The organism is Thalassoglobus sp., from assembly GCF_048270125.1.
Classification (GTDB): domain Bacteria; phylum Planctomycetota; class Planctomycetia; order Planctomycetales; family Planctomycetaceae; genus Thalassoglobus.
The window spans coordinates 1-57,671 of the sequence record NZ_JBLWTN010000029.1; the positions used below are offsets into that span (position 1 = coordinate 1).

The 57,671-nt window shown below is 51.1% G+C and carries 41 protein-coding genes and 1 tRNA gene (1 of these 42 running past the window's edge); 20 read left to right on the forward strand and 22 right to left on the reverse strand.

The window, feature by feature from the left end; translation table 11 throughout:
• The first annotated feature begins 453 nt into the window (after window positions 1–453).
• Both ACN0YR_RS21350 and ACN0YR_RS21355 read left to right on the forward strand, forming a co-directional pair.
• Window positions 454–2,019, forward strand: a complete 1,566-nt coding sequence (locus ACN0YR_RS21350; RefSeq protein ID WP_417851242.1) for an acyl CoA:acetate/3-ketoacid CoA transferase — start codon at window positions 454–456, stop codon at window positions 2,017–2,019.
• Window positions 2,012–3,223 (forward strand): thiolase family protein, encoded by a 1,212-nt coding sequence (locus tag ACN0YR_RS21355; protein WP_417851243.1) that lies wholly within the window; start codon window positions 2,012–2,014, stop codon window positions 3,221–3,223. Before ACN0YR_RS21350 ends, ACN0YR_RS21355 begins: the two co-directional genes overlap by 8 nt.
• An 83-nt stretch (window positions 3,224–3,306) precedes the next feature.
• Here the strand turns inward: ACN0YR_RS21355 and ACN0YR_RS21360 are convergent, their stop codons facing one another.
• The 5 genes from ACN0YR_RS21360 to ACN0YR_RS21380 all read right to left on the reverse strand — a co-directional run bounded on the left by ACN0YR_RS21360 (window position 3,307) and on the right by ACN0YR_RS21380 (window position 10,254).
• Window positions 3,307–4,179 carry an amidohydrolase family protein gene (locus tag ACN0YR_RS21360; protein WP_417851244.1) on the reverse strand — a complete coding sequence of 291 codons (873 nt, stop codon included), beginning with the start codon at window positions 4,177–4,179 and terminating at the stop codon, window positions 3,307–3,309.
• 34 nt (window positions 4,180–4,213) lie between these two features.
• A complete protein-coding gene (locus ACN0YR_RS21365; RefSeq protein WP_417851245.1) occupies window positions 4,214–5,092 on the reverse strand; it encodes an amidohydrolase family protein in 879 nt (292 codons plus the stop codon).
• Window positions 5,089–6,546: a DUF1501 domain-containing protein gene (locus ACN0YR_RS21370; protein WP_417851246.1), complete on the reverse strand. Its 1,458-nt coding sequence runs from the start codon at window positions 6,544–6,546 to the stop codon at window positions 5,089–5,091. The genes ACN0YR_RS21365 and ACN0YR_RS21370 overlap by 4 nt, the downstream gene beginning before the upstream one ends.
• 141 nt (window positions 6,547–6,687) lie before the next feature.
• Window positions 6,688–9,564 carry a PSD1 and planctomycete cytochrome C domain-containing protein gene (locus ACN0YR_RS21375; protein ID WP_417851247.1) on the reverse strand — a complete coding sequence of 959 codons (2,877 nt, stop codon included), beginning with the start codon at window positions 9,562–9,564 and terminating at the stop codon, window positions 6,688–6,690.
• Between the two features lie 309 nt (window positions 9,565–9,873).
• A complete protein-coding gene (locus ACN0YR_RS21380) occupies window positions 9,874–10,254 on the reverse strand; it encodes a hypothetical protein (protein ID WP_417851248.1) in 381 nt (126 codons plus the stop codon).
• Between the two features lie 527 nt (window positions 10,255–10,781).
• Here ACN0YR_RS21380 and ACN0YR_RS21385 point away from each other — a divergent pair.
• Window positions 10,782–11,753 carry a hypothetical protein gene (locus ACN0YR_RS21385; RefSeq protein ID WP_417851292.1) on the forward strand — a complete coding sequence of 324 codons (972 nt, stop codon included), beginning with the start codon at window positions 10,782–10,784 and terminating at the stop codon, window positions 11,751–11,753.
• A 116-nt stretch (window positions 11,754–11,869) separates the two neighbouring features.
• Here the strand turns inward: ACN0YR_RS21385 and ACN0YR_RS21390 are convergent, their stop codons facing one another.
• Window positions 11,870–12,346, reverse strand: coding sequence for a YbaN family protein (locus tag ACN0YR_RS21390; RefSeq protein WP_417851249.1), 477 nt, complete (start codon window positions 12,344–12,346; stop codon window positions 11,870–11,872).
• A gap of 340 nt (window positions 12,347–12,686) precedes the next feature.
• On the opposite strand from ACN0YR_RS21390, the gene ACN0YR_RS21395 reads away from it, so the two are divergent.
• Window positions 12,687–14,141 carry a catalase gene (locus tag ACN0YR_RS21395; RefSeq protein ID WP_417851250.1) on the forward strand — a complete coding sequence of 485 codons (1,455 nt, stop codon included), beginning with the start codon at window positions 12,687–12,689 and terminating at the stop codon, window positions 14,139–14,141.
• Between the two features lie 355 nt (window positions 14,142–14,496).
• Here the strand turns inward: ACN0YR_RS21395 and ACN0YR_RS21400 are convergent, their stop codons facing one another.
• Together ACN0YR_RS21400 and ACN0YR_RS21405 are read right to left on the reverse strand one after the other, a co-directional pair.
• Window positions 14,497–14,694: a cold-shock protein gene (locus ACN0YR_RS21400; RefSeq protein ID WP_145204965.1), complete on the reverse strand. Its 198-nt coding sequence runs from the start codon at window positions 14,692–14,694 to the stop codon at window positions 14,497–14,499.
• 73 nt (window positions 14,695–14,767) lie between these two features.
• Window positions 14,768–15,058, reverse strand: coding sequence for a hypothetical protein (locus ACN0YR_RS21405; RefSeq protein WP_417851251.1), 291 nt, complete (start codon window positions 15,056–15,058; stop codon window positions 14,768–14,770).
• 977 nt (window positions 15,059–16,035) lie between these two features.
• Here ACN0YR_RS21405 and ACN0YR_RS21410 point away from each other — a divergent pair.
• Entirely contained in the window at window positions 16,036–16,986 is a 951-nt protein-coding gene (locus ACN0YR_RS21410; RefSeq protein ID WP_417851252.1) for a hypothetical protein, read from the forward strand.
• Window positions 16,987–17,430: 444 nt separating this feature from the next.
• A complete protein-coding gene (locus ACN0YR_RS21415) occupies window positions 17,431–19,281 on the forward strand; it encodes a multiheme c-type cytochrome (protein ID WP_417851253.1) in 1,851 nt (616 codons plus the stop codon).
• Window positions 19,282–19,380: 99 nt separating this feature from the next.
• Here the strand turns inward: ACN0YR_RS21415 and serA are convergent, their stop codons facing one another.
• Window positions 19,381–21,021, reverse strand: a complete 1,641-nt coding sequence (serA, locus tag ACN0YR_RS21420; RefSeq protein ID WP_417851254.1) for a phosphoglycerate dehydrogenase — start codon at window positions 21,019–21,021, stop codon at window positions 19,381–19,383.
• A gap of 497 nt (window positions 21,022–21,518) precedes the next feature.
• On the opposite strand from serA, the gene ACN0YR_RS21425 reads away from it, so the two are divergent.
• Window positions 21,519–22,022 carry an OsmC family protein gene (locus ACN0YR_RS21425; RefSeq protein ID WP_417851255.1) on the forward strand — a complete coding sequence of 168 codons (504 nt, stop codon included), beginning with the start codon at window positions 21,519–21,521 and terminating at the stop codon, window positions 22,020–22,022.
• 156 nt (window positions 22,023–22,178) lie between these two features.
• Window positions 22,179–23,519, forward strand: coding sequence for a serine/threonine protein kinase (locus tag ACN0YR_RS21430; protein ID WP_417851256.1), 1,341 nt, complete (start codon window positions 22,179–22,181; stop codon window positions 23,517–23,519).
• 62 nt (window positions 23,520–23,581) lie between these two features.
• On the opposite strand, the gene ACN0YR_RS21435 is transcribed toward ACN0YR_RS21430, so the two are convergent.
• From ACN0YR_RS21435 to ACN0YR_RS21445, 3 genes are all read right to left on the reverse strand, one after another.
• Window positions 23,582–27,994: a LamG-like jellyroll fold domain-containing protein gene (locus ACN0YR_RS21435; RefSeq protein WP_417851257.1), complete on the reverse strand. Its 4,413-nt coding sequence runs from the start codon at window positions 27,992–27,994 to the stop codon at window positions 23,582–23,584.
• 345 nt (window positions 27,995–28,339) lie between these two features.
• Window positions 28,340–29,941 (reverse strand): arylsulfatase, encoded by a 1,602-nt coding sequence (locus ACN0YR_RS21440; RefSeq protein WP_417851258.1) that lies wholly within the window; start codon window positions 29,939–29,941, stop codon window positions 28,340–28,342.
• A 158-nt stretch (window positions 29,942–30,099) separates the two neighbouring features.
• Window positions 30,100–31,977: a pyrroloquinoline quinone-dependent dehydrogenase gene (locus ACN0YR_RS21445; RefSeq protein ID WP_417851259.1), complete on the reverse strand. Its 1,878-nt coding sequence runs from the start codon at window positions 31,975–31,977 to the stop codon at window positions 30,100–30,102.
• Between the two features lie 372 nt (window positions 31,978–32,349).
• On the opposite strand from ACN0YR_RS21445, the gene ACN0YR_RS21450 reads away from it, so the two are divergent.
• The 4 genes from ACN0YR_RS21450 to ACN0YR_RS21465 all read left to right on the forward strand — a co-directional run bounded on the left by ACN0YR_RS21450 (window position 32,350) and on the right by ACN0YR_RS21465 (window position 36,455).
• On the forward strand, window positions 32,350–33,822 hold the full coding sequence (locus ACN0YR_RS21450) for a Re/Si-specific NAD(P)(+) transhydrogenase subunit alpha (RefSeq protein WP_417851260.1): 1,473 nt from the start codon (window positions 32,350–32,352) through the stop codon (window positions 33,820–33,822).
• A 184-nt stretch (window positions 33,823–34,006) separates the two neighbouring features.
• Window positions 34,007–34,249 carry an NAD(P) transhydrogenase subunit alpha gene (locus ACN0YR_RS21455; RefSeq protein WP_417851293.1) on the forward strand — a complete coding sequence of 81 codons (243 nt, stop codon included), beginning with the start codon at window positions 34,007–34,009 and terminating at the stop codon, window positions 34,247–34,249.
• Between the two features lie 72 nt (window positions 34,250–34,321).
• Window positions 34,322–35,719, forward strand: a complete 1,398-nt coding sequence (locus tag ACN0YR_RS21460) for an NAD(P)(+) transhydrogenase (Re/Si-specific) subunit beta (protein ID WP_417851261.1) — start codon at window positions 34,322–34,324, stop codon at window positions 35,717–35,719.
• Between the two features lie 175 nt (window positions 35,720–35,894).
• Window positions 35,895–36,455: a hypothetical protein gene (locus ACN0YR_RS21465; protein ID WP_417851262.1), complete on the forward strand. Its 561-nt coding sequence runs from the start codon at window positions 35,895–35,897 to the stop codon at window positions 36,453–36,455.
• A 313-nt stretch (window positions 36,456–36,768) separates the two neighbouring features.
• Here the strand turns inward: ACN0YR_RS21465 and ACN0YR_RS21470 are convergent, their stop codons facing one another.
• From ACN0YR_RS21470 to ACN0YR_RS21485, 4 genes are all read right to left on the reverse strand, one after another.
• Entirely contained in the window at window positions 36,769–37,005 is a 237-nt protein-coding gene (locus ACN0YR_RS21470; RefSeq protein ID WP_417851263.1) for a hypothetical protein, read from the reverse strand.
• Between the two features lie 544 nt (window positions 37,006–37,549).
• Window positions 37,550–38,374 carry a restriction endonuclease gene (locus ACN0YR_RS21475; protein WP_417851264.1) on the reverse strand — a complete coding sequence of 275 codons (825 nt, stop codon included), beginning with the start codon at window positions 38,372–38,374 and terminating at the stop codon, window positions 37,550–37,552.
• Window positions 38,374–39,219 carry a class I SAM-dependent methyltransferase gene (locus ACN0YR_RS21480; protein WP_417851265.1) on the reverse strand — a complete coding sequence of 282 codons (846 nt, stop codon included), beginning with the start codon at window positions 39,217–39,219 and terminating at the stop codon, window positions 38,374–38,376. The genes ACN0YR_RS21475 and ACN0YR_RS21480 overlap by 1 nt, the downstream gene beginning before the upstream one ends.
• Before the next feature lie 190 nt (window positions 39,220–39,409).
• On the reverse strand, window positions 39,410–39,598 hold the full coding sequence (locus ACN0YR_RS21485; protein ID WP_417851266.1) for a hypothetical protein: 189 nt from the start codon (window positions 39,596–39,598) through the stop codon (window positions 39,410–39,412).
• A gap of 428 nt (window positions 39,599–40,026) precedes the next feature.
• On the opposite strand from ACN0YR_RS21485, the gene ACN0YR_RS21490 reads away from it, so the two are divergent.
• Complete coding sequence (locus ACN0YR_RS21490; RefSeq protein ID WP_417851294.1) at window positions 40,027–40,209, forward strand: phage integrase N-terminal SAM-like domain-containing protein; 183 nt, start codon at window positions 40,027–40,029, stop codon at window positions 40,207–40,209.
• A 193-nt stretch (window positions 40,210–40,402) separates the two neighbouring features.
• On the opposite strand, the gene ACN0YR_RS21495 is transcribed toward ACN0YR_RS21490, so the two are convergent.
• The 3 genes from ACN0YR_RS21495 to bioD all read right to left on the reverse strand — a co-directional run bounded on the left by ACN0YR_RS21495 (window position 40,403) and on the right by bioD (window position 43,173).
• A tRNA-Leu gene (locus ACN0YR_RS21495) sits at window positions 40,403–40,488 on the reverse strand.
• Between the two features lie 213 nt (window positions 40,489–40,701).
• A complete protein-coding gene (locus ACN0YR_RS21500) occupies window positions 40,702–42,213 on the reverse strand; it encodes a hypothetical protein (RefSeq protein WP_417851267.1) in 1,512 nt (503 codons plus the stop codon).
• 204 nt (window positions 42,214–42,417) lie between these two features.
• Complete coding sequence (bioD, locus tag ACN0YR_RS21505; protein ID WP_417851268.1) at window positions 42,418–43,173, reverse strand: dethiobiotin synthase; 756 nt, start codon at window positions 43,171–43,173, stop codon at window positions 42,418–42,420.
• A gap of 1,147 nt (window positions 43,174–44,320) precedes the next feature.
• Here bioD and ACN0YR_RS21510 point away from each other — a divergent pair.
• From ACN0YR_RS21510 to ACN0YR_RS21520, 3 genes are all read left to right on the forward strand, one after another.
• Window positions 44,321–45,250: an alpha/beta hydrolase family protein gene (locus ACN0YR_RS21510; protein WP_417851269.1), complete on the forward strand. Its 930-nt coding sequence runs from the start codon at window positions 44,321–44,323 to the stop codon at window positions 45,248–45,250.
• Window positions 45,251–45,445: 195 nt separating this feature from the next.
• Window positions 45,446–46,093, forward strand: a complete 648-nt coding sequence (locus ACN0YR_RS21515; protein ID WP_417851270.1) for an adenylate kinase family protein — start codon at window positions 45,446–45,448, stop codon at window positions 46,091–46,093.
• 427 nt (window positions 46,094–46,520) lie between these two features.
• On the forward strand, window positions 46,521–47,717 hold the full coding sequence (locus ACN0YR_RS21520) for a rhomboid family intramembrane serine protease (protein ID WP_417851271.1): 1,197 nt from the start codon (window positions 46,521–46,523) through the stop codon (window positions 47,715–47,717).
• A 169-nt stretch (window positions 47,718–47,886) separates the two neighbouring features.
• Here ACN0YR_RS21520 and glyA read toward each other — a convergent pair whose 3' ends face one another.
• Window positions 47,887–49,128, reverse strand: a complete 1,242-nt coding sequence (gene glyA / locus ACN0YR_RS21525; RefSeq protein WP_417851272.1) for a serine hydroxymethyltransferase — start codon at window positions 49,126–49,128, stop codon at window positions 47,887–47,889.
• 698 nt (window positions 49,129–49,826) lie between these two features.
• Between glyA and ACN0YR_RS21530 the strand changes: the two genes are divergently transcribed.
• The 3 genes from ACN0YR_RS21530 (at window position 49,827) to ACN0YR_RS21540 (ending at window position 53,732) form a co-directional block, all read left to right on the forward strand.
• Complete coding sequence (locus ACN0YR_RS21530; RefSeq protein ID WP_417851273.1) at window positions 49,827–51,149, forward strand: pectate lyase; 1,323 nt, start codon at window positions 49,827–49,829, stop codon at window positions 51,147–51,149.
• A gap of 89 nt (window positions 51,150–51,238) precedes the next feature.
• Window positions 51,239–52,948 carry a sodium:solute symporter family transporter gene (locus ACN0YR_RS21535; protein ID WP_417851274.1) on the forward strand — a complete coding sequence of 570 codons (1,710 nt, stop codon included), beginning with the start codon at window positions 51,239–51,241 and terminating at the stop codon, window positions 52,946–52,948.
• 28 nt (window positions 52,949–52,976) lie between these two features.
• A complete protein-coding gene (locus ACN0YR_RS21540; protein WP_417851275.1) occupies window positions 52,977–53,732 on the forward strand; it encodes an HpcH/HpaI aldolase family protein in 756 nt (251 codons plus the stop codon).
• A 353-nt stretch (window positions 53,733–54,085) separates the two neighbouring features.
• On the opposite strand, the gene ACN0YR_RS21545 is transcribed toward ACN0YR_RS21540, so the two are convergent.
• A complete protein-coding gene (locus tag ACN0YR_RS21545) occupies window positions 54,086–55,684 on the reverse strand; it encodes a calcineurin-like phosphoesterase C-terminal domain-containing protein (RefSeq protein ID WP_417851276.1) in 1,599 nt (532 codons plus the stop codon).
• Window positions 55,685–55,901: 217 nt separating this feature from the next.
• On the reverse strand, window positions 55,902–56,288 hold the full coding sequence (locus ACN0YR_RS21550; RefSeq protein WP_417851277.1) for a hypothetical protein: 387 nt from the start codon (window positions 56,286–56,288) through the stop codon (window positions 55,902–55,904).
• A 743-nt stretch (window positions 56,289–57,031) separates the two neighbouring features.
• On the opposite strand from ACN0YR_RS21550, the gene aroF reads away from it, so the two are divergent.
• On the forward strand, window positions 57,032–57,671 hold the 5' portion of the coding sequence (gene aroF / locus ACN0YR_RS21555) for a 3-deoxy-7-phosphoheptulonate synthase (protein ID WP_417851278.1). The gene runs 389 nt beyond the window's last position; the window shows 640 of its 1,029 coding nt (coding positions 1–640); its start codon is at window positions 57,032–57,034; its stop codon lies off the right edge, out of view.

A 57,671-nucleotide genomic window follows, 5' to 3' on the forward strand; every position in this document is an offset into this window, starting at 1 on the left:
AGAGGCTTTCTGTCTTGGTTCCACTGTCAACTGGTCGCTGCAAATTATTACGATTCTTTGATGTCCAATTATCGTCTTGGCAGAGTGGCCCTGATCATGATGAATCTTTCGTGCCACGGTTGTGCCAACCGTGCGGTGCGGAGTGATCGCTTTTACTGTTGATGTACGTCTCGATATCGTAGAGTGTTGCATCTGCACTCGCACGGCTCGCAGAGACCGTGGCACGCAATCCGTTCTAGACAAGTCCACCCCGCCATTTTCCGAACTGATGTTCGCGCTCTACATTGTAGGGAGCAGCAATTTTGCTGGTGAATCGCGTTCTGCACAGGGGCTGGGTAGAGCAAGCTGCTCTGGAATCTTTCTCGACTCCCCTCTTCGGTCGGATGACTCTATGATAATGTTCCGTTTCCTCCCGGAACGTTCCGGAACATGACCGATGAGCAGAGTTGTTGAATGACTTCTTCCAAAACCGAATTGACTTCGCTGAACGCCAAGCTCTGTTCAGCTCAAGAGGCTGTGGATCAAATTCAGGATGGGACAACAATAGCCTGCGGTGGTTTTGTCGGAGCAGGGCATCCAGAGTCATTAACTGTCGCTCTTGAACAGAAGTTCCTCAAGCATCGCAAACCGCTCGGGCTGACGCTGGTATATGCCGCCGGGCAGGGTGATGGAAAAACTCGCGGACTGAATCATCTTGCTCATCCCGGACTTTTAAAACGAGTGATCGGTGGACATTGGGGGCTTTGCCCGCGACTGGGCGAGATGGCACTGGCTGGCGAGATTGAAGCCTATAACTTTCCACAGGGGGTGATTTGCCATCTTTATCGGGACATCGCTGCCGGACGACCTGGATCGATTTCACGTGTCGGGCTGGGGACGTTTATTGATCCGCAGAACTGCGGTGGAAAACTGAATGACCGAACGACCGAGGATCTGGTTGAACGCGTCACGCTGCGAGGTCAGGAGTGGATGTTTTATCACAGCTTCCCGATACATGTGGGGATGATTCGTGCGACGGCTGCCGATCCTTATGGAAACTTGGTCATGGATGACGAAGCTGTGATCGGTGATGTGCTTCCCATCGCTCAAGCTGCCCACAACCATGGAGGGATCGTCATCGCTCAAGTGAAAAAATTATTAGAAAAGCCAGCAGCTCCTCAGCGAGTTGCAGTCCCCGGGCGACTTGTCACATCGATCGTCCTGGCTGAGGAAGATGAACATTGGCAAACCTTCGCAGAACCATTCAATGCCGATTTTTGTAACCCCTTCCATACTCGCGCTCAGACCAGCGATCAATCCTTGGAAAAGGACTCTTTTGCGGTGGATGCCCGCAGGGTCATCGCGATGCGTGCTTGCGATGAGCTTCAACCGGGGGCGATTGCGAACCTTGGGATCGGTTTACCCGAAGGAATTGCTGAGGTGGCAAGTCAGCGAGGAATTCTTTCTTCCGTGACTTTAACTGTCGAGAGTGGTCCCTTCGGAGGTGCTCCCGCTGGCGGTCTCAGTTTCGGAGCTTCACGGCACCCGGAAGCGATCATCGATCAACCCGCACAGTTTGACTTCTACGATGGAGGCGGTCTCGATTTCGCAGCCCTGGGGGCAGCTCAGGTGGATCAAAACGGAAACGTGAACGTCTCCCGATTTGGTTCTCGATTCGCTGGCGTCGGAGGATTTGTCAACATCTCGCAAAATGCACGACGACTCGTCTTTTGCGGAACATTGACAACAGGTGGGCTGGAAGTGGAATTCGAAGATTCTCAACTTCGAATCCTCAGCGAAGGCCGCATCGCCAAATTCGTCCAGCAAGTCCAGCAAGTCTCCTTCAGCGGTCCTGTAGCACGAGAGGCCAAACGCGATATCCTTTTCGTGACCGAACGAGCCGTCTTCCGAATGCGACCCGAAGGGATTGAGCTCATCGAAGTCGCTCCAGGAATTGATATCCAAAAAGATGTTGTCGATCAAATGGAATTTGAACCAATTATCCGATCTGTCGGCGTCATGAAAATCAGCAATGAGTAACACTATGAAGCGAGTCGTGATTGTCAGTGCCAAGCGAACACCATTTGGGAGATTACTCGGTGCACTTGCGGACCAATCGCCGGTTGATCTGGCCGTCGCAGCGGGGCAGGCAGCCTTGAATGGCATCGACCGCCAACTGGTCGACCAGGTTATTCTGGGGAATGTGCTCTCTGCCGGACATGGGATGAACATCGCACGTCAGGTCGGAGTTCAGCTTGGCTTACCGATCAGCACTCCCGCGCAGACTGTCAACATGATGTGCGGATCGGGAATGCAAACTGCTTTGCAGGCAGTGCAAACAATCCGAGCTGGTGACGCAAACGTGGTTCTTGCGGGGGGGGCGGAGTCGATGTCTCAATCGCCGTTGATCGTCAAAAGACCGGGGAAGAAGCAGGAGCCTGATTTCGAGAAAATCATCGATTCCATGCAGAGGGATGGGCTCGTCGATAGTTTTTCCGATCATCACATGGGAATGCAGGCAGAAGAATTGGCGACGGAGTTTTATCTCTCTCGTGAGCAGCAAGATGCGTTCGCACAGCGAAGCCAACATCTGTTTGGAGTTGCAGCGAACGAAGCGAAGTACTCAGACGAAGTGGTCCCGATGGATTCCCTCATTGCCGATCAGCATCCGCGTCCGGAGGTTACGAGGGAACAGTTAAGCGAGTTGAGAACCGTCTTCAGAAAAGATGGAACAATCACAGCGGGCAATGCATCCGGCATTAATGACGGAGCTGCGATGTTGCTTCTCGCTGAACGTGAATTTGCTATGGAGCAGAACTGGCCAATCCTCGCCGAATGGGTCGACGGCGTCGTTGTTGGCTGTGAACCAGAGCGCATGGGACTCGGCCCGGTCCATGCCATTTCCAAGTTGCAACAACGCACCAACAGCAACTGGAATGAAATCGACACTCTCGAAATCAACGAAGCGTTCGCAGCTCAGACTTTGGCCTGTCTGCATCAACTTGAGTTGAATATCGATCTGGATGCAATCGACCGAAAGGTTTCCACCTCGTCCGGACACCTGATCGACTTCAACAGCGAAGGAGGAGCCATCGCCATTGGTCACCCGTTAGCTGTCAGTGGAGCACGACTGCTGTCTCATCTGGCCTGGAAGATTTCCAACGGAAACTCGACCTGTGCAATTGGTTCGCTTTGCATCGGAGGTGGAATGGGAATCGCCGCGATGCTGAAAAGTCATCAGTAAGTAGCCCGGGACCATTGTCCCGGGCGAAACAGACGGGACAATGGTCCCGTACTACTTCGCCAGAGTCATGAGTGCCCACGTGGTTAATGTGTTGTTCGAGAAACCAGTTGGCGATAATTTTCTCCGAGCATCAATCGTTTGCTTCGCTCTGGAATCTTGGCAGCGATGACTTTACTAAGTTCCGTGCCGAGTGACCGTGAGGGGAGATGGCTGCCAAAGATGACTCGCTTGGGGCCCAAGTCTCGCTCTGCCATTTCGATAAAACCGGCTGTCGCATCGAATCCGGATGTTTCGATGAGTACGTTCGGTGAAGCCTGTATCGCTCGAATTCCTTTCTCCCATTCCCCACCAGCGTGGGCGCAAAGAAATTTCTGCTCTGGGTATCTCGCCGCGAGCGTTGCGAGTTCAGCAGGTGTCGAAATTCCCGGCCCCGGCTTTCCACCGGTGACATACCAGGTGTGCTGCATGATCACACCATTCAATTCGTGAATTCGCGGAATCAGCTTATCGAAATTGGGATGTGAACAAGCCAGCGATCCCGGACCACCTCCGGGGAAGTAAACACCCAGCATGGGGCCATCGGCCAGCCAGCGGTTGATGGCATCGAGTGAAGCCGGGACATCATTCGGGTTGAGTTGAATCATTCCGAGGAGCAAGTCCGGCCATTTTTGAAGCGGTCCAAGAACGACGCCGGGATTCGAACGAAGTAATACTTCCAGATCTTTGTCAGCCGTTGTTCCAACCCCAACATGCGCGAAGTAGCAAAGTTTTTCGATGTGCGCGAGCTCAATAGTTGGCAGTGTTCGCTCGATCTCTGCGATCAATCGGCTGCGCCCATCTGCTCCGGGATGCGAATGAGACGGGGTGAAATACGAATCCCAGATGCGGTATTTCTTCAGCTGCTCCGGATCAAGAAGGTTTGTGTGCCTGAGGAGCGAATTCGTGACGTCGGTCATGATTGTGTTTCAGAGTTGAATATCTTGCGAAGTTTCAGAGCACTTTTCGGTTCAAACTTTGTGCGGCTCCCGAAAGCAGCGAACGAAGTTCTTTCTCATTCAATTTTGATTCTGCAACACGGATCATGGCTGCTTCGGGGATTAGAAACGGAGCATGCGTTCCGAAGAGAATGCGGTTTTCAGGAGCTTCGCGGATCAGCTTGGCGATGCCATCGGTAGAATCAACGCGCGCGACGTCAAGAAAAATTCCCCGATGCTGAAGAAGTTGCGAAGTGATCGCTCCGCGAGGTTTCCAGTTGAGAATCTGAATTTTGGCATCGGGAAAACCTAGTAAGACTCCCGGCAGCGGAGCGAGATCGACATCGGGGACTGCAACCAGCGGATGCTGAGTTCTTGCATCTTCCATCGCCACTGCGATTTGAACGAACCTTTCAGCTTCGGTTGCCAGCTTCAGCAGTTTGAGAAAGTTCGGGTCATCAAGTTTGTATCCATGGTAGTTTGGATGAACACGCACTCCCGGCATGTTGTGCTTCTGGACACACAGTTCGAAATCACGTTCCCAACCGGGAAGGGCGGGATTAATTTCGCCGATGGCTATCAACTCGGGAGTTTGTCGACATTCCTCAGCGAGCCGCTCGTTGACTCCGACAAGGTCGCGATGCAGCAAAGCTTCATAGCTTCCGGCCCAAATTTCTGTGAGACCCAATTCGCGATATTTGTTGACGAGAGTCTCTGTCCTGTCGAGCGGCAATCTACGAAACGGCCATTGGAAAAGACTGGCATTGGTGTCAACAATTTTCAATTCTTTTGTGTCCTCGGCAGAGAGATTCAGCGTTGGGAAAAATATCGAAGCTGCTCCAATTGTCGCGGTGCTGGAGATGAGTTCTCGTCGACTGATTTCGTATTTGTTCACGCAATGATCTCCTCGACGACACGTGGTGGCTCGAACCCTGTGAGGCGTTCTTCCAAACCACTACGCATGTAGAAGAGTTCCTGATGGTGCAGGCCGAGCAGGTGCAGGATCGTTGCGTGAAAATCGTGAACACTGACTGGACCTTCGACAACACTATGCCCGAATTCATCGGTGGTTCCGTAACGCATTCCCGGCTTCACCCCTCCACCTGCCATCCATGAAGTAAAGGCCTGCATGTTGTGATCCCGGCCAGTAAAGACATCTCCTGCTTTCTGTGAAGTCGGGGTTCGTCCAAATTCTCCTCCCCAGATCACAAGAGTTGAATCAAGCAGCCCTCGCTGCTTCAGATCGCGAAGCAACGCTGCCACCGGTTTGTCGGTCCGTTCGCAAGCTCCCCTATGGTTTGAAGCGAGGTCGACGTGGCTGTCCCAAGGTTGTTCTTCAAGGAAAATCTGCACGAAGCGGACCCCCCGTTCGACCAATCTTCTCGCGAGTAAGCAACGCCGCGCGTAGGAATCAGTTGTTTTCTCTCCGACTCCGTACATCGACAATGTTTGTGCGGTTTCACGATTCAAATCGAGTGCTTCACTGGCAGACATTTGCATCCTGGCTGCCAGTCCGTAGGAAGCAATGCGTGCATCAAGTTCAGGAGTATGAGGCCGCTGAGTCCGGTGAATTTCATCAAGCCGGTTCAGCAATCTGGTCGCTGATTCAGTCACTGCAGTCGATTGATCGTATTGTTGTTTCAAGTTGAGAATCGGAGATCCGGTCGGTCGTAGCCGTGTTCCCTGATATAAGGGTGGTAAAAAGCCTGCTGTCCAGTTTCGAGTCCCGTTCTTCGGCATCCCGAGTGGATCGTTCAAGACAACGTACGCTGGCAAGTTTTGATTTTCGGTTCCGAGTCCGTAAGTGGTCCAGGCTCCGAGAGTTGGATAGCCCATGAAGAGTCGGCCACTATGAATTTTGTACAAGGCGTTGTCATGATTCGGGTGGTCGGTCCACATCGAGTGGATCATGCAGAGATCGTCGGCCATCTTCGCTGTGTGCGGTAAGATGTCCGCAAACCAGTGCCCGGATTCTCCATGCTGAGCCATCTTGTACTGGCCCCCCATGACCACGCCGACTTCGGCTGTGCTGGTGTTGCCAAGCTCTTCGACGCTTCCCGGGAACGGTTTGCCGTCATACTTGTTCAGGACCGGTTTCGGATCAAACAGGTCCATCTGGCTGGGTCCGCCATTCATAAAGAGTTGAATAACAGACGTTGCACTCGCAGGGTGATGCGTTGGCTTCGGGCCCAGGGTGTGAACCGTATTCGCTGGGGGATGCTCTTTCTCTTTGGCGAGTGCGGACTGCCCTCCAAAGAAATCCTGACAAAAGAGATGCGTTAACGCTGCGCCAAGGAGCCCATCGCTCGTGCGGGAAAAGAAATCTCGTCGTGTATGCTGAGTCGTCATCCGAAATCCTATCGCGACCTCTGTTGCCGCAGGCAAAAAGAAGAAGTTCGATCAAGCCACTCATTCAGGGTAACAGCGTCTGAAAATAAATGGGGTTTTACCCTTGCTAGCGCCTGACGAATCACTCCTGGTCACAAATCACTAATCGATGTACAAAAAGGCTGCGGAATTTAAAATCGTGTGGCAGTATGTTTCTAACGGCTGCGGAGCTTCTCCGTCCGATTCTGATAGCATTTGTAACTCTTTGATTGCCTCGATTCCGACCTGTTTTTCCTGATCCGTTGGGCGGCGAGACAACATTAACTCGTAAACATGCTCAATCTGTTTTTCGAGATTATCTTTATCCGAGCCTGGCAGTTCATCGCGGACTCGTTTTGCGAGGATTTGTGAAAGTTCATAAACTCGGCTGTTGTTCATCAGCATCAGGGATTGTGGCGAGACAATCGAAACTGTCCGGGAGACGCAATTCGGGCCCATCTCCGGGTAGTCGAACGTTTCCATCATGGTCGGAATTTCGGTGCGGCGGTATTGGACATACAAGCTTCGTCGCCAGCCGCCCGTTGAGGTTGGATTCGCACTGACTAAACCATCGCGATCGATCGATACGGAATCAGGGGGGCCGCCGGGTGAGAAGTCGAGTTTCCCCGAAATAAACAGAGTGGAATCTCGTAGTGCTTCAGCGTTCATTCTTCGCATAGGCATTCGGGAAAGCAGGATATTTGACGGGTCGCGCTCCAGGTGTTGCTCAGTCACACGGCTTGCTTGGCGATACGTTTGAGAATTCATAATTAAACGGTGCATCTCCTTGATGCTCCAGCCACGTTGCATGAACTCAACAGCCAACCAGTCGAGCAGTTCCGGGTGCGAAGGCCGCTCTCCTTTCTTACCAAAGTTATCCAGTGACGCGACGATTCCTGTTCCGAAATGGTGATACCAAATCCGGTTGACCATCACCCTTGCTGTTAACGGATGATCTGGTTGAGTGAGCCAGCGTGCAAAGGCAAGTCGCTGACCAGTTTTCGGAGTTCCGTCCGGAAATGGAGGTGCGTATTCAAACGGTGTTTGACCGTCCGTCAATACCGACGGAACCCCCGGTCCCACGAATGTTCCGGGATTGTTGTGTTCACCTCGTAACAGAACGTAAGTCGGCGTCGGTTGACCTCGATCCCAGAGCGCACGAATCGTTGCTGGGGGCACCAACTTTGACTGCACTAACTGAATCTCTTTTTCAAGCTGTTGGGTTTTCAAGCGGGCAGCTAAGACCGCTTCTGGTTGTTCCTCATCCGGAAGTAAATCGGCACGAATCAGTTTCTCGACGAGAATTCGCTGGGGGAGCGTGCGGTTATTGTCAGCGATCTTTAAAGCTGCCAGCGTCGCTGTGCGATCAGCTTCAGACTGTTCGGGATGATGGGACTTTAGCACCGCGATTTGTGCGGCAGCTGTCGCTTTCTTCAGTTCATTTTGAAGTGATTTCAGTTCCTTCAAAACTTGAGGGTTGACGGCCTGAATCCGCTCAAGGTGTTCCTGCGTTGCAATATCGAGTTTGCGATTCTTGAAGCTGAGCCAGTCATGTTCATCAAAGGCTCCCTTGAAGATTGCTTTGAAGCGATAGTAATCCCGATGCGGAATAGGGTCGTATTTATGTGAGTGACAACGCGCGCAGCCCATTGTCAGGCCCATGACTCCCGATCCCAGAACTTGAATGGCGTCACTAATCACACCAATACGTTCGGGAACATAATTCATCGTCCGGGAACCTGTCTGGTCGATTCCCATGCGAAGAAATCCGGTGGCGATTAAGTTGTTCACCATCTCTTCAGTCACAACTGAAGCCCGCTCGGCGTCGAGCAATTCATCACCCGCGATTTGCTCAAGCAAAAAGCGATCATACGGCTTGTCTTCATTGAACGAACGGACAACATAATCCCGGTACTTCCAGGCCACCGGGCGAATCGGATCAGCGGAAACGCCTCCTTCAGAATCAGCGTAGCCCGCGACATCCAGCCAGTAACGCCCCCAGCGTTCTCCATAATGCGGAGATGCCAGTAGTTCCTCAATCATTTGCTGATACCAGTCGACCGCTGACGATGTTCGCCATTTCTCCCACTCTGCAACACTCGGTGGGATTCCAATTAAATCGATGTACGCACGTCGAATGAGTGTTGACCGGTCTGCTTCAGGTGAGAACGTGAGCTGATTCTCTTTCAGCTTCGACAAGATGAAATCGTCGACTGAATTTTTATCCGAATTGACCTCTGGTGTTTGAAACGCCCAGTGCTGTCGGTCCTCATCCGTCACCAGAAGATCAGGTTCTCGAGTGGCGATGTCCGGTTTGATATCGAGGACTGGCGCGCCTGCCGAGATCCATTCTTTCAGTTTTTCAAGCTCAGAATTTGGCGGACGTCTAACAAAAAACTTGAGCAACAGTCGATGTGGTGGGCAAGCTTCGCTTTCGACCCGCTGAATCATCAAGCTTTCATCCGGCTTGCCGGCAATCAGTGCGGGGCCACTCTCGCCCCCCTTGAGGATCGATTCGGGGCTTCGCAGATCGAGCTTGCCATCTTGTCGCTGTGCACCATGGCACGAGACACATCGAAGATGAAGAATCGGCAGCACATCATGCTGCGAAAGTTTTTCTTCTTCAATAGAAACAGGACGTTCGGACTTTGCTCCCTGCGAAAGCCAGAGCCGAATTTTTTCGAGCTCTTGCTGAGTCAGTTGCGGTTGATCCTCTGGCGGCATCCCACCACCATCGAGCATGATCCACAACATGCTTTCGTCGACTGAATCTGCAATGGCAGATTCTCCCGATTCTCCTCCTTTGACCAAACCCGCCATCGACGAGGCGTTCAGCCCACCCTTACGAACTTTTTCTGAATGACACTTCCCGCAGCTTTTAGTGAAGATCGGTTGAATGTCTCGTTCAAAAAGAACCTCAGACTCATCAGCCAGGGAGACCGATCCAATCAGGCTCCCTAACAGACAGCAGGCGGCAACGGCAAAGTGGTTTGTGGGCATGACAGAATGTTTCAGGCTGCGCGATGAGGAACTCGACGTGAATCGAATCGACCTCGCACATCCTCAGGAACTGGGGAGTGAATGAAAGTGAAACGTCAACAACATTTCGGTAGGACAAATACACAATGAGTTTCATTGCGATATCAATGGTCGATTATACGACGACCGGTGTGATCCCACAACCTGCGTTTGCTTAACGAATGACTTGCGATTCAAGGATTTGTTGGGAGAGTCGGGCTCACGATCATGCCGAGAATCGTACGCTCTTTCTCCCAAATCATCGCTGACACTGACTCCGTCTTCGAATACCTATTCTTCTTTCGCCTCTTCCTTGGGGGCTGGCTGTTGTCCTTTTTTGGCATCCTTCACGGTTTGTGTTTTTAATTCCTGAAGGCGTAATTTCTGCCCGGGGGTGAGTAACTGCTCCATTTCAGCGTCCCGTTTTTTCAGAAGAGCTTTCATCTCATTTCGAAGTGCTTCGAGCTTGCTCTCATAGGCTCCCTGAACAGAGTACAGCTGCTGCCGTTGAGAATTGGTGACACCAAGTTTCCCGAAATAAAACGGGAGCCGATTTTGGGTATTTGACTTTGCAGCTGGGGCACTCTCTTGTGCCGAAACACTCGCAACGAACGTTGTAGAAACAATCAAGGCTGTCAGAAAAACGAGTGCATTAGAATTGAAACGAAGCATTGAATATCCCTTCAGGAGTAACGAAGATGAAAGACAGAGGCTGAACGCACGGTCTAAAACAACCGATCTCAGGTGTTTTTGATCACCCTGAGAAATGAGTCTTCCATGCAGCGGTAAGCCAGTTTTAACAATTAACAATACATGCTATCGCCGTCCGGGTGATACTGAATGACCACGCTAATCATTTGTTGTAAGTCATAGCAATAAAATATGGCCGTTCAAGTCAATAAAATACTTTTTTGAAGTATTATTTCCATGAGGTAATGCATTCGTGGAATTTACGATGCAAGTGATCAGGTATCAATAATAATTCATTAGGATCAGCTCATTGAAGTGTAAACACTCACGGCAGAAGTCGCTTTGTGATCGCGATGAGTTCCCTTACGGCAAAGTCGTTTTCATTGAGTTTGAGTGTTATGCTGCCGGTCATGTTCTGATTGACAGAGCATTATCCCTGTCGAAAGGGTGGGCAGAATATCCCGGTCGTTGTCGGGAATTGTTGAGCATTTCAGGAAGGGCGTAAAGTGATGCTGTTTCATCGGTTGCTTATTCTGATTCTCTCTATTGGAGCCTTCGGGCAAATCGCCCTGTGTCATGCCGGTGAGGTTGTCGTTGAGGAATATGCTCCGCAAGCCATCTCATTTCCGGCCTGCACACACCTGCTGGTGAGCGGTAAAACCGAAATCGTGACATCCGGAACCCGGTTGTTCTATCGCAAAGATCCCGGGATGCCATTTCAAGAGTCTCCCCTGAAAGGTTTGCGGGATGCTCATTCTGTCGCCTTCAACAGAGCGGACCAATTGTTCTATGTGACGGATACCGGTAATCATCAATTGCGGACGTTTCGTGATCCAGCTGGAAAGGAGTGGGGGAGCGGCGTTCACTCACTAGCGGGAACTCAGTTGGATCGACCTCATGACATTGTTGTAGACCCGAAGACTGGATGGCTCTTCGCTCTCAATCCGAATAACGGTCGCCTGTTTCGATTCAAATCACTGGACGAAAAGGCGACGGAGCTGGACCTTTCGGAACATCTTGGTTACTCGCGCGCATTGACGATTGCAAAAGAGAAACTCTACGTCATTGGTTCGAGTCGAGGGGTTGTGATCGAAATCGACGATTTCAACAAACAGGAATACACAATCCACAAGAGTTTCGGAAAGAAAAAAGATGCCCCGGCAGGCAGTTGGAAAACAACTGGCCTGGTTCTCAATGATGTCGACTACTTCGGAGGTTACTGGTATGCCACTTCATATTTCTGTCCCACATATGCTGGAGGCCAGGACTGCAACGAACACAAATTGATTCGTTATAAAACGTGGCGAGATTTCGAGACCGGGAACTGGGAGGATCTCAGCTCGCATTTACCGGAGGACGTTGTCCCTTATTACCTGACTCCGACAGACCACGCACTTTACATCGCAGTTTTCCGGCATGAAAAGACAAAACCTTTCAATAAGGTTTTCCAGCTCCGTTCATTATCGACAATAAATGATTGAATGAATTTCGCGTGGTTGTTTAAGGTGATCAGGCATATTGACATGCCTCTCGCCGGAATGCTCATGTCGATTAAACTGAAGGCCGTCTGTATGTTGGGTCAGGGAGGCTCTCATGATCAAGAATTTGGTTCAGGGAGTCTCAATACGACCGTGATGCCCAGTGCTGCAATGGCGAGGATTGAGAGCGAGGGGATCAGCGAGAGGTTCCCGAAGTACAGCGACAGGCTGACTGCAATGACGACGGCAGCGATTGCTTGAACCTTCACGTCTCGGCGCACGACTCCGCGAGTCTGCCAGTCATCCAGAATTGGCCCGAAGTATTTTGAGTTCAGCAACTTCTCGTTCAATTTCGGAGAGCAACGGACGAGAAAGTAACTGGTCACCAGAAGAAAAGGGGTTGTTGGAATCCCGGGCAACAATATTCCGATCACCGCAAAAAGAAAGAAGATTCCGCTCACTGCAAGGTAAGCCAGCCGTCTCCAGCCTGATACGACTTTCTGTTGCAAAGAGCCAGCCAGATTCCTGATCGGCGCAGGGCTTTCAGTTTTTTGTTGCGAGCTATGACGCTCTTCCGATTCACGACTCTGAGGCATTTCCGACTCATTAAATTAATAGACGCCTCACATCTTCGTTGATCCAGACCAGTCTGTAAACGATATACGTGCAGCCGCTGTCGGCGAGTTCTCAATCCAGTCAGGTCGTTCGTGCAGGAGTAAGTGCCCCGGGTGAGAGTGCCTGAAAGTGTGAACGCACATTGCTCTGTATTTATGCATTCTGCATTGGCATGAACACATTTCGCATCACACCCACGTCAATCTCCCTCTCATGCTTTCCATGCGAAGACGTGTTCGTTCCTTGCATCTGTGCGCGGATTGATGTTCAATAATGTGAGCCGGACTCTACAGTTTTCTGCACATAAACAGGAGCGTCTTCATGAACGAACACGATTCGAAGCCGACAACGACTGACGCAGGGGGCCCTGTTTCCAGCGACGAGCACTCGCTGACTGTTGGTCCCGATGGTCCGATCTTACTGCACGATCATTACCTGATTGAACAGATGGCCAACTTCAATCGGGAGCGGATTCCAGAACGGCAACCTCATGCGAAGGGCTCCGGCGCGTTTGGGCACTTCGAGGTGACCAATGATGTGAGCGCCTATACCAAGGCGGCTCTGTTTCAGCCGGGGACGAAGACCGACACGCTGATTCGCTTTTCCACAGTTGCTGGCGAGCGAGGAAGCCCCGATACATGGCGTGATCCGCGGGGCTTCGCGTTGAAGTTCTATACCAGCGAGGGCAACTATGACATGGTTGGGAATAACACGCCTGTGTTTTTCCTTCGCGATCCTTTGAAGTTTCAGCACTTTATTCGATCTCAAAAACGACGTGCCGATAGTGGTCTCCGCGACCACGATATGCAATGGGATTTCTGGACGTTGTCACCCGAGTCGGCACATCAGGTCACCTGGCTGATGGGGGACCGTGGGATTCCGAAGAATTGGCGGCAGATGAACGGCTATTCGAGCCACACCTACATGTGGGTGAACGCCAGTGGTGAGCGGTTCTGGGTGAAGTACCACTTCAAAACCGATCAAGGGGTCGACTATCTGACACAGGATGAGGCGGACCGGCTTGCCGGTACAGACGGCGATTATCACCGGCGAGATCTCTTCGATGCCATCAAACGGGGTGAGTATCCCACCTGGTCGCTCAAAGTTCAAATCATGCCGTTCGAGGAAGCCAAGACATACCGCCTGAATCCATTTGATCTGACCAAGGTCTGGCCGCACGGCGACTATCCACTCCATGATGTCGGGCGATTAACCCTCAACAGAAATCCGACTGACTTCCATACGGAGATCGAGCAGGCTGCATTTGAACCGAACAATCTGGTGCCGGGGATCGGCATTAGTCCTGACAAAATGCTGCTTGGTCGCATGTTTGCCTATGCCGACTCACACCGGCATCGTCTCGGGGTGAATTACAAGCAAATCCCCGTCAATCGACCACAGAGTCCCGTCCACAGTTACAGTAAAGATGGACAGATGCGGATTGATAACGTCAGCGACCCGGTTTACGCTCCAAACTCGAAGGGTGGTCCAAAGGCGGATGGCGAACGCTATCCCGAGTCCGCAACCTGGTCGGCCGATGGTGAGTTCACGCGGGCTGCCTATACGCTTCGCAAGGACGATGACGACTTTGGTCAGGCCGGCATTCTGGTGCGTGAGGTCATGGACGATGAGCAGCGCGAGCGACTGGTCTCCAACGTCGTCGGTCATCTTAAGGCAGGCGTCTCTGAGCCAGTTCTAGAGCGCGCGTTCGAATACTGGTGCAACGTCGACAAGGAAATCGGGGATCGCATTCGCAAGGGAGTGACTGGCAGCTAGGGCATTTTTAATGCTTGTTGTGCGGAAGCAAAATAAAAGGAGGCCGGTCAAGTTGACCGGCCTCCTGATTTCGCAATCTGATATGAATTCGCTCTAGCAATATCTAAACAAATGGCCGTGCATCCAGTGTGGAGACGATTTTCGCTGTTTTGCTAGTGGTTCTAAAAACTGACTGCATGAGCCGTGAGGCTCAACTTTTACTGAATGTTTTGAGCGAGTCTGGGACCGAGTGCAGGGCTCTCAGGTCGTGAGAGTGGCCTTGTTGCACGGGTTCCAGAGAAGTCTATTGGAGAGGTTCCTCTCGCATCAGAGGGCTCGCAAAACTGTTCAGAAACTGACTGGAAATGTCGAAACATTAGCCAGCGACGTTGACGTTCTCAGCGCGTGGCCCTTTAGGACCTTGCCCACGCTCGAATTCAACTTCTTGTCCTTCGGACAGGTCTTCAAAGCGAACACCTTCTAGTGCAGACATGTGAAAGAAAAGATCTCCCTTGTCTGTTTCGATAAATCCAAAACCTTTGTCAGTTAGTTTACGGATGCGACCAGTGGCCATTTCAGTACTCTCCAAAAATAAAAAGTCGTGGCTCCACGTCGTTGAGCCGGAAGTTACACAAACGGGGCTGAGACTATTCAGCGCCTTCATTTGTATTCAGTGATTCTCTTTCAAGTTCCCGTTGATGATTCTCGGCACAGGCTGGGCAAACGGTTGCTTCCCGAACAATTTCCTGACCTGAACCACCCTTGTCGAAGTCTTTTTTGGGGCTACTTCGTCGTGCGCCGCGTCCTCGAAATCCGCCGCGTGCGGCTTGGCTGCTGCCCCCTCGCTCATTGTAAGTTTTATCCCGAGTTACCAGAATAATTTTTGAAGATCGAGTCCCCGCTGGGACCACCGTCTCACACAATTGGCATCGAAACATTATTTCTCCAGGGTATAATTGATGTTCATTCTCGGTGAGCAATCGACGGTTTCCGAGACAATCAGAAATGAGGCCTCATCATTCAATTGAGGCAAGACTTCATAAAGCAAAATCGCAGCCATCACCAACCCAGTACAGAAAATAAGGGTTGGGACTTCTCTGCGCGATTCGAATTCGATTGCTGCCACCTTGTCCGAGCGGAAAGGCACATTGAAGAGGTTTCATCCGAAGCGAAGCCCGCAATCAAAGTTGAGGAGAGACGCCGAGATGACAACGCAAGTAATGGTAACTGTAGCAATGGTAACAGTATCAGCGAAAACAGTAGCCAGTATGGCTGAAAGCCTAACAATGACGCAAAAAGCAAAGTAACGATCCCAATCACGAACTCGGGCGATGTATCGTAGAAGAGCCGTAACCGTATTCTTCAAGAAGGTAGAGACCGACTTCGAATGGTTGGAATCATCACAAACTCACGACCGAAAATATATTTCCTAGAATTAGAACAAAAAACAGGCTCTAAAGCAAATCCTCTTTTGAAAATCGCAGGGTCGTCGCGTTTTTGAATTAATGGCGGAGAACTTCAGTCTTTTCTGGTCGCGCGGTGTCGCAGAGTTCGCCAGTGGGGCAATCTTCGCCGTCTGCGCAAGGTCCCGAAGTTCTACTAGAGCAGTTTGCTCTCCCATGTGCCCGTGAAGAACGCATTTCTCTAGTAAAATTGCTGTTCGCCACGAGGCAGAACCTGTGCACCAATTCGAAAGGTGCTCTAAGTTTGCATCTTCATATCACTGAAGTCCGTTCTGAGCAACAAGCCGGGGAGGGGATCCATCAATGCGAGATCAGGTCGATCTCTGATGCGAAGTCGGATGAGTTCGCTCAGCTTCCCGGGATTGCACTTCGAGAGCCTGTTCTTCAGAATCGTGGCATCGATAATGCGTCATATCAGACAGACTCCACCACGGACACGATAGACCTATTGCATGCCTGTACAGACTGTTCGTATTCAAACCGGCTGCCGACTTCATTTCGGCCCACTTTCTCATCGCCCCGAACGCGGAAGACATTTCGGAGGGATCGGGATGATGGTCAAAAATCCCGGTTTTTTACTCGTTGCAAAGCTGAGTGACAGCGATGGAGAGCCATCTCAGGAGCAAGCAGCAGGCCTTCTCGCCAGAATCCAAGCTAACTGTCCGGAGTGGAAGCCGATTGCTTTCGAGCTTGTTGAATCAATTCCGGGTCATGTCGGGCTTGGATCGGGGACTCAACTTGGAATGGCACTCTCCGAGGCAATGGGGATTCTCCACGGGGAGACGGAGCTCACCGCCCAGCGGCTGGCAAGTTACTCTCGGCGTGGTCAGCGGTCCTCGATTGGATTGCATGGGTATATGGAAGGCGGATTTCTGGTCGATGCAGGTCACCGGCAGGAAGAAGTAATCGGGCAAATTGCCTGCCGCTATGATTTCCCGGAGGACTGGAGAATTCTGCTGGTGACTCCGGAAGAAACCACGGGCATGCATGGTGATGATGAAACCTTGACGTTCGCAAAACTCTCACCGATGAGCCAGGCGAGAACCGGGGAGTTGTCGCGGTTGACGCTGACTGAAATCCTGCCATCGCTCAAACATTCCGACTTCGAGTCATTCTCTAAAGCGATTCGTGCTTATGGGGAACTGGTCGGAGAATTTTTCTCGTCGACACAAGGGGGAGACTACTCGCACCCGGAGATGGAGCCTTTCGTCAATCGGCTTTCAGAGCAGGGGGTACGAGCTATTGCTCAATCTTCCTGGGGGCCGACAGTCAGCATTTTTGCAAAAGACGAGTCAGAAGCTGAACGCATCTTTTCGCTGATCAAATCGGACGAGAGTGGTCAGCGCTGGACTGTTCGTATCACGTCCCCGATGAATCATGGCCGAGTTGTTTCGGTGGATTGATGGGGGCAAAAAACAAGTGTCAAAATTGAATCCAAAGTGAGGTGAATGGCATATGCCGACTCATGTGTTGATATGATAACAGCGACCTGACCTGCTTAGAGTATCTTTCGAATTGGTTTGCAGGTTCTGCCTCGTGGCGAACAGCGATTTTATTGATGAAGCGCATTCTTCACGGGTGCAAGAAGCACGAACATCTCTCACGCACACCACAGCTGGACTACTTTAATCGTTACTGTATTACTCGGATTTTGATCCCATGGTCATGTCTTGTTAGAGCGAAGGAATTCAAACGGTGCAATCATGACTATTGAGCCTGCCCTCCCGTCAGACCGAGAAACCGAGCCCTCGCTGCACCGTTCTATGCTGAGGCAAAACTCTATCCTGAGGCAAAACGCACGAGAGTCCTCTCGAAGCTGGCGGACTCTTCTTGCCATTGTTACGACAATGGCACTGAGCGGGTGTGTCCAACAACCTCCTCCGGAAAAGGACTCTTCTTCAAAAAATGAGTCGCATACGGAATCGCCTGTTGAGACGAAAGCTGTTGCTCCAGCTCCGATTCCGCAGGAAAAGTTTGTCGGGAGTCAGGTTTGTGCAACCTGTCATCAGGAGCAATTCGACACGTACTCGCTCAGCGCTCACAGCCAGTCGCTCTCGATTGTCGATCCAGATGCTGAACCCGCAGATGGAGAATTTGTGCATGATAAATCGCAGCACACATTTTCAATCTTTCGTAAGGATGGAAAACTTTATCACCGGGACGAATTGATTGCCGATGGCGAAGTCATTGCTCAGGCAGAGCATCCGTTGAAGTATCTGATCGGTTCGGGGAAACACTCCAGATCGTATCTGGTCGAGGCTGACGGGTTTCTGATGGAATCTCCTGTCACCTGGTATGAGTCGAAAAAACGCTGGAGCGTTTCGCCCGGTTATGATGTCGAGTCTCCAGTCAGTTTTGAACGGGCTGCTGATGTCGGTTGCGTTGTGTGTCATGCCGGGAATGTAGAGCGAGTTGCCGGGAGCTTGCATCGGCTGAAGTTTCACGAACTTTCCATCGGGTGTGAAAGGTGCCACGGTGCCGGCGGAGACCATGTTGACCTTGCACAGGCTCAAGGCGATCAACTTCTTGAAGCGAAACCACTTGAAGCGACCCACAGTGATCATCCAGATAATCACATTGTTCACCCCGGTAAGCTGTCTCGAAAACTCTCAGAAGACATTTGTGCTCAGTGTCACCTCAGAGGACAGGCGACAACTTTTCTCCCGGGACAAAGTCCGGAACGATTTCGTCCGGGGCAAGACCTTGCGTCGAATCGGATCGACTATTTCTTTGATTCGAAGAACGCCCAGATGTCGGTAGTGGGACATGTCGAACAGATGAGGCTCAGCCGTTGCTACACGCAAGCGGAAACCTTCACTTGCACGACCTGCCATGATATGCACGCTCCGCCTCCTGTTGAGAAGGCGAGTTTCTTTCGAAACAAATGTCTGACATGCCATCAAGTCGATTCTTGTGGTCTCGCAGAGGATCACGAACAGCGAGTGCTCAAGTCAGACAATTGTACAACCTGTCACATGCCGCAAAGCGAAACCGATATCCCTCACATCGCCTTCACGCACCATCGCGTTGGAATTCACGACGATTCCGATGTGAACGTGGCAGCAGTTGAGCAGCCCCAGGTCTCCCGATTAAAACCACATCAAGCACCTGCGACTTCCAGTCAAGCACTTGAAGATCGAAATCTTGGTCTGGCTTACCTGGAAGTTGCACCGGCACAGCCATCTGAAGCTGCGTTTCGTCAATACTTTTCTTCTGCGGTGCAGCGGCTCAACAAATACAATCGAGCCCATCCTGGAGATGGGGATGTTCAGGCGGCTCTCGCTCAGGTTCTTATGGATCAAGACCCGCGAGTCAGTTTGAGGTACGCTCTAAGCAGTGACAGCCTGCCGTCGAGCTCGCCGAAGTCGAAGGTCAATGCACTTCTCGTGCAGGCTCTGCTTGCGTATCGAGAACAGAGACCGACTCTGGCGATTGAGCCCTTACTGGAACTTCAAAAGCTGAGACGATCGTCAGACGATACCTATTTGCTCGGGCTGTGCATGCAGGGGATCAACAAGGAAGAGGCGATTCAGCACTTCAGAAAAGCCTCTGAAATTCAGCCTTTCCGCCCGGACATACTCAATTCGCTGGCGAATCTTCTCCGAGAAACTGGAAAGACCGAAGAAGCTGATGAAGTTGAGAAACGCTCGCTTCTGCTCATGAAAGTTTTGGACAGAAGCGAGCCTGAACCTTTGTAAGATTTTTCGAATTGCTATTCGCCCTCTGCCTCGTGGCGAACAGCAATTTCACTGGTAAAACGCGTTCTTCACGGGCACATGATAGAGCAAACTGCTCTATTACAGCCCCAGCCAAGGAAGTGACGCCTTCGCAGGCGGAAGCTTGACGAGTTCGACGCCATGGACGTCGGGGTGATCAAGCACTTCTTTGATCGCAGCTTCGGACGGTTCGTTGTCGAGGTTGAGAACGGCGATGGCATCTCCACCCGGTTCGTTCTTCTCGCGCCCTAAAGCCATGTGAGAAATGTTCACTTTGTGCTTCCCGAATGTTGTTCCGATTGCACCAATGAGTCCCGGAACATCTCTGTGTCGATAGATCAACAGAAGTCCATCAAGGTACGCGTCAAGTTGATACTCATTCAACTTTACGAGTCGCAGGAAGTCATTTCCGAATGTCGTTCCGGCAGCTGTGATTTCACGTTTGTCGGTGATGAGTGTGGCGGAAATCATTGTCGCAAATGCACCTGTTTCCGTCGTTGACGTTTGGGTGATTTCGATGCCACGGTCTCTGGCAGTCATGTCAGAATTGACGATGCTGACGCTGTCATTCAAGGCAGCTGAGAGAAGTCCGGAGGTGAAGGCACTGGTGATCAGATTCATCGGCTTCGAACAGACATCCCCACGATACTGGAGCCGCGCCCCTTGAATCCCTTCCCCATGTGAGGTTTGAGCCAACAGTAAACCGAGTCGGTAAGCGAGGTCGAGATAGGCCCGTGATCCTTCGAGTTCCTTGCCTGAGATCGGAACCATATTCACAGCTGAGCGGACTTCGTTTTTCGTCAGGAAATTACAAACGATGTCAGCAGCTTCGACGGCAACCTGTTCTTGAGCTTCATCGGTCGATGCCCCCAAGTGCGGAGTGCAAAGGACGTTGGGGAAGCTGGCGAGTTTGTCGTTGGCACCCGGCTTTTCAGTGACGTAAACATCGAGTGCCGCTCCACCGACGTGTCCCGATTCGAGACCCTCAATGAGAGCTTGCTCATCAATGATTCCGCCCCGGGCACAGTTGATCAGGCGGACACCTTTCTTCATCTTCGCCAAACGCTCAGCGTTGATAATGCCACGTGTTTCATCGGTCAGCGGGGTATGGACAGTGACCAGATCGCACTTCACCAACAGTTCGTCAATATCGCGATACAGTTCGATATTCTGCTGGTCGGCTCGTTCTTCGCTGAGGAATGGATCGTATCCCAGAACGTTCATTTCAAGGCCATTGCAGCGTTTGGCAACTGCGAGACCAATTCGACCCAAGCCGACAACGCCGATCGTCTTGCCCGCGAGTTGGGTTCCCGTGTACAGCTTGCGATCCCAGCGACCTTCTCTCATCGACTGAGACGCCGGACCGGTGTTTCGGCACAGACCCATCATCATGGCAATGGTCTGCTCCGCAGTGCTGAGAGTATTTCCATCAGGTGTGTTGGAAACAATGATTCCCTGCCGAGTCGCAGCTTGGAGGTCAATGTTATCGACTCCCACGCCCGCCCGGGCAATCACCTTAAGGCGTTTCTGGCCGGTCAGGACATCTTCCGTCAGCTTTGTTCCACTGCGAATGACAACCCCGTCAGCATTCTGCAAAGCTGCTTTGAGCGCCTCGACGTCCTGGTGAATGTCTGGTTGGTAGTCCAGCTCAATCTCCGGGTGTTCCTCGAGGAGTTTCAAGCCGATAGGGGACAAATTATCACTGACGAGCACGCGAAACATGGGTGATCTTTCTGAGGGCAAAGATTCGACATCTTTATTCTACTGTTCACTTGAACAGTTTTTGGATTATGCTTGGGACGATGATCCAGACCGTGTAGCATAGAGGACAGCTAGAACGCGCCAAGCGTTCGGGTTCGGGATATAGAGAATGAGAATTTCACGGGGCATTTTCGGCGCTTCTCGTGCACCTGAAACTCACTTTGATGATTTTCATAGCCGGCTCGCCGCAAGATAATACGTAATAACCAATATTGGATTTGCTCTAGAGCATCTTTCGAATTGGTTTGCAGGTTCTGCCTCGTGGCGAACAGCATTTTTCCTAGAACCAGTCCGAAAACCTCTGAAATAGGTGCTTTCCTCAACGTTTGAGAGAGCAACTTCACGTTTCAGGACCAGTTCTAGAAAAATGCGTTCTTCACGGGCACACGGTAGAGCAAATTGCTCTAGCGAAGCTCTGTTCTTGAGAAAACTGACACACAACTTTGAGACAATATCTTATGAATGCTGAAGAACTGCGGAGTATCCAAACGCCGCTCAAAGAAAAATATCGCTCTGAGCCGGACTCTGCCCAGTCGACGCTGATGGCACGAGGCAAAGTCAATTTCGAAACCATTTCCTGTCAGATTGAACATGAGTCTGAAGCCCCCCGGGTTCCCGGCTTACATCCCATGGCAGGAGGCGATGGCAATTTTTCCTGCCCAGCCGAGATGCTGCTCGAAGCCTTGATTGGCTGTGCAGGAGTGACACTGGGTGCGGTTTGCACAGCGATGGAAATTCCGGTCGACTCCGCAATTCTTGTGGCAGAAGGAGACATGGACTTTCGTGGCACGCTGGGAGTGAATCGAGAGATTCCGGTGGGATTCACTGCGATCCGTTTGCGATTTGAAATCGCTTCCTCAGCTTCTGACGAAAAACTTGCCAAAGCAGTTCAACTTGCCGAACGGTACTGCGTCGTGGCACAATCTGTGAAGAATGTCTCTGCGAACTGGATTCGTCAGTAAGATTTTCTCAGGCAGAGCGAATAGAAGAGGTCGAGATCCCTTAACTGGAGCGGGCTGCTGTCAAATTCAACAGATGATCCACTGACAATCTATTGCCCAGCGTGCAATGAAGCATTTCTGGGGATGACGCACGACATGAACTGTCCGCAATGTTCGATGCCGGTTCCATCCGCGGATATTTCGCTGTTGCAAACAATGCTCTGGAAATCCTCCCCGGACTGGGCACACGCGACCCCGACAGATGGAGGGCCTAAGAAAGATCGGCTGGATGAACTGGTCGGAAAAACGCTGGATAAATATCGGGTTGAATCTCTGCTGGGTCGCGGAGGAATGGGATGGGTCTTTCTGAGTCGGCACTTGCAGCTGAATCGCTCGTGTGCCATCAAAGTTCTTTCCCCGTCGCTACTCGATACCGATCCCGACTATCTCGATCGATTTTGCACAGAAGGTCAAGCTGCCGCGTCGATGGTGCATCCAAACATCGTCACCGTCCATGCCATTGGTCAACATGGTGGATTGAACTTTCTGGAGATGGAATTCGTTCCGGGTCGATCGCTGCAAAACATGCTGCGAACCGGTCGCCTGATGGTCTGGCGGGCCACGACGCTGGCTCTCGGGATTGCCAACGGTCTGGGAGCCGCTCATCGTCTTGGAATCATTCATCGAGATTTGAAGCCGGACAACGTTCTTTTAACACATCATGGAATCCCGAAGATAAGTGATTTCGGTTTAGCGAAACGGGTCCATGGAAACGTCGTTCATGAAATGCCCGGAGTCCTCGCCGGAACACCGCATTTTATGGCTCCTGAAATTTTCGGTGGAGAATCTGCCAGCCCCGCCAGCGATGTCTACGCACTGGGAGTCTGCTTTTACTACATGCTCACCGGCCGACTTCCTTTCCCTCGCCGGAAAATGTCCGATTTAATATCGGCAGTGACGACCGAACAGGCCCCCAGCCTTCGTGAGTTGAGACCGGAGGTTCCTCTGGAGGTGTGTGAGTGTTTGGGGCTGATGATGGAGAAAAGTCCTCGAAATCGACCACGTGACGGGATTGAGGCGGCACAACTCCTGCAAGCAGTGCTCGGACAAGTCAGAGACCTCGATACTCTATTGCATGAAGCCTTCGATCACGAACGGGATGTTCGCTGGAAAAAAGCGGAGGAGAATTATCGCATCGATGTTTCACTTGCTGACGGTCGCAAGCAGGTTGTCTTTCTCTCCCATAGCGAGCATCGGTTTCACGAACGTCTGCTTCAAATTTATAGCGTCTGTTGTCCTGCTGAGACCCATTACTTCTCAGCGGCACTCCGTTTGAATTCTGTGATTTCACACGGTGCTCTGGCAATCCGTGAGATCAATGGAGAGGAGTTCTTTGTCATCTCAAACGCCTACCCCCGATCGACAGTTGATGGTGAAGAAATTCGCAAAAGCGTTCTCGAAATCGCAACTCACGCCGACGCAGTGGAGTCTCTCCTGACCGGCCAGGACGTCAATTAGAGCAGTTTGCGATACCGTGAGCCCGTGAAGAGGCAATTGCTGGACCATCAATTGTCTTACCATTACTCTTCAAGTGTGCCCCACTTCGCGTTGAGAATTGTCGCATGATGGCCGTTGTCGGAGGAGTCTTTGAGGACGTCGCCGGTCCCTTCGTCGCAGTGATACAAAGCGACCGTCTGTTTGTCGGCGGTCAACCGTTCTGTTGGGATGTAGTCTGAATCGTATCGGGCGAAATTTGAGAAGCGAATCTCATCGATCGTGCCATCAAACGGGAGGTGATTGCTCCCCTTGGTTGACCATGGATTCAGGTCGATTCGACTCGACAGACTCGATGGCAAAATCTTTAAATCTTGCACGCCAAGCAGTTTCCCGTCAACGAATAATCGCAACTGCTTGCCCGTGGAGACGACAGCAATTTGAAGGGGCTTGTGCAACGGAAGCTTCTGCAATCGCACTTCTTCCCATGCGGGCTCAACATCTTGGTTAGAGCGCATCCACGTCAAGGATTCATGGTGCTGTTTAAGTACAAGCGCCCCTGCGAATGAAACGAGCGTGCGATGTTCTTTTTCCGCGACATGAGAGAACGGTGTGATGGTCAGTTCGATCGTCATTGGAGCATCGAGTTTGATGAATCGCGGAAACTCCGCAATTCTGCCTACTTTGTCCAGATCACCTGCAGGGGATATCGCGTAGTTAATCGTCGCTGGAGCAGGGGCCAAGTGGGCAGAATTGGCTTCCACATTCACCCATTTCGCTCCATTGATCTCGCCATGGTGGCCGTTGCCAGAGGAGTCTTCGAGTGTGTTACCGATCCCTTCGTCGAAGTGGTAAAGTGCGAGAGTCTGATCCTCTTTGGTAAGTCGATCTGCAGGCGTGAAGTCCTCTGTATAACGGACATCGCCTGAAATACGGACTTCATCAATGATCCCGTCCAGGAAACCATCAACTCCTGCCGGGTAGGCACCAAGTGCAAAATGCGGGGCGCCATTCGAGAATCGACCTTGGGGAGCATCTGCAGTCGAGACCAATTTGCCATCCACGAAAAATTTCAACTGCTTTTGGTCCCAGGTCCCTGCCACGTGCAGACGTTGACCAATGGGAATGGGTTGCTCGTAAAGGGCTCGCGACTTACCTGCAGCTTGTGCAAGGACAATCCCGGCGGAATCCCCTCCCATCGTAGTGATGCCGATCCCTCCTCCGTTCTGGTTGGAAACGATACCAGTTGTACCGTCAGTGCGACGCAGCCTCACATAGGCTTCCAGAGTGATTGGATGTGAACCATCAAACTCTAACGTCGGAATCGTCACCCAATCATCTTTACCGTCGAAGTCGAGGCCCGTTTGGGAGACTGGTCGGTGCTCAGTGACCTCGGCCCACTTCGCTCCGACGATTTTTCCATTGTGTCCGTTGCCGGAGGAGTCTTTGAGAGTGTTTCCGGTCCCTTCGTTGAAGTGGTACAGAGCGAGGGTCTCTTCGTCGCTGGTCAATTCATTTTGGGGAATAAAGTCAGTTTGATAACGGAGCGTTTTCGAGATGCGAATTTCATCGATGCTCCCTTTGAAACGAGATCCATCATGACCACCGATTTCGAGGCTCCCTTGGGGATTGAAACTCCCGCTGTAGTCACGCTCTTGAACGAGTTTTCCGTCGATAAACAGCTGCAACGATTGACCATTCCATTGACCTGCAATATGCGTGCGCCGTTCCCAGTCCTCAATTTTCGGACCGAAGACTTCGAGGCGTTTGTTGGATTCAGACCACCAGCCACCGAATTCCCAGCGACGAATGCCACCGACTTGAAGTGTCAACGGGTCAGAGACGCCATCATGGAAGATAATTACGTTGGAAGTTCCTTTTTCAGATGGCGTCACCCAGCCTTCAATGGTTAATGGAGGAGAGCCGGAAAGTTTTAATCCAGGAACTTCAACTCGGCTCGTCGTGCCATCAAAAACAAGTGCAGTCAACGGTTTGGAAGACTGTTTCGCTTCGGTTTCGTCATTACGTACCCACTTCGCTCCGACGATTTTGCCGTGGTGCCCGTTGTCGGAAGAATCTTCGAGAATATCGCCGAAACCTTCATTCATTTTGAATAGAAGCGCAGTCTGTTCGTCTGCGACAAGGTTTTGCTCTGGTTTAAAATCTTCCTGATAGCGTGCCGCGTCAGAAATTCGGAAATCGCGAATTTTCCCTTTAAAGTGAGTATGGATACTGTGCCCATCACTTCCGGGAGCAGCTCCCAATATTGCCCGTAATTCCGTCGGAGTTTGAGTGCGGCCCGCCTTGTGACTACGTTCAAGTTGAGAACTATTTCCGTTGATGTAAAACGTTGACTTGTACCCGTGGAGATCTGTTTGCCAAACGACCGCCACGTGAGTCCACTGTCCAGAAGGAGTGATTCTTGAAGAAACAACCCTGTCCCAGTTGCCCTTATGGTCAGTGCGATAGGCTGTCCAGGTATTTGCAAGGTGTTCTCCAAAACTTTCTCCCTCTCGGAGAATTTCCAAACGTGTTGAGACCCCGCTATTGAAAATAAACTGACGCTTCCCGGAATTATTGGCGGACCAAATCCAAGCTTCAACTGTGACAGGTTTTTCGGTAGAGAGTCGATCCTTGAGGGAATCGCTTAAGTGCAATTCGACGTAATCATTCTGCCCGTCAAATACCAGCGAGTTAGTATCTTCTTCTTGCGTTAGTTTGCTGGAAGAACTTCCATCGGGGGTTATTGACTCGGGCTCCGAGTTCTCAACCGGGCCTCCCGTCAGCCGCTCTTCAATCGCTGCCGGCTGTTCTCCGTTCAGCAATCCATCGAGTTGGTTATTATGGAGCACAACCGCTCGCAAAGACGTTTTACCATTTTTAGTGACGGTGAATTCTTCGACGTGCGTCGTCAGCCCGGCTTTCTTCAGCTGAAGTTGATGTTTGCCGGCAGAGAGTTTGATGATGTCTTGACCGTTTTTGATGACAACTTCTTCACCATCGACACTCAGCTGAATACCTGGATCGTCGAGCGTGATTTGCACATCGTATTTGCCGATGCGGACGATGAAGACAATCCCCAGCAGTAAGATCAATCCGCCCAGACCACCTGCGATCAGTAGATTCTTGTTGGGGGTCGAGGGTGTCTCTTTGCCAGCAGGCTTTGGTGTTGTTTTGCTGGTCGTTGCGATTTTCTTTTTACGGAGTTGTTCCGCGTAAGGTTTGGGCTGTTCGATTGAAATTAACGCTGGGTTCGATTCTTCATGAGCTGACGAAATTGCAGCGGGTTTAGGACCGTTCTTCCTCCCTTGAGCCTTCTTCTGCTTCTTATTCGGATTCCTTAAAACGTCCTGGAGGTCGGCTGCAACTTCGTTCATCGAGCTGTAGCGTTTCTTTAAATCACCCGCCATCATTTTCAGGCAAATGTTTTCCAGTCGAGGATCGATATTCGCGCGAAGCTCCGAAGGCTTCGCCGGGTTGTTGTTGCCAATCTGTTGCAGGATCGACATCAGGCTCCCTTTGTAGGGCATCTCACCGGTGATCAGCTCGTACATGATGATGCCGAGTGCGTAGATGTCTGCCTGTGGTCCGATGGCAGCTTGGTTTCCTTCAACCTGCTCGGGTGACATATACGCAGGCGTTCCGAGGATGGCTCCACTTTGTGTGACTTGCACATCGTCGCTGCTGCTACGTCGAGCGAGACCAAAATCCATCACCACCGGCTCACCATGCTGGTCGACCATGATGTTGGCCGGCTTGAGGTCTCGGTGAACGACGCCGATCTTGTGAGCTTGTGCCAGTCCGACCGCAAGTTTGCGAATGGTCGTCGCGATCTGCTTTTCAGAGTGAGATTTCTTCGACTTCGTAAAGTCTTTCAGCGGTCGGCCAGCGATATAGGCCATTGTGATGTAATGCTGCCCATCAATTTCGCCGACGTCGTACACTGGGCAAATATTGGGGCTGCGAAGGGTCGCAGCGGCGCGGGCTTCGCGATAGAAGCGCGCGAGCATCTCTTCTTCATCGACTTGGTTGAGGTCACCAAATTTCGGGATCTTCAGGGCGACATCACGGTCCAGCTGAGTATCCTTCGCCAGATAGACAGCTCCCATAGCTCCCTGACCGAGAACTTTTTGAATGGAGTAACGACCGAATTTCTCGGGGATGGAGATGTTCGTAGCGGCTGCTTCTCCCGCAGAGTGTCGCCTCGTCACAGACGTTTCGGAATCAGCTGTTCCGCGCAGGACAGTTTGTGCAGCGGTTTCGTCCGGCTTGGATGTTGGCTTGGCGACAGTTCTTTCCGTTCCTGAACGATCTTGAAGATCCTTTAAGATGTTGACGTTATCGAAGTGTCGTTTGAGTTCCTCAGTGTACTCGGCATGCTCAGCGATGAACTCCTCAGGCGTGATGTTCTCGCCTGAGTCCGTACGTTTCATGTATTCAACGATTAAATTGTTGACGACGACGCTCTGCTCGTCAGCCCCCGGGAGCTTCTCACTCATGACATTGGCCTGGTCACATTGATTTTGTCGACAGCTTCCCGGCAATGCAGATGCCGCAAACTGATTGACCTCAGTACTTAAGTTTTACAGCACCTCTTCCTGAAGAACTGACGATGTAACATGTTTCGTAGAATGTGAGTTACGTCAAATTCCATCTTGCCTCAATAACAGAGTTGAATTTTTACAAGAAATTCTATCTCCATTCCAAGTCTGCAACATTGCTTATAGGGAAAAAGACAGTCGTGGAGATTATTCTGCAAGATCAACAATTCCGCTCTCTTCTCAGGGCCCCATCTTCTAAGGCGAAATACCTGACGGGGGTGGGCGGTGAAATCTCAAAAAATATCATTTGATGTGCTGTTTTCCAGTTGCGTCGCGATAGAATTTGTCCCGCATACTGGTCCATTCCCGCTTCAGTTCTGCCAGTTTGTCAGGATTCGCTGAGGCAATGTTCGACGTTTCCGTTCGGTCTGTTTCGAGGTTGTAGAGTTCCCATTCGGCATCATCTCCAGAGATCACAGCTTTCCAGTCGCCTTTGCGGATAGCGTGGTTTGCTTCGTGCGACCACCATAACGTCCGGTCGTGGACTGCAGCGTCTTGCTGGAACAGGCTCGTCAGGCTTTTTCCCGGTGGTGCTGGAACCGGTTTTCCATTCCAATCTTTGAATCGCTCGGTCTTTGCCAGTTCAATCAATGTGGGGGCGATATCAATAACGTGTGCTGGAGTTTTGCGAAGTGAGCCTTTTTCCTTGATAACGTTGGGCCAGTGCGCGATGAATGGGGTGGCGCATCCCCCTTCGTGTGTCCACGTTTTATGGCGTCGGAACGGCGTGTTGCAGGCGGTCGACCAACCTGGCCCCAAACACAAATACGATTCTGCCGACCCCGGCGTTGCGGCGGGGTCGTGACCATCCGAACGGACCATGATTTCGGCGCTGGCTCCATTGTCGGAAAGAAACAGGATCAGCGTCTCCTCAAATGCTTTCATCTTTTTCAGCTGCTTGAGGACGCGACCGATTTCTTGGTCGACACGGTCAATCATGGCTGCGTGAAGCGCCATTTTATCTGCTTGGAATTTTTTCTGTTCAGGCGTGAGAGAGTTCCAGGGCACAGGTCGGTTCACTTCGCCATCACCCAGGATTTTCAGGTGATCCGGAAAGTGGTAGGGCGGGCCGATCTCTTCTTCGACTTCGGAGAGGTCTGCCGAGACAAGTCCCATCTCCTTGATCCGTTGCCAGCGTTCTTCTCTGATTTTGTCCCAGCCCTGGTGGTACCGATCTTTGTACTTGGCGATGTCCTTCGGCAGGGCATGTAATGGGAAGTGCGGAGCAGTGAAGGCGAGGTAATGAAAGAACGGTTTCTCTGACTGACTTCCTGCATGTTCCTGCAAACAGCGGACTGCGTGATCCGCAATGACTGTAGTCCCGTAGTAGCTGGTTCCTTTTTTTATTGCGGGGAGTCGTTCATCGTCGAGCCAATGAACGTGCGGGTTGAAAAATCGCCCCTGATCACGCAGGAGATACGAACGGTGGAAACCGGTTTCGATGGGCATGCCGTCGAGGTGCCACTTCCCAGAATGGTACGATCGATATCCTGCCTGACTGAGAACCTCTGGAAGCAACCGTGCCCATTCGGGGCGATCTCCACGCTTGCCGTCGGGCAATCCAGGAAAGGCGTCTCGTCGGACCTGCTGTGCATAGTATCCGGTTAGAAGAGCTGCGCGCGATGGCCAACATCGTGCGGTGTTGTAGAACTGGGTGAACCGAAGTCCGTTCATCGCCAGCGAGTCCAGATTCGGAGTATCGATCTCACTGCCGTAACAACCGAGATCGGAATACCCGAGGTCATCGACCATGATCACCAGGAAATTCGGTGGCTTGGCGAAAGCTGAAGGGGACACAAAGGTCAGTACAACACAAGTACAAAGAGCAGCGAAACGATGAATCATTTGTTGTCCGATATGTCATGTTTCTTTGAAGGGCCTCATGGGTAGGCACCATTACATTGACAAGACCCTTGTTCACGGGCAAACCGTAAAGCAGTTTGCTGTCGTCAATTTCTTTCTCCGTATCTCAGTCCCTCCGTGGTGGTTCCCCTCAACGATAACTACTTGGGCAATGCGAACACAACGAATGCATCGCCTGCTCTGGTCCGCAACTTTCCTGCACCTCCTGCAGCAATCACGACATACTGCTGGCCGTCAACTTCGTAAGTGGATGGCGTTGCATATCCACCCGCAGCGAGTTGATGTTCCCACAGGACTTTTCCGGTCGTTTTGTCGAAAGCTCGAAACTTCTCATCCTTCGTCCCGGCAATGAAGACCAGCCCGCCAGCGGTCACGATAGTTCCCCCGAAAGTTTCTGTTCCGGTTTGAGGAATTCCTCGCTCTGTCAATTCTTTGTGCTCTCCCAACGGGACTTGCCAGATGAACGATCCGGTATTCAGGTTGATCGCTGTCAACACTCCCCAAGGTGGCTTGATTGCCGGATAACCTTCCTGGTCTCGAAGCTGAATGTATCCTTGATGCTGATAGCGATGTTTGGCATCTGCCCCCGCTTCGACCAAAGTGATGACATTCGGAACGTTGTTCGAGTTGACATACAGAGTCGCTGTGGTTGGATCAAAAGAGGCTCCAGACCAGTTCGCTCCACCATGGTAGCCCGGGATGACAACCGTTCCCTGCAAGCTTGGTGGGTTGAAGGCCGATCCGCTGCGAATTTTCTTCAGTTCGTTCAAGACGTATTCCTGATTCGCTGGAGCGATATCCGTTACGTTCGATTCATCGAAATGTTGAACCGAGAATGGCGGCGGTTTGGTTGGGATCGGTTGAGTGACTGCAGCCAGCTCCCCCGGAACATCCGATGCAGGAAACGATTTCTCTTCGATTTCAAAGAGCGGTTCACCCGTTTCACGATCGAACAGATAGACGAATCCTGTTTTTGTCACCTGAGCGACAGCAGCAATGTCTTTGCCATCGCGTTGCACGGTGACAAGATTCGGATAGACCGGTAAATCGTGGTCCCACAGGTCGTGCCGGAGCGTCTGGAAATGCCAGCGACGCTCGCCCGTTGTTGCATCCAATGCAATCGTACAGTTTGCGAATAAGTTATTGCCGTGACGGTCTCCGCCGTAGAAATCAAAAGCAGCTGAGCCGAGTCCGGCGAAAACGAGATTCCTGTCGACGTCCACGCTGACACCGCCCCAGGCATTTGCACCACCACGATTTTTCCAGGAATCTGGAGCCCAGGTATCGTTGCCGAACTCACCCGGTCGAGGAACTGTGTGAAACCGCCAGACCTGTTTCCCTGTCTGGACATCGAAGGCCCGAATGTCCCCAGGTGCAGCATCGCCCGGCCCCTCGCCGTTTGAGACTCCGATGATAATGTTGTTTCCGCAGATCGCTGGAGCCGATGTCGGGCCGTACCCGAGGTTGGCGATGTCTCGCTGCAAGTCTTCTCTTAAGTCCTTCACACCTTCTTTGCCGAAGCTCACATCCAGTTGACCCGTTTTCGCATCGAGTGAAAACAGGCGACCATCAGACGTTCCATGGATGATTCGGCGTTTGCCGTCTGGCTTTTCGTCACTCCAATAGGCGAGGCCTCGATTGACACCACCCGATGCCAGGGGGCCGGCAGCTTTGTGCTTCTCAAACGGATCGAAACTCCACAACACGTCACCGGTCGCAGCATTGAGTGCCACGACGCGAAGATATCCCGTTGTGATATACATCGTCCCATCGATCACAATGGGAGTACATTCAATCGTCTTTTGCGGTTTGCGATCAAGCTCGCCCGTATGAAATGTCCAGGCGACTTTGAGCTTGGAGACATTCGTCCGGTTGATTTGAGTCAACTCGGAATATCGCTGACCTCCCCGGTCTCCGCCGACACCGATCCAGTTTTTCCCGGCAGGTTGATCGGCGAACGATGTTCCTAAAAAGAACAACGGAATGATCAATCGAATTGATCTGAATCGACTTCTCATCAGAGCTCACTCCAAGGTGCAGGGACAGAGGTTCTGGCTCAATCGTAAATCACCACGACCACAAACGCGAACGTCGGCCGACTGGTCAACTACGGTGTTGCCACCATTTTCAGGATACCGATCAGTTCGTCCACGATTCGTCCACAATGAACCCTCGAAGGAAACAGGTCTCAATGATGTGTGGCCTGCTCTTATAACATTTTTCCCGTAACTGTTCGCGTTCTGACTCATGGCGAAAAGCAATTTTCGCTGGCAAATCCCGTTCCACACAGGCACGCGGGATCGCAAACTGCTCTCGGCAAATGTTTGCGATCAGGTTTGTGATCAAAATTCTCTGGTCCGTGCAGGATTAAGATAGAGGGGCGACGCAAGTTGGGAACGACATGGATCACAGTTTGTGGATGCGTGCAATTCAACGGGGCGTATTCACTACCTGTTCGGGAATCGCATCGTTACCATGCGATTTTGATTGTTGCTCGTCTCGCATATTGGCTACAGGATGTCTGCATCGTGATTATTGGCGTGACTAAGGAAAATTTTGAGGGCGAACGTCGTGTTGCTCTTGTCCCTGCATCTGTTTCGGCACTGAAGAAGTTAGGTGCTGAAGTTCGTGTGGAAGCTCGTGCTGGCGAAGCTTCCGGGTTTCTGGATCAATCCTACATTGACGCCGGAGCGACCATTGTCACGGATCGCACAGATTTAATTCAAAGTTCGGACATTCTCCTTCAGGTCCGCGCTGCAGTCGCCAATCCCGATGCGGGAAAGAGCGACTTGGCTCTGCTTAAAGAGAATCAAATCCTGATTGCCCAATGTGATCCACTTTCTGATCCACAAAAGATGCTCGAACTTGCAGCGAAGAAAGCTGACATCTTTTCGCTGGAACTGGTCCCGCGCATCACACGTGCTCAAAGCATGGATGTCCTTTCGTCGATGGCAACCATTGCGGGTTATAAAGCTGTCCTCCTCGCAGCGAGTCATTCACCGCAAATGTTCCCGATGATGATGACCGCAGCTGGAACTCTGACTCCCGCACGGGTTTTCATTCTGGGTGCTGGCGTCGCAGGTTTGCAGGCGATCGCCACAGCGAAGCGGCTGGGCGCGGTCGTGATGGCCTACGATGTGCGACCTGCTGTGAAAGAACAGGTTGAAAGCCTCGGCGCGAAGTTTGTCGAAATGGACCTTGGCACCGCAGAGGGGCAAGGTGGCTATGCTCGCGAGATGGATGAGGAATTCTATCGCAAGCAGCGAGAACTGATGCTGGAAGTGATCGCTGAAAGTGATGTTGTGATCACCACGGCAGCCATCCCCGGCAAGAAAGCACCAATTCTGGTGACTGAAGAAATGGTCCGGGCGATGCCGGCTGGCGGCGTAATTGTCGATCTGGCAGCTGAGCGGGGAGGAAACTGCGAGCTGACCAAAGCGGGTGAAGTGACCGAGGTTCATGATGTCGTGATCCTGGGACCACTCAATATCTCGTCAGAGATTCCTCGGCACGCGAGCCAGATGTATTCGAATAACGTAACGACGTTTTTGAAGTCGTTGATCAAAGATGGTCAGGTGAATCTCGATCTCACTGATGAGGTTCTGGCGGGAACACTGGTCACACATCAAGGTGAGCTCCGACACCCCTTGTGCCGTCAGCTTGCCAACCTGCCGGAACTGGTGGAATCAACTGCAAACGCAGAGACACCTGCTATTACGGAACCGGTTCCTGCACCGACTCCCGCACCTGCTGCAGAAGCTTCGGCAGAGAACCAAGTCACCCAAGAAACACCGCCGGAAAGTTCAAACGATACTCCTGAAGATTCTTCTTCAGATGACGGTGACACATACAAACTTCAGTAATTCATCACGTCGTTTTTAGTTTTTACAAAGCAATTTTCGTTCGAAACAATTCAGGAAAATGGATCGTTCCATGATGACCCTGCTTGCCCTAGAAGAAACGACCATCGAACAAACCACAGAGAAGGTTGTCGATGCGATCATTCAGGCTCAATCACTTCCTTTGGTGATTGGCCTCACAATTTTCATGCTTGCGGTCTTTCTTGGCATCGAGTTGATCGCCAAGATTCCGCCGACTTTGCACACCCCGTTGATGTCCGGATCAAACGCGATCTCCGGGATTACACTCGTGGGAGCCATTCTTGTCGCAGGAAACGGAGCTGGCGGATTCGCTGCCTTTCTCGGGTTTCTCGCGGTGGTCATGGCAACAGTGAATGTCGTTGGCGGATTCCTGGTCACGCATCGAATGCTGCAAAAATTCAAACGCTAAGACCGTTCCAAAAACGCTAGCGTCTCGATCAGAATAATGATTTTTGAAGTCTACTCGCTAAGGAGTTGAGTTTTGTCTCCTGTCTGGATCAACTTAAGCTATCTCGTTTCGGCCATCTTTTTCATCCTCGGGTTGAAAGGGATGACGCGTCCGAAAACAGCTGTTCGCGGCAACCTGTATGGCTCATTGGGGATGCTCATTGCCGTCGTCACCACATTGCTGGCTGCTGAGGTTGTCAGCTTTGTCTGGATCATCGTCGGCGTTCTCATCGGAAGCGGAATCGGCGCCTACTTTGCCATCACGATCAAGATGGAAAAGATGCCGGAGATGGTGGCGCTGTTCAACGGTTTCGGTGGTGCGGCCTCGATGTTTGTCGCGGGTGGCGACTTCTGGTTAAAACTCAGGGATTCGACAAGCGGGTCTAGTGGTCTGACAAACGATATCATTATCTCGGCAGCGCTGGCGGGAATTATTGGTGCCGTCACGCTCACCGGGTCACTGGTCGCATTTGGAAAACTCGCGGAGCTGAATTTCGTCAAGAAGCTGAAAGCTCTTCCGGGACAGCAAATCATCAACGCGGTCCTGGCGGTGTTGCTACTGGTCTTGATTATCGTGATTGTCAACAATCCCGCATCCGGTTGGTACTGGACCATTGTGGTGGTCTCGCTGATCCTCGGTTACATGCTGACGATCTCCATCGGCGGGGCCGACATGCCGGTTGTCATCGCCTTGCTCAACTCCTACTCCGGTTTGGCCGCAGCCGCGACAGGGTTCGTGATTGGGAACACGATTCTCATCATCGCTGGTTCACTCGTTGGTGCATCAGGTTTGATTCTCACCAAGGTGATGTGCGATGCCATGAACCGGTCCTTGCCAGCTGTACTCTTCGGTTCACTTGGCCCGGCAGCGGATGGACCTTCTGCAGATGAAGTTTACACCAATGTCAAATCGACATCCGCAGATGAAGTTGCCATGTTGCTGGAAGTCGCCCGCAAAGTAGTGATCGTTCCCGGATATGGAATGGCTGTCGCTCAGGCTCAGCACGCGGTCCGCGATTTGACCAATCTGCTTCGCGAAAAGGGGATGGAAGTCACCTTCGGAATTCATCCGGTTGCAGGACGAATGCCCGGACACATGAACGTCCTGCTTGCCGAAGCGGACATTCCTTACGACCTGCTCAAAGAGATGGACGAAACCAACTCCGAGATCGAACAAACCGATATCTGTCTGGTGATTGGCGCCAACGATACCGTCAATCCCGATGCCCGTACGAACCCGAAAAGCCCCATCGCCGGCATGCCGATCATCAACGCCGACAAGGCTCGGACTTGTATCATCATCAAGCGAAGCCTCAGTCCCGGATTCGCCGGGATTCCCAACCCGCTCTTCTCGGCTGATAACGCCCTCATGCTCTTCGCAGATGGCAAGCAAGCGATCAATGATATCATCGCTGCAGTCAAAGAAGGGTAGGCGATTCGAGTTTTGGGTCTGTTGTTGATCACTCATTGGGCCTCCGCTGGAGGCTCAATTCAGGGAACGATTGGATTGTCCACTTTCAGTCAACGGTGAAACTGCTAGCATACAATCCTGTGTCCCCTCGACTTTCCCGCCTTCTCACCTTGTATTACGACTCTGCGAGTATTCCATGTCTCCAAAAGCATTAGGCTTACTGTTTGCAGTTGCAACTGCAGTTTTCTGGGGCCTGTATGGTCCAGCTCTGGGGAAATCACGCATCCCGGGGCAAACTCCTTTTAAGCCGTACGTGTTCATCGGAATCGCGTACTTGGTTTGGGGATGCCTCGGAGGAGCAATTGCTGTTCAGCTCTCTGGAGACGGCTTCAGCTTCCCGGCCAAGGCTGGCTGGTGGGGCTTCATTGCAGGTTCCCTGGGAGCCTTCGGTGCTCTGACTCTTACTTATGCAATGTACCAGGCCAAAGATGCTTCTTTGGTGATGCCTGTCGTCTTCGGCGGTGCCACATCGGTCGCAGCTATCACGGGATTGGTGATTCAGGCTCAGCATGGGAAAATGCACATCGATCCCAGACAGCTCATCGGCTTCCTACTTGTGGTTGTCGGAGTTGTGCTGATTCAAAAGTATTCCGCTCACGGACCCGCTCCGGCTCCCGCAAAACCAGCCGCAGCTACCCACGCCACAGAATCTGGTGGACCCGAAGGGAAAGCTGAAGTTGCAACCGAGAATTCTTAAGGCATTCTCAGAGTTTGTCGCGCCCTTAAAATCACAATGACAATTTTGTGAGCTGAACTCTCCAAGACAGATCGCGAATCGCAGTCGGAAATCGAATCCGGAATGACCCATAAAGAAAGGACTCAGAGAAAATTTCTCTGAGTCCTTTCTTCGAATGTGCCCAAAAAATACAAATGCCCAAGCAAGGAGTCGAACCTGCACAGGGTATTCACCCCACAAGGCCCATAATCTCTATTTCGTTATTGGAACCGTGTTGAGCAAATACTAGCTCTGCTTTGCAACCTGTTTCACTACAAGCGACGGGCAGTTTTTCCTAACGCGCATCATCTTCAAGAGCGACCGGCATCGACATCAGTCCGATGTTTCTCAGCGGATTCAGGGTGAACCAAGCATTCATGTAAATCGTCTGACCGTCGCTGATATTGCAAACCGGGTACGGTTGCGATCGCCCCCAGTCCATTTTTACGTAGAGGTTGGATGAATCGTCAGGCACATGTACGTCCACAGCCTCACCACTCTTGACTCGTCCGATTTCAATATCGTCTGCCATGATTATCGCTGTCCTAATTCTCCCAAACCAGCCTTTGTTGCGAATTACGGTGATCGACGCCATGTTTTCTCGCCCCTTACTTCGCCGACAGAGTGAACTGTTTTTCTAGTCCCAGGTGATCCCATCGCACTATCGCATGCAGTTGGAAAGCTATTAATAGACAGACTATAATTCGGTCTAAAGCTAAATGATATCCTGTCCTTAATCAATTGACAGGATATGTACTCGAACGCACGTATCGCCATTCGTCACGGAAGACCGCCATGACAGCAGATGTTGATCCTCTCACCGAATTGGGATCACTCACGATGACGACTCAAACTCTGCGACGGGTGGCTGGGGACAACCTGCGATCTTTGATTTTCGAATTCTGGAAGGGGCGCAAGCAAGTTGCCCCCAGAGAGTTGGGATTTCGTTTTTTCTGGGGGCAGATTGCTGAAAACGCACAAGCCAGAGATGAACATCCAAGCCAGCAGTCTATCCCCAGCCACCCGTCGGACGGCGGCGAACGATTTGGAATTCAAAAGCTGGTGAGGTCCGCCGCTCAGGTGCAACGTTTTGTTATGCTGTCACGTGTTTCACTCAAAAACTCATCAAGGGTGATTAAGTGCAAGGACATCGGTGCGTTTTCCGCGAATTCAAAAGCGGAGCGAGTAAATCCACCTGTAGTTAGAAGGATCGCGCACCGCGCGCCGGCCACAAAGCATGCACCAACCAAGCGTTGTACTTCACCGATGCCCAGCCGCCCTTGAGACGTGAATTTTTTTACCTCGACGGCAACCGCGTCGGCGCCGGGTATTTTCAATCGTATGTCTATTCCTGCATCGTTGATGCCTGTCAACAATTCAGCATCAAATCCCATCTCAACAAAACTCTGCGCCACGAGCTCTTCAAATTGCTGTGGCGAGATTTGTTCAAGCAAAGCGGTGTCTTCCGCAGCCGCGGCTAGGTGTTCTCGTGCGTTATCAAAGGTAGCTTCACCGCGAGGCTTACGCGGAGAAAGGCGTTTGACGTATTCGACAATCTCGTCGTATACGTGCGACCCAAGCTTGCGAGAAAAGAATACTGGGAGTGATGCAATCTCGGACGGAATCTCGGAAGGACCATCGGAAACAAGGATTACCGGTGTGCCAGCACCAACGGCGTACCCGATTTCAAGAAGGACGTTTGCGTTTGAGTCACGAAATCCAGCGTGTGCAATTACGGCATCCGAACGCTTAATTGCGGAAAGGATACTTGCTTGAAGGTCCGAACCAAATTTGACATCCTCTATTCGCAATACGTGAATTCCACGAACAGTCAATTCCATAGCGAGTTCTTCACTGACGAATGACTCCGATCTCGGATTTGACAAAAATACTGTTGTCATCACTTAGCCTCCTGCGCACGAGTAAGAGCCCAATACGAATAAAGATACGACTCTTTGTCACTGGCCTCGTTACCGGTTCCGGCGCCAAATTTTGTGAGGCTTTCAAGCGCGCCTCGCGTTTGCTGGAGTTTGCTTGTGAGAAGTGCTTGAATTCGTTCGGCCGTTGCCATCACCGCAGCTTCCCGCTTGTCGGCGATTTCTTCCGGAATTGAGAGGTGAGACCGCTTAATTTGAACGTTCCAGCCATTGCAGGAAGAATGCTGCCATTGGCCTATTGCAGGTTCGTACTCGCTTGCACCAAGTTGGGCACACAACGTTGCTATTACCGACTTGATTTCAACTGTGGACCAGAGGACAGCCCCCAGTTCCGGAGAGGGCAACTTGTCCATGTCATAAATGAATAAGCTTCCGTTTGGTGACAGCCGATTAATGCAATCGAAAAGAATTCCGGACAACCGTACCGGGATGATTTCATGCACCGTGTTGGTGAGCGTGATGAAATCGAATGATAACTCATTAGGAAGGACGTCCGAGAAACGTGAGATTTCACCGATGTCAAATCGGGCGTCACCCAACTCGAGTGACTCGGCGACCTGCGCGGCATTGCGTGAGTGATTGTTGTCGATGTCGTACCCGCAATATCGAATCTTCTTGCGGTGATTGTCGGAGATGTTGTCTTTCAGATGAGAGATGACTTGTCCGCGGCCGCATGCAAGGTCCAGCCAATCAAGAGTCGAAGAATTGGGGTCCGCGAGCATACCTTGAAGAAGCGTTAATGCAGCCTGATGTTGCACCAGCATTCGCTCAGGATTGAAGTAGGCATCGGAATCAGCGATGGAATTCATCGAGGCCTTTCCTTAGGTGTTCTCTTACAGTATAGCTATTGATCGACAGAATGTAATTCTACCTAAAGTTAAATGATATTCTGCCTGTAATCAATTGACGGGATACGAACGCGTGTTCACAGAATGTCACCCCTCAGGGAAGACCGCCATGACAGCGACGGGTGGCTGAGAGGAGTCCCAGCCTTGCACCTTACGAGTGCAGATCCGTTCCATTCACCCGGTGCTTTGCGATCAGCGCTTTGACCTCGTCCAGCAACTCGACCGGTACGGCGACCACCTCTACTTCCGGTTCGGTCTTCTTTGCCGACCTTGGAGAGTTCGCTGTTTTGAGCATTTCCGGGCTGAGATCCTCAGCGTTCGGAGTGGGTTCCACAGACACACTCGGTATAATCTGTGTGGCTTTGCTCTGCATGTTGCTGATTGGCAAGTTGTCGTAGTTCTGGCATTTCGAACAGCCACATGATTGATTGTGGATAGCCTTCGGGTTGTATCTTTGTCCGTAGTTGCCGCAATCCGCGCAACCGCAAGTGTCGTTGTGCCAAGTCATACAATGGGTTCCTCACGCTCTATGGATGAGATGAGCCCCATCCGTTTTATCACAGGGATAACTATTGATAGACAGAATTTAATTCTGCCTAAAGTTAAATGGTATTCTGCCTATCGTCAATTAACAGGGAGGGGACATGCGTTTATGAAGGTCGTCTTTCAGGGAAGACTGCCATGACAGCGGATGTTGATCCTCTCACCGAATTGGGATCACTCACGGTGACGACACAAACTCTTCGGTCACCAAAATTGTTGGACCGCATGCGAAATGAGTTGCGAGTGTTGCACTCTGCCTGGAAAACTGAGCAGTCCTGCGTGAGGTGGATTGAACGGTTTCTGCGTTTCCATCGCAAACGGAATCATGGTCATTGGAAGTCCTCGCAACAGATGGGAAAGGCAGAAGCTGAGCAATATCTGACCCACTTAGCGCATCATTCGAATTGACGTTCAGATTCTGTCTCGTGGTGAACACCAATTTCATTAGAGAAACTCGCTCTTCACGGGCGAACGATTGAGCAAAGGGTAAAGCAAACGCCTCCAGATGCCGACCCAATCGCTGCCCCCAAATTGCCCCCAATAGCGTTGGGTGCATAAAAAAAGGACTCACGGCGATTGCCATAAGTCCTTTCGTGAAAAGTGCCCAAGACAGGAGTCGAACCTGCACGGGGTATTAACCCCACTAGGCCCTCAACCTAGCGCGTCTGCCAATTCCGCCACTTGGGCGCGGATGGGTACTCTAATTTCAGATTGCTTTTTCGGCAAGCCAATTGCGATGACAAATCCTGTTCAAGGGCGGTTCGCAGACAAAAACCCGAGATTCGCTGGAGAATTCGTAATGTTTGGCGCAACTGACCGCTGTTTATCTGGTTCAGACGGCCTCGCTGATCCGTGGATCGGCAGGGACTGATGGGATGTTCCGCAATTGTAGAATCGATGTCAGCTGGGTTTTGTGCTCTCCTGCACTTTCAGGACATGGCGAGCTTCTTCCTTTTTTGTCTGTTTCGCCACGGCAGCTTTCTGTGACTTGATGTCAGACTGATCGAAAGAGACATCGAAAATGGTTGTGACGCCATTACCGTTAGGGGAGAAGCCTTTGCGGAACTGGACGCGCCAGGTGATTGATTCTGCAGAGCCCAAGTCCGTGTTTTCGGAACTGGCGATGTATGTTTCCACCGACTCCCCGGGAGCGAGGACAGTTCCAAGCTTTTGGTCTTTCATGTCCCAGTCGCTGGTTTTGGAATGACGGTAAGTCGCGATCGCTTCAGAATTCTCTTTGGCATCTTTGGGGAACAAGTATTGATTTGAATATTCTTGTTGCTGTTCAGCTTTCACGACCCAGCGGAGTAGTAAATCTCCATCGAGAGGAGCAATCTCCTGATCTTTGGAGACGTTCGTGAAGCGAACCCAGAGTTTGTACACCGGTCCTGTTGGGAGTCGTGTCAACTTTGAAGTGCTGTCGTAGTGTGTAAATTCGAGCGGTTCATTCACGACTCGCAAAGGCTCGACTTCGATGTTGCCAAATCTTTGTTTCTCGCCGAGTCGAAGGGTGTGCCCTGGTGGAAGTCTTGCCTCAACCGGGACAAAGGTGATGCTGTCGACCGGTTCGGGGGAGACGTCTGGCAAGCTCTCCAGTTGTTCGGCGTCTGGAGCCTTTTCTCCGTTGCTCATAAGTAATGCCAGGGCAATTAACGTGATTGCGCTGGCGTAACTTGCGAGAAGGATGAATTTTAAGTTGGACTTTTCAGCTGCCTTCTCCTCCGTAGCAGTGGAGACAGAACCTGAAGCCGGACTGGAAGCAGTTGCTGCCTCTTCGGTTTCAGAAGTTTCAGGGACTGACTGGTTCTCCTCAGCGACTGTTTCTTCCGGTTCCTTTTCGTCTGCCGAGGCTGACCCGACGGGCTGTTCGTCGTTGTCGCTTTCCTCTGTCGAAAAATCTTCTACTTCCTGGTCGGTTGTCTGGTTGATTGTCTCCGATGGAAGGACGACTGTTTCATCGTCAGGGGATTCCGAGTTGGTCGTATCATGTGAGGAAGTTTCCAACTGACGTCCCGGCATCAGAACGGTTGGGCCTTCTCTTTCGTCTGTCGGTTCCTGTTCTCTTTCGTCGCTCTCATCATTAAAGACAGACTGCTTCTCTTCGGAGTCGTCAGCAGAGTCGTCGCTGACAGTCTTTGACTCCTCTTTTTCAGCTACTTCTTCCTTCGAGGCGTCATTTATTTCTGTATTTGTCTCTGAGCTGGAAGCTTCCTCTGACTCAGTGGCATGTTCGGACGAAACTTCTTCCGTAGCTGCCTCTGTAGCTTGTGGGTCTTCGTTTGCTTCTTCTTCTTTTTTGTTCAGCCAGGAAAAATCTGGTGTTGAGTCCGATCCCGTCATCGTAATGATCCGTAGTTCCAAAAATGAATTGTCTCGGTGAGTGACATCAATGTTCGCAATCGTTGAGAGCATCTTCAATGCTTCTTGCGTCCATGAAGAATGTCTAGGGCAGTTTGCTCTACTGTGTGTCCGTGAAGAACGCATTTCTCTAGTAAAATGCTGTTCGCCACGAGGCAGAACCTGCAAACCAGTTCGAAAGATGCTCTATCGTCAGGAAAAATACTGTACACCCCGAGACAGGACGCGTACATCATTTTCGAAATGCTTAATTGTTTTTTAGTGGCAGGTTTCTCTTTTCCCTGTGGGAAAGAGATCTGTGGTGGAGGGTGACATCGTCTCCCACCAGTCTATGCTTGCCAATGTTTGATCACATCGCAACTCTGCCTCGTGATTGAATTCGGCGAGAGCTAAAAATGGAATCTCGGCGAACTTTTGAATTTCTTCTGCATTTGAAATCAATTGGTTCCTGGTCTCGCTGTTGTTTTCAGGCTGCGAGGCCTCATTGAGAATGACGCCCGCAACTTTCAATCCGCTCCGTTGGATTGCTTCCACAGTGAGCAGCGTTTGATTGATCGCTCCCAGTCTCTGAGCTGCAATCACCAGAACCGGAAAGCCGGCCCATTTCGCAAAATGCTCAACTGTCAGCGAGTCCGAAATCGGGCTTTTCCAGCCACCGATCCCTTCGATGACGATTCCATCGACGCGGCTGTTCCAGTTCAGCAGACCTGTCTGTAAGAGGTCTTCGTCAACGGAGCGATTTTCGAGTCTGGCAGCGACGGGTGGGGCCAACGGGGCTAGAAATTGTTGTGGGCAGATCAAATCTCCAGGAAATTTTCCTGTACACGCGTTGTGTAGCGTCTCGATGTCGCTCCAACTGGGAGGCTCGGCTGGGGAGGATTCGACGGCTCCGGAGCAAACGGGCTTGTAGGCCCCGACAGAGTGGCCCTGCTGACACAACGTTCTAAGAATGGCAGCCGCCCAAAACGTCTTTCCGACGTCTGTGTCGGTCCCTGTGATGAACAGTCCTCGCATTTGATGTTCCTGAAATGACACGTGTTTCAAAGTCTCCCGCAGGCTGGACGACCTGCTCATCGAAAGTCGCTGAAGATGGGTTGAGTTAATTCGAACCGCTCGGAAGTCATAACAATACAATGATATTCGTTGTGATTCACTCGGTTTTGGTTCCTTGTTCAGGTTTTGTGAGAACTCATCAATGGCGCGCCGGCGAGTTGCAGGCAGGCTTTTTGATCGCCGCTGCGAGAGCGACTCGAGCCGTTCTTCTCGCTGATACGAATCCATCTTCTTGATTCTCTGGTGACTATTGATGAAATCGACCTCAAAGGTGAGGTCAGGAAGGAACTTCCGTTCGTATGAAATGTTCGGTCAGACTTTTCGTATGGAACCCATTGTCCTGAGGTGGCCAATTGACCGAACACCGGTTCACTTATAGACTTGAAAAGAGTGATATGTACGACAGAAATCAGCTTCGCAGCCCGATTTGCAGAGTTGATCGAGTCGAAAAGTGGCACCTGCGATGACACTTTTCGGTCTGGTTCAGTTAAAAACTTTTGATGGACATGATGCGCGACGAACGTAGCAGCCACTTGTTTGTTTTTGCGGTAAGCCTTTCCATTTGAGGGACTTACGATAATTCTGTGGCTTGAAGTGTTGCTGTCCAGTTCAGGCAGATGCGTGAATTGGAATTTGATTATTCGGGCACAGAGTTGTTTGCAAATGATATCGGAGGTCGGATCAGCGATTGTTGTTGCAAAATACCCTGTCGCGCGGCAGAATCGGACAACCTCGCCCGCAAGTCGGAGAGTGTGGTGAGGTCGAACGGTTTGCTGGGGCTTTCGAAAGTCGTTTTTCGGGAAGTGAAAGGCCTCAGTCCAAGTCGAAGAGTGTTTTCTCCGAAGCGATCCGGAATTTGGTCTTATTTGACAGAGATGGAGTCCCTTTCGACCTTCACAGACGTTCGTCCCCCGCGAGCTTTGAGAATAGATCCGAAAACCTGACTTTGGTTTTTTAAGCGGTGAGAAAATCCTTCACCGCAAAGGTTTCCGGGTAGGTACAAAGAACCACTAACAAAACTCCTGAAATCGTTTTGGTTCACTGAGTTTCGAGATATTGTTCAGGTTTTGTTAGAGCTAATAAATACCAGCAAGCAGGAGATTCGCCCATGCATCGTTTCGTCGTTCAATATGCCGTGCTCGCTACGGTTTTCATTCTTCCCTGTTCAGCGATTGCTCAAGAAGATTTCCAGGACCTGGTCGTTCAGGCAGCTGGAGATCGTTTTCCCATTCACATTACCTATTTTCCTGCACTTGAAAGTGCTGTAAGTGGGGGACTGTCAAACGCGCCTGTTGTCGTTCTGTTGCATGGCGAAAAGGAAAGTCGACTGATTTGGAACAAAGGTTCTTCCCCGCGTGGAGTGAACCCGTTTCCTGTGGAACTGCAAAAACGAGGTTATGCAGTCATCACCGTGGACTTAAGAAAGCATGGAGAGAGCTTAGTTGAAGGGCAGAAGGACGATGTTCGGCCTGACGATTATGGAAAGATGATCCTGGGCGACATGAAAGGCGTGAAGGATTTTATTCAGGAGGAGCATCAGAAACGAAATCTCAACATGCGAAAGATGGGAATTGTCGCGAGTGGTTTCAGTGCACCAATTGCCGCAGCGTTCGCAGAGTTTGATTGGCGGCAGGTACCTTATGATGATGCCCCGATCCCAGCCCAGCGGACACCCCGCGGACAGGATGTGAAAGTGCTGATTCTGGTCTCTCCTGATGCCGGAGCAGGACGAGCTCGAACTTCGAAGTCCGTCGGGTTTTTGAAGTCGCCGAGCATGGGAGTTTCGCTTCAGGTTGTTGTTGGGGAAGAGGACACGACGAGCTTCCGAGCTGCACGTTCGATTTACCAGAACTTCACAACGATTAAAGACAATGATCAACGTGCAGAGTTCGTGACCCCCAAAGTGAAGGATGCCGGAATCGCATTGCTTCGACTTCCTGTTGGGGCTGCATATCTTCCGATGCTGAAGTTTCTTGACGAACAGCTCAAGAAGCGCGATGATCCTTGGGCTGATCGCCGTAGCCGCCTAGAACGCTAATTGAGTTTGAACGTTTTCAAAGTCCAAGATACTGCTTCCAGGTTCGCTTCAGCAAATTTCCAATCGACTGTGGAAATCCCCTTTGTGAATTGCATATTCGTCCCACGAAAATCGGCTGTTGTGAAGACTCGGTAGAGCAAAAAAGTCAAAGGTCGCCTGTTGGCGACCTTCTTTATTTCCAGAAGGTTTTCTTTCATGACTAATTCGGCCAAACCCGCTTCCTCCGGGAAACCAGCCTACCCATATCCCTGTGCCCTGGTGTTCGGAGTTCCAGGTGCGGGAAAAGGGACTCAAGGGGAAATTCTAACGAAGGTCCCTGGGTTCTTTCACCTTTCTAGTGGAGTCATCTTTCGAAAGCTCGATGCACAAAGCGAAGAAGGGAAAATCGTTCGGGAATACAGCGCGCGAGGTGATCTTGCTCCTGACGATGTGACAATTAAGATCTTTTTGAACTGGCTTGAGTCACAACGTGCGGCAGATCGTTTTCGCCCACGAGAACAACTGCTTCTTCTGGATGGTATTCCCCGGAATATCCACCAGTGCGAGATCCTGGAAAAATACATTGATGTGAAACTGCTGCTGCATTTTGTCTGCTATGACGAAGAGGCGATGATCGCCCGGATTCGCAGACGTGCAGTTCTTGAAAACCGGACAGATGACGCTAACGAATCTGTCACACGGAAGCGTTTCGAAGTGTACCACAAGGCGACCGCCCCGGTTCTTGATTACTACAAAGATGTCGTTCAGGAGGTCGATTGTGCAAAAATTCAGGCAGATGTTTTGAGCCAGTCTCTCGACTATCTCGTTCCCATCTTGAAAGAGAATTTTCCGCGGGATTGCTAAGCATGGCTCAGAAGGCCTCGGGAATCGTTCGGAGCCACTCTGATTTCGAAGTCTCGTTCAGGTTTTGTTAGAGCGATAGAGCAGTTTGCTCTACCGTTTGCCCGTGAAGAACGCGTTTGATCAATAAAAATGCTGTCCGCCACGAGGCAGAGCCTGCACACCAATTCGAAAGATGCTCTAGAACTCCTGATTTGAACCAGTGGTCACACAGTTCAAGCACTGTTCATATCGTTTTCGCACTGTTCGTTCGTGGTACTGAATTGGTAAAGTCTATTTGTAGATGCAGAAGGACTCCCGTTTATTCCCTTGATCCCTCGACTCACGAAGCGGTCTGATCGGTCGCCCACTTTGGTATCGGCTCTGATGAGTTAAGCCTGGGTTTCACGCAGACCGTTCAACGCAGTCTCGTTCAGCATTGTAGCCCGTCGTGATTCTGTTTCCGATATCCACTGATGCTCCGATTTATCATCGTCCGATCGGGACGATTGCTTTGATCGTGGCGAACGTGGCTGTCTTTGCTCTGACAGTTTCCGATCTACACGAAGCAGTTGATCAGTATGGGCTGCATCATGGAGCGGGGTTCACGCCAGTGGAGTGGGTGACCTCCAACTTCATTCATGGCGGCTTCATTCATCTGCTAGGTAATATGGTCTTCCTGTGGGGGTTCGGCCTGATCGTTGAGGGGAAGATCGGCACGCTGAATTTCCTGGGGATCTATCTGGGAATCGGGGTGGCGGAATGTCTCCTTGAGCAAGCCATTTTCACTCATTCGCCAGGGATTTCATTCGGGGCCAGTGCGATTATTTTCGGGCTTATGTCGATCTCCTTGATCTGGGCTCCTCAGAATGAACTCTCTGTCTTCTACTGGTTATTCTTTCGATTTGTGGGTGTTTTCGATCTGTCGGTCGTTGCCTTCGCGGCTCTCAAGATGCTGATGTCGGGGTTGATTATCATCATCTTTTTGATGATCGGGTTCCCTCCAGGAGGAGAGTTGCTGCACTTGATGGGCGCTGGCATTGGGGCGGTTGTCGGATTTGTTTACCTGAAAGCCAAACTCGTCGACTGCGAAGGTTGGGACATCCTGACGGTGATCTCTGGGAAAACACCGACGAGCGAAAAGTATCTTTCTCAGTCTTATCAGGAAGCGATGAGAAGACGGGCGAATGCTTCCAAAGCAAAAAGAAAACGCTCGGTGGATTTGAATAAAAAGCTGGATCGCAGTAAGCCATCACCAGCGAGGTTCGCTCAACTTCTTGATGAAAATAAATCGAACGCCGCCTACGCAGAGTTGGAGCGAATTCGGCATCATAAGCCTGAATGGACACCGACTCAGGAGCAGTTGATTTCTCTGGCTCGTGGATTGCGAACCGCCAGTAACATGCGGGACGCTGTAAAAGCCTATCTTGATTTCATCGAGCTCAACTCAGAATTCACGCTCGCAAAGTTGGAACTTGCAGAGATCTTTGTGTTTGTGCAGGAACGTCCCAGCGCTGCTTTGAGGCTTCTGGAGCAGTGTGACGTTGGCAGCTTCTCTGACAAGCAAAAGAAGCGTCACCAACAGGCGACGCTTCATGCTCAATCGATGATTAGCGATGGCATCATCGAAATCGATTTTCAATCTTAACGCAGAGTCGATGGTTGGTTGAGGATTGAGAAAGTCTTGCGATTGGCTGTTTCCCAGTGATTGTTCCCCGGTTGTTGAGCACGGGGCAATGGTCCCGTGCTACGAGTTCTTGAATGTGCCTGAGTACCAGGTCATGCTGACGCATATGGCGATCAGGTTCCGGTGGACCTTATTCGATTCCCGGGACGGGATAGGCTTTTGCGAACTCTGCAATTTCTTTGCGAACAGCATCGATTGCAGCTTCGTCTTCAGCAGATTTCAAGACTTGAAGAATCCACGCTCCGACCTTTTTCATCTCGTCTTCTTTCATTCCACGAGTTGTCAGAGCAGCTGTTCCGATGCGGACTCCGCTGGGGTCGAGCGGCTTGCGTTGATCGAATGGGATCATGTTTTTGTTGACGGTGATTCCAGCTCGGTCGAGTGACTCCTCTCCAATCTTTCCGGTGAGGCCAATCGCTGTCATGTCGCAGAGCATCAGGTGGTTGTCGGTCCCGCCACTGGCGAGGCGAATTCCACCACCCATCAAGACCTCAGCGAGCGTTTTAGCATTCGCAACGGTTTGCTTGGCGTACTCTTTGAATGACGGCTGAAGAGCTTCTTTGAAGCAGACCGCTTTCGCTGCGACAATGTGCATCAACGGACCTCCTTGAAGACCGGGGAACACTGTTTTGTCGAGGTCTTTTTGGTGTTCTTTTTTGCACAGAACAAACCCGGACCGTGGTCCGCGAAGCGTCTTGTGCGATGTTGATGAAACAAAGTCAGCGACTTCAACCGGGTTGTTGTGGATGCCTCCAGCGACGAGCCCGGCGTAGTGTGCCATGTCAACAAAGAGAAGTGCATTGTTCTCTTTGGCAATCTGAGCGAATTTCGGGTGGTCGATTTCACGCGGGTAAGCGCTGGCTCCAGCTACGATCATTTTCGGCTTGTGTTCTTTTGCAAGAGCTGCCACTTGATCGAAATCGATGAGGTTATTGTCTTCACGAACTCCGTAAGGGACGATGTTGTACAGTTGCCCCGAGAAATTCAGATGCATTCCATGTGTCAGGTGTCCACCATGAGCGAGGTTCATCGCGAGGATCGTGTCCCCCGGATTGAGCTTCGAAAAGTAGACAGCCATGTTGGCTTGCGAACCTGCGTGCGGCTGCACGTTGGCGTGCTCTGCACCGAAGAGTTCACAGGCACGGTCTCGGGCGAGTGTTTCGATGTCATCAACGAACTCGCATCCTCCGTAGTAGCGACGCCCTGGATAGCCTTCCGCATATTTATTGGTGAGAACTGTCCCGGCAGCTTCCTGGATGGCAGCGCTCGTGTAGTTCTCTGAGGCAATCAACTCAAGTCCTTCGACTTGTCGTTGTTGTTCGTGTTGCAGGGCCTTCCAGACTTCGGAATCAGCGTTCTGAAGTGTCGACATATTCATCGCTCCGGATCACAAGTGGTTGTGTGCATTGGACCTGGGAAAAGATGTTCCTCAGGTCGGTTCGGTCGCTTCTCGAAGTCTCATTTCTCCGGCGACATTCTTTTTCACCTTTATAATCATGGCGAATTTTTGAAACCACCCTGAGGCAGGAGAAAACGGAAATCGAGAAGCTGAACTTCTGTCGAACAGGGCCTTCCCTTTATTCATGATGGGCGGTTTGGGGGACTGGTGAAGGGAGCCCATCGGCTTAAATTGATTGATGCTTTCTTCAATGAGATGCTGTGTGACCATGTCACTGTCGCCATCTCACTGTCGCCATGTCGCAGTGAAAGCATCACATCAGTTTAGAACTGATCCTGAAACTTGAAATTGCTCTCTCAAACGTTGAGGAAAGCGGCTATTCCAGAGGTTTTCGGACTGGTTCTAAATTTCTGGCCGAGCTTTGGAGAGGATGCAAGTCAATGAGATTCCGGACTCCCAGCGATCGGATGTCTCAATCGCCCAGTTTTCGGTCACGGTTTTCTTTTCGGTAAAAGCATGTCATAACAATCAGTTCCGATCAGTTGTCGATTGTTCGAGATTAAGGTGGCTGCATGTTTCTGAAACTGATACTTGTCCTCGTTTTTTCTGTAGGTTGCTTTCAGAACTCAAGCGAAGCTCAAAACTCGCTTGCAGAGCAGGCCGAGGCAACGATGAAGAGAGCTGCAACGTACTTCCGGGAGTCTGTGGCAACTCATGGGGGGTATGTCTACCACTATTCACCAGATCTTCAGCAGCGGTGGGGAGAAGGAGTTGCGACCAGGGATCAAATTTGGATTCAACCCCCCGGAACGCCGACTGTCGGAATGGCGTTTCTGAGTGCTTACCAAGCCACCGGAGACGAATATTATCTTGAAGCGGCCCGAGAGGCTGCGTATGCGGTTGCGTATGGGCAACTGAAGTCCGGTGGTTGGCAAAATTGCGTTGACTTCAACAAGCGCGGAACGCGGGTGAATCTGTATCGCAATGGAAAAGGTGGAGGCAAAAACAACTCTTCATTTGACGACGGCCAAACTCAGTCGGCGTTGTTGTTCATGATCAAGATGGACAAGGCTCTCGACTTCAAAGACAAGACGATTCATGAATCCGCTATGGTTGGTTTGCAAGCTGTCCTCGATGCTCAATTCCCCAATGGTGCGTTCCCGCAAGTCTTCACTGGCCCGGTGACTCCGCAACCGATGGCGTCTTCAAACTTCCCCGATTACGACTGGCGTACCGCAGGGCGAGTCAAAAATTACTGGGACATGTACACTCTCAACGATAACGTCAGCGGGTACATTGCGAAGACGCTGATAGAGGCACATAGCGTTTACGACGATCCGAAGTATCTCACTGCACTTGAGAAGCTGGGAGACTTTCTGATTCTTGCTCAAATGCCGCAGCCTCAACCGGGATGGGCTCAACAGTACAACTACAACATGCAGCCAATCTGGGCGAGAAAATTTGAACCTCCCGGAATCTCAGGGGATGAAACTCAAGAGGTCATTGACACGCTTCTGGATCTGGTAGAGCTCACCGGCAACGTGAAATACCTGAAGCCGATCCCAGCTGCCATCGCCTGGCTGAAGGAGTCTCAGCTTCCCAACGGTCAACTCGCACGCTACTACGAACTGAAAACGAACCGACCGCTGTACATGCAGCGAGAAGGAAAAGTCTATTCGTTGACCTATGACGATTCGAACTTGCCCAGCCACTATGGATGGAAAACAGATTCGCGGATTCGAGAGCTTGAAGATCGCGTCAAGCGAGTGAAAGACGGAAAGCCGGCGCCACCTTTGGATTCTTCTGAACTCCAAAGGTCAGTCGAAGCATTAGTCGGATCGCTGGACAAGCAGGGGCGTTGGGTCACAGTTTCTCAAGGCGAACGACTTGTTGGTCAGCCGAAAATTGCCGAAGGGATGTCTTACATCAGTAGCGAAGTTTTTAGTGAAAACCTCAGAACTCTCAGCGAGTATCTCAGTCGAAATGAAAATTGAGTTGCTCGACGGTTCGACGTGCTCTTGTCGTGACTTCTGTGCGGCTGTTACCTTTCTGAAACGACCTCACCTTTAAGAGAACGAATTTCATGACGAAATCCGGAATTTCAGCTTTCCTTATCACTCTTCTTGCAACAAATCTGACCTTCGCTGCGGAGGCGACAGAGCCCGCCGCGATGGGTCCACGCGCGGGGCTGGCAGTCATCGACTGGGTCATCGTGTTCCTCTATGCCTCGGGGACAATTTGTCTGGGGTGGTACTTCAGTCGGAAGCAAAGTACGACAGAGGAATATTTCGTTGGCAGCGGCTCAATGAACCCGATTCTCATCGGTGTCTCTCTGTTTGCAACTCTGCTGAGTACGATTACATATCTCTCCACGCCTGGGGAAAGTCTTGGTAAAGGACCAGTTTACTTCACCAGTCTGCTGGCGATGCCGATCACCTTTTACATCGTCGGTTTCATCTTGCTGCCGGTGTATATGCGCCAGAAGGTGACCAGTGCTTACGAACTTCTGGAAGCCAAGCTTGGGTTAAGCATCCGGATGCTGGGGGCGTGCATGTTCGTCCTTTTGAGACTGGTCTGGATGTCGCTGCTCATTTACATGACATCAAAAGCAATCGTCGAGATGACCGGACTTGCCGACCGATGGATACCTGTTGTCGCTTTAATTACGGGGACGGTAGCTGTCGTGTACACATCATTGGGCGGGCTGAGAGCTGTCGTCATTACGGATGCGATGCAAACCATCCTGCTGTATGGAGGAGCAGTCACAGTGATTGCCATGGTCACCTGGAACATGGGTGGTTTTGGGTGGTTTCCAACAAAGTGGGACCCGCAATGGGACAAGCAACCGATCTTACCCGAAAATGCTCGGACACGCTTAACTGTGTTAGGAGCGATTCTGAATGCCCTGATCTGGAGCGTTTGCACTGCCGGGGGAGATCAAACATCTGTTCAGCGTTTCATGGCGACGAAAGATGCCAAGTCGGCTCGGCTGGCGTTGGCGACGCAACTGATAGTTGGGCTGATTGTCTCTTTGACTTTGGCACTGGTCGGTTTCGCCCTTCTTGGTTACTTCAAGGAATTCCCGGAGCAGATTCCAGCTGGCCTGGACCTCAAGCATGACGCGGACAAAATGTTCACGAATTTCATCGCCTTCAATCTCCCTCCTGGTGTTTCCGGGTTCGTGGTTGCCGCCATGTTTGCGGCAGCGATGTCCAGTATCGACTCTGGGGTCAACTCAATCACTGCCGTCGTCATGACAGACGGTTTGGATCGATTTGGACGCAAACCGAGAACAGAAAAAGAACATGTGCGAATTTCTCGCTGGATGGCTTTAGGGATCGGGCTGCTTGTCGTCATTTGCAGTTCCGCCATGGGAGGGATTCCGGGGAACTACACCGCCGTGACGCAAAAGACTTCGAACCTGTTGACGACACCGATTTTTGGGCTGTTTTTCTTCGCTCTGTTCGTTCCATTCGCAAGTCCAAAAGGGGTTTGGATCGGAGCCATTTGTGGAACGGCAACAGCAGTTCTAGTCGCCTTTTCCGGACCGATTGTGTTTGCACTTTACCTTTGGTTTGATATTGATCCGGCAATCTTTGGGACCGAGGTTGTAGAGTTGCTGAACAAGGAAACCGGGGAAATGGAGAGAAGTGTGCCAGACCCGATCAGTTTTCAATGGATCTCGCTGGCAGCCATTTCGGTGAACATAGTGACTGGCTGTATCGCGAGTAAGATGTTTCCAAAATCAAAGACCCCATCGACTCCAGGACAGGTTGAAACTCCTTCAGCTTGAACTTCATAAAACTCGAGAAAGTAATCGAATGAGAAAAAGTAAAACTCTCGCCCGTATTCGTAATGGCGAGACAGTCCGAATGTGTGCCTTGGGGCATTATATCCCTGCGTTCGTCAAGCACGCGGCTCACTTCGGGTACGACTGCATTTGGCTCGACCTGGAGCACAGAGCGATGAGCGACTCACAGGTTCAATCGCTGCTCGCTTTCGGCCATCTGTTTGATATCGATATCATGGTTCGGTCACCCACCTTGGAGAAAACAAAGCTGTATCGCTATCTCGAAGATGGAGCGGCCGGGCTGATGATTCCGCATGTGAGTACACCGGAAAAAGCAAAAATGCTCGTGGATGCTGTGAAGTTCCCACCCATTGGAGATCGTGGTCTCGATGGAGCCGGGCTCGATTCTGATTTCCTGATGTGCGATGCCGCGCTCTTTCCACAAAATGCCAACGATGAGACCTTTCTCGTTGTGCAAATCGAAACCCCTGAAGCTGTCGAAAACGTCGATGCCATTGCTGGCGTCGAGGGTGTCGATGGACTGTTTGTTGGCCCGGGTGATCTCGGATTGAGACTACAACATACCGATCCGGGTTGGACACTCGAAGATGCCTTCACTCGAACCGCTGAAGCATGCAAGAAGCACAACACAGCTTGGGGAACGCCCGTCGGAACGAAAGAAGCTCTCGAACTTCGTCGCGGACAAGGTGCTCAACTCCTCGCCAACGGCGGAGATTTCCGAGCATTCATGTCGATGCTGGAACAACAGTCAAAACAGTTTGACTAGAACTGATCCTGAAACCTGAATTCACGCGCTCAAGCATCGAGAAAAGCGTTGATTCCAGAAATTTTCGGACTGGTTCTAGTGAAAATGCTGTTCGCCACGAGGCAGAACCTGCAAACCAATTCGAAACACGCTCTAGCAGTGCAATCATTGCCAGAGCGTGTTCACGGTTGGTCTACTGTGATACGGTTGGTCTACTGTGATATCGCTGCATCTTTGACTCTCATTTCGTCCCCGGTGAGGTGACTCACCGGGGGCAAAATGGGACACTGAAGACCTGAATGAAACCTGCTCGAGTTTCCGGGTCATTCCTCATTCTTTAGAGACGTTCACTCCACAAATGGACTGAATCAGAATCACTCGACTCGCAGAATACGGTGTCCTTCGAAAACTTGTCCGTTGCGGCCTTTTGCTGTGATTGTCACTCGGTGAACGCCGACACTCAGGTTGTCTGGGATCGCTCCCTTCCAAAGGTGAGTGGAGGTCCTAGGCTTCGGAAGTTTTCGCCAGGCAGACTTGTTTGTCTCCAGGATTTTCGCTTCTGCTTCGACGGTCTTTTTGAAGTTTGGGTCGACTTCGCGAACTCTGGGAATTTCGACCGGCTCGCCACCGTCAATCGCCATGGTGACAGTCGCGTATTGATCTGCATTGAAGATGTTCGCATAGACAAACATCTTGTTCGGTTCACCATGAGGAACGACTTCAGGAGCTTCGATTTCCATTTGATAATCCGATCCTCGCCCGGCTGCGAAGTAGTCGAGTCGGTAGTCATTGCCGTCGAAGTTCAAAATCGAATACCCGTTCGGAGCGCCGTCCGCCATCGTCGTGTGTGGAATTCCGCGTTCGTCAGGAGCACCACTCCACCAACTTCCGGAAACGGTGACATTGATAATGTGGTGATGTGGTTTGGGCCCTTCCCAGCCATCGACATCTGTAATCCAGACATGCTCGTGAGTGTGAGTATGTCCGGAAATCGAAATACAAAGAGGGCGCTTCTCGATCAACCGATACAGCCCGTGACGGTCGTGGACTCCGATGATTGGAATATGCATCATGAGAACGACCATTTGCTCTTCCGGGATTTGCGACAGGTCCGTTTCGATGAATTTCAGCTGCTCTTTTCCAAGTCCTCCGCGGTATGTTGGCTTTCTTCCTTCGCCTTGCGGGACGACCCACTCGACATTGTCCAGAACAATGAAGTGGACGGGACCATAATCAAAGGAATATGTTGAAGGACCATAAACACGCTCAAAGGTTTCGTCAGAGAATTTGTGCTCTTTCGCGTCACGATTGATGTCATGATTACCGACGACGTTGTACCAGGGGATTCCGATCATCGCGATCGATTTGTTGATTCCGTCCATGACATCGAGGTCATCAAAAACGATATCTCCCAGTGTCACGCCGAACGATGCATCTGTGCCGATTAATTCTTCCACGACATCATGTGTGATGTAGTCAACTTCAGTCTGATTGCGTGGCTGAGGATCACCAAACATGACAGCTTTGAAGTTGTCCGGCTCTTCCTGAGGGTAGAGCGGAAAGTCGACAGATTTCGGTAGCGGCCCCGTGGGTGCGACTCCTGCAAATCTGGACATGGGCGACCCGCCAGGTTTATGCGTGTAGTAAAACCGTGGAAGTTGATGCTCGTTGACAGGAGTCCGCCAGTTGCGAGGCTTGATTACAAAAATCGTTGTGTCGTCATCGATTGGAATTTCATAGCGGCCATTGGCGTCGGTAAGAACAATGTCCTGTCCATTAGAAATGCGAATACCTGAGAGTGTCTTTTCTCCAGAATCGAATTTTTGGTTCTCATTTTCATCGTGATACACAACACCTTTCGCTGTCGGTGGAGTATCAATTCGTTCAGGTTGATAGGCCCGTGACGACGAGACAACAAACAACCCCAAGCCTAACACTCCGAATACCACCGCGAGTGAAATCAATCGAGACATAATCTGTGTTCCATGCTTAAACTGAGACTTCTGAAGCAAGAAGCCTAGCAGCTTATTCGGAGCAATGCATTAGAACAGATCGATGCTTCTCAGCTCTGCGAGAGGCCTGTGAAGAGCAAGTGAAAAGCTGATGAAGAATCCGTGAAGAGAGCGTCATGCCTCAGAGGGGATGCCGTGCTCCGTGCAAGGGAACGCGTCCGTGAATCCTGAAATGGGACTACTCCAGCGAGTTAATGAGCTGGGACATCGCTGGCAGGGCTGTCACAACAAACAGGGTCGTTAAGATGAGAATCAGTACAAAGATGACTGTCTGGCAAATGACTTTGTTGCGACTCTTCCTAAGAACAAGATGCACGACGATTCCTAAAACCCCCAGTAAGGGAAACAGCGCAGCGAACGGTAAGCTCATGGTCAGCTGAGTCAACATCGGGACTTCGAAATCGAAATCATTGAAAACCTTGGTAGCCATCCTGCTGTATCGAAAGATCATGATCGAACCGATCACTGTGAGCAGAGTGTTCACTGCTAGCAAGACCGATCCAATCCAGCCGCTCAGCGGCGATATCGGCAAATCATGATCCGTTCGTTCTGTCTGGTTGTTCATTGATCTCTGACATGAAAATTTGAGAATCGGTAAAGCAGTTTGCTCTCCCGTGAGCCTGTGTCGCGCCAGTTATACCAGTAAAATTGCTGTTCACCACGAGGCAAGACGCGAACAGCAACTCGAAAAATACTACAGAACTGATGTGATCCCATGATCTGCGATTTCATCATACTGCGGCTCTGTCGAGCTGTGAATGTCAGGTTGTAAGCTGTGGGCAGCTGAGTGATTTCGAGCGGGATCTCACTGGAAAGTCGGAACTCGCAACTGCGATGCCTGCCCGGTAACCGCTTTGCGGTCATTTCCTGGACCTTAAGGGGCTGTGTGGTTCAAGTTCTCCGTTTTTTGAAAAAATGGAAGACTGGCCCCGGATCTGAACATTCCACGGTCGAAGCTCCATGCATGGTGGGTTACAATCTGCATTGGAAATTGACGTTCGATTCTGAGTGAGCTCCCTGACGAGTTTCTTCAAATCTGCATCAAAAGACCCTGTGAAACCAGCTGTCTAAGAATTGATTTTTAAACTCGAATTTCGTCACTCTAACAATTTCGGCTCTCAAAAATTGAGACAATCACTCATGACAACGACGTTCGGAATAGGCTCTGATTCATTCTGACAAACCTGTACAAGTGATCGTCATTCCGATGAATGGCAACGATTTCAATAGAATTGTTAGCGTTTCTAAAACTCACTCCAACTTGGCACTCACAACGTGCTACGACTCCCTAAATACTGGATAAACATAGTGATTATTGTTCTGAAGCCCAACTTTTCCGAGGAACAGTTACAGCACATCTGTCAAAAAATTGAAGAGATGGGCTTTCGTTACGAACTGAGCCGAGGAGTTCAACGGACTCTGCTCGGCGTCATTGGTGAAGAAGACGAACTGCGAAACGCTCCATTAAAGGCAATTGCCGGTGTGGAAGATGTCCTCTCTGTTCTGAAACCTTTCAAGCTTGCCAGCCGTGAATTCCACGAAGAGGATTCCGTTTTCGAGCTTGGTCACGGTGTGAAAATTGGCGGTGGGTCTATGGCTCTCATCGCCGGACCGTGTGCGATTGAAGGACCCGAAATCCTTCTCGAAATCGCTAAAGAGGTCAAAGCTGCGGGTGCGAATGTCTTGCGAGGAGGAGCCTTCAAACCTCGAACCAGCCCGTACAGTTTTCAGGGGCTTGGCGAAGAGGGTTTGAAGATTCTTCGAGAAGTCGGCGACGAAACGAAAATGCCTGTCGTCACCGAAGTGATGGACCCGAGGCAGGTTGATCTGATCGACCAGTATACCGATATCCTGCAAGTTGGTGCTCGCAACATGCAGAACTTCAATTTGCTCATGGAAGTCGGAAAGACTGATAAGCCAGTCTTGTTGAAGCGAGGAATGAGCGCCA

What these genes read in the sequence shown, in the direction of transcription:
- ACN0YR_RS21350 (WP_417851242.1), top strand. Translation starts at nt 454, where the DNA reads ATGACTTCTTCCAAAACCGAATTGACTTCGCTGAACGCCAAGCTCTGT.
- ACN0YR_RS21355 (WP_417851243.1), top strand. Translation starts at nt 2,012, where the DNA reads ATGAGTAACACTATGAAGCGAGTCGTGATTGTCAGTGCCAAGCGAACA.
- ACN0YR_RS21360 (WP_417851244.1), bottom strand. Translation starts at nt 4,179, where the DNA reads ATGACCGACGTCACGAATTCGCTCCTCAGGCACACAAACCTTCTTGAT.
- ACN0YR_RS21370 (WP_417851246.1), bottom strand. Translation starts at nt 6,546, where the DNA reads ATGACGACTCAGCATACACGACGAGATTTCTTTTCCCGCACGAGCGAT.
- ACN0YR_RS21375 (WP_417851247.1), bottom strand. Translation starts at nt 9,564, where the DNA reads ATGCCCACAAACCACTTTGCCGTTGCCGCCTGCTGTCTGTTAGGGAGC.
- ACN0YR_RS21380 (WP_417851248.1), bottom strand. Translation starts at nt 10,254, where the DNA reads ATGCTTCGTTTCAATTCTAATGCACTCGTTTTTCTGACAGCCTTGATT.
- ACN0YR_RS21385 (WP_417851292.1), top strand. Translation starts at nt 10,782, where the DNA reads ATGCTGTTTCATCGGTTGCTTATTCTGATTCTCTCTATTGGAGCCTTC.
- ACN0YR_RS21390 (WP_417851249.1), bottom strand. Translation starts at nt 12,346, where the DNA reads ATGCCTCAGAGTCGTGAATCGGAAGAGCGTCATAGCTCGCAACAAAAA.
- ACN0YR_RS21395 (WP_417851250.1), top strand. Translation starts at nt 12,687, where the DNA reads ATGAACGAACACGATTCGAAGCCGACAACGACTGACGCAGGGGGCCCT.
- ACN0YR_RS21400 (WP_145204965.1), bottom strand. Translation starts at nt 14,694, where the DNA reads ATGGCCACTGGTCGCATCCGTAAACTAACTGACAAAGGTTTTGGATTT.
- ACN0YR_RS21405 (WP_417851251.1), bottom strand. Translation starts at nt 15,058, where the DNA reads ATGTTTCGATGCCAATTGTGTGAGACGGTGGTCCCAGCGGGGACTCGA.
- ACN0YR_RS21410 (WP_417851252.1), top strand. Translation starts at nt 16,036, where the DNA reads ATGCCTGTACAGACTGTTCGTATTCAAACCGGCTGCCGACTTCATTTC.
- ACN0YR_RS21415 (WP_417851253.1), top strand. Translation starts at nt 17,431, where the DNA reads ATGGCACTGAGCGGGTGTGTCCAACAACCTCCTCCGGAAAAGGACTCT.
- serA (WP_417851254.1), bottom strand. Translation starts at nt 21,021, where the DNA reads ATGTTTCGCGTGCTCGTCAGTGATAATTTGTCCCCTATCGGCTTGAAA.
- ACN0YR_RS21425 (WP_417851255.1), top strand. Translation starts at nt 21,519, where the DNA reads ATGAATGCTGAAGAACTGCGGAGTATCCAAACGCCGCTCAAAGAAAAA.
- ACN0YR_RS21430 (WP_417851256.1), top strand. Translation starts at nt 22,179, where the DNA reads ATGCCGGTTCCATCCGCGGATATTTCGCTGTTGCAAACAATGCTCTGG.
- ACN0YR_RS21435 (WP_417851257.1), bottom strand. Translation starts at nt 27,994, where the DNA reads ATGAGTGAGAAGCTCCCGGGGGCTGACGAGCAGAGCGTCGTCGTCAAC.
- ACN0YR_RS21440 (WP_417851258.1), bottom strand. Translation starts at nt 29,941, where the DNA reads ATGATTCATCGTTTCGCTGCTCTTTGTACTTGTGTTGTACTGACCTTT.
- ACN0YR_RS21445 (WP_417851259.1), bottom strand. Translation starts at nt 31,977, where the DNA reads ATGAGAAGTCGATTCAGATCAATTCGATTGATCATTCCGTTGTTCTTT.
- ACN0YR_RS21455 (WP_417851293.1), top strand. Translation starts at nt 34,007, where the DNA reads ATGCTTGCGGTCTTTCTTGGCATCGAGTTGATCGCCAAGATTCCGCCG.
- ACN0YR_RS21465 (WP_417851262.1), top strand. Translation starts at nt 35,895, where the DNA reads ATGTCTCCAAAAGCATTAGGCTTACTGTTTGCAGTTGCAACTGCAGTT.
- ACN0YR_RS21470 (WP_417851263.1), bottom strand. Translation starts at nt 37,005, where the DNA reads ATGGCAGACGATATTGAAATCGGACGAGTCAAGAGTGGTGAGGCTGTG.
- ACN0YR_RS21475 (WP_417851264.1), bottom strand. Translation starts at nt 38,374, where the DNA reads ATGACAACAGTATTTTTGTCAAATCCGAGATCGGAGTCATTCGTCAGT.
- ACN0YR_RS21480 (WP_417851265.1), bottom strand. Translation starts at nt 39,219, where the DNA reads ATGAATTCCATCGCTGATTCCGATGCCTACTTCAATCCTGAGCGAATG.
- ACN0YR_RS21490 (WP_417851294.1), top strand. Translation starts at nt 40,027, where the DNA reads ATGCGAAATGAGTTGCGAGTGTTGCACTCTGCCTGGAAAACTGAGCAG.
- ACN0YR_RS21500 (WP_417851267.1), bottom strand. Translation starts at nt 42,213, where the DNA reads ATGCTCTCAACGATTGCGAACATTGATGTCACTCACCGAGACAATTCA.
- bioD (WP_417851268.1), bottom strand. Translation starts at nt 43,173, where the DNA reads ATGCGAGGACTGTTCATCACAGGGACCGACACAGACGTCGGAAAGACG.
- ACN0YR_RS21510 (WP_417851269.1), top strand. Translation starts at nt 44,321, where the DNA reads ATGCATCGTTTCGTCGTTCAATATGCCGTGCTCGCTACGGTTTTCATT.
- ACN0YR_RS21515 (WP_417851270.1), top strand. Translation starts at nt 45,446, where the DNA reads ATGACTAATTCGGCCAAACCCGCTTCCTCCGGGAAACCAGCCTACCCA.
- glyA (WP_417851272.1), bottom strand. Translation starts at nt 49,128, where the DNA reads ATGTCGACACTTCAGAACGCTGATTCCGAAGTCTGGAAGGCCCTGCAA.
- ACN0YR_RS21530 (WP_417851273.1), top strand. Translation starts at nt 49,827, where the DNA reads ATGAAGAGAGCTGCAACGTACTTCCGGGAGTCTGTGGCAACTCATGGG.
- ACN0YR_RS21535 (WP_417851274.1), top strand. Translation starts at nt 51,239, where the DNA reads ATGACGAAATCCGGAATTTCAGCTTTCCTTATCACTCTTCTTGCAACA.
- ACN0YR_RS21540 (WP_417851275.1), top strand. Translation starts at nt 52,977, where the DNA reads ATGAGAAAAAGTAAAACTCTCGCCCGTATTCGTAATGGCGAGACAGTC.
- ACN0YR_RS21545 (WP_417851276.1), bottom strand. Translation starts at nt 55,684, where the DNA reads ATGTCTCGATTGATTTCACTCGCGGTGGTATTCGGAGTGTTAGGCTTG.
- ACN0YR_RS21550 (WP_417851277.1), bottom strand. Translation starts at nt 56,288, where the DNA reads ATGAACAACCAGACAGAACGAACGGATCATGATTTGCCGATATCGCCG.